Annotated in this window: 46 protein-coding genes and 1 tRNA gene; 34 read left to right on the top strand and 13 right to left on the bottom strand. The window is 33.8% G+C overall.

The features are described from left to right. A partial coding sequence (locus tag Q0W04_RS06240; protein WP_298501270.1) for a class I tRNA ligase family protein occupies positions 1 to 728 on the top strand: 728 nt, incomplete at its 5' end. Positions 729 to 965: 237 nt separating this feature from the next. Here Q0W04_RS06240 and Q0W04_RS06245 read toward each other — a convergent pair. From Q0W04_RS06245 to Q0W04_RS06255, 3 genes are all read right to left on the bottom strand, one after another. Continuing rightward, a complete protein-coding gene (locus Q0W04_RS06245) occupies positions 966 to 1,532 on the bottom strand; it encodes a sugar O-acetyltransferase (protein ID WP_298501271.1) in 567 nt (188 codons plus the stop codon). An 89-nt stretch (positions 1,533 to 1,621) separates the two neighbouring features. Further along, positions 1,622 to 3,034, bottom strand: coding sequence for a PP2C family protein-serine/threonine phosphatase (locus Q0W04_RS06250; RefSeq protein WP_298501272.1), 1,413 nt, complete (start codon positions 3,032 to 3,034; stop codon positions 1,622 to 1,624). A 449-nt stretch (positions 3,035 to 3,483) separates the two neighbouring features. Beyond that, complete coding sequence (locus tag Q0W04_RS06255) at positions 3,484 to 5,271, bottom strand: PP2C family protein-serine/threonine phosphatase (RefSeq protein WP_298501273.1); 1,788 nt, start codon at positions 5,269 to 5,271, stop codon at positions 3,484 to 3,486. Positions 5,272 to 5,663: 392 nt separating this feature from the next. On the opposite strand from Q0W04_RS06255, the gene Q0W04_RS06260 reads away from it, so the two are divergent. From Q0W04_RS06260 to Q0W04_RS06345, 18 genes are all read left to right on the top strand, one after another. After that, a complete protein-coding gene (locus Q0W04_RS06260; protein ID WP_298501274.1) occupies positions 5,664 to 7,412 on the top strand; it encodes an MATE family efflux transporter in 1,749 nt (582 codons plus the stop codon). Positions 7,413 to 7,424: 12 nt separating this feature from the next. Then, positions 7,425 to 7,721, top strand: coding sequence for an STAS domain-containing protein (locus Q0W04_RS06265; protein ID WP_298501275.1), 297 nt, complete (start codon positions 7,425 to 7,427; stop codon positions 7,719 to 7,721). Positions 7,722 to 7,736: 15 nt separating this feature from the next. Then, positions 7,737 to 9,872, top strand: a complete 2,136-nt coding sequence (locus Q0W04_RS06270) for a GH3 auxin-responsive promoter family protein (protein ID WP_298501276.1) — start codon at positions 7,737 to 7,739, stop codon at positions 9,870 to 9,872. 125 nt (positions 9,873 to 9,997) lie between these two features. After that, positions 9,998 to 11,314, top strand: coding sequence for a 3-phosphoshikimate 1-carboxyvinyltransferase (gene aroA, locus Q0W04_RS06275; protein WP_298501277.1), 1,317 nt, complete (start codon positions 9,998 to 10,000; stop codon positions 11,312 to 11,314). Beyond that, positions 11,314 to 11,943: an endonuclease III gene (gene nth / locus Q0W04_RS06280; protein WP_298501314.1), complete on the top strand. Its 630-nt coding sequence runs from the start codon at positions 11,314 to 11,316 to the stop codon at positions 11,941 to 11,943. Before aroA ends, nth begins: the two co-directional genes overlap by 1 nt. A gap of 148 nt (positions 11,944 to 12,091) precedes the next feature. Beyond that, entirely contained in the window at positions 12,092 to 13,039 is a 948-nt protein-coding gene (gene cysK, locus Q0W04_RS06285; RefSeq protein WP_298501278.1) for a cysteine synthase A, read from the top strand. Positions 13,040 to 13,099: 60 nt separating this feature from the next. Further along, positions 13,100 to 13,807 (top strand): serine O-acetyltransferase, encoded by a 708-nt coding sequence (gene cysE, locus Q0W04_RS06290; RefSeq protein WP_298501279.1) that lies wholly within the window; start codon positions 13,100 to 13,102, stop codon positions 13,805 to 13,807. Positions 13,808 to 13,818: 11 nt separating this feature from the next. Continuing rightward, positions 13,819 to 14,199 (top strand): transcriptional regulator, encoded by a 381-nt coding sequence (locus Q0W04_RS06295; protein ID WP_298501280.1) that lies wholly within the window; start codon positions 13,819 to 13,821, stop codon positions 14,197 to 14,199. 71 nt (positions 14,200 to 14,270) lie between these two features. Next, positions 14,271 to 14,342 (top strand) — tRNA-Cys (locus Q0W04_RS06300). A gap of 32 nt (positions 14,343 to 14,374) precedes the next feature. Next, positions 14,375 to 15,724, top strand: coding sequence for a cysteine--tRNA ligase (cysS, locus tag Q0W04_RS06305; protein WP_298501281.1), 1,350 nt, complete (start codon positions 14,375 to 14,377; stop codon positions 15,722 to 15,724). Positions 15,725 to 15,954: 230 nt separating this feature from the next. Further along, the gene (locus Q0W04_RS06310) at positions 15,955 to 17,250 is read left to right on the top strand and encodes an O-acetylhomoserine aminocarboxypropyltransferase/cysteine synthase family protein (protein WP_298501282.1); all 1,296 of its coding nucleotides are present in this window, start codon (positions 15,955 to 15,957) and stop codon (positions 17,248 to 17,250) included. Between the two features lie 73 nt (positions 17,251 to 17,323). Then, positions 17,324 to 18,529, top strand: coding sequence for a cysteine desulfurase NifS (gene nifS, locus Q0W04_RS06315; protein WP_298501283.1), 1,206 nt, complete (start codon positions 17,324 to 17,326; stop codon positions 18,527 to 18,529). A 1-nt stretch (position 18,530) separates the two neighbouring features. Then, complete coding sequence (gene nifU / locus Q0W04_RS06320) at positions 18,531 to 18,902, top strand: Fe-S cluster assembly scaffold protein NifU (RefSeq protein ID WP_298501284.1); 372 nt, start codon at positions 18,531 to 18,533, stop codon at positions 18,900 to 18,902. A gap of 55 nt (positions 18,903 to 18,957) precedes the next feature. After that, complete coding sequence (locus Q0W04_RS06325; RefSeq protein WP_298501285.1) at positions 18,958 to 19,323, top strand: desulfoferrodoxin family protein; 366 nt, start codon at positions 18,958 to 18,960, stop codon at positions 19,321 to 19,323. A 126-nt stretch (positions 19,324 to 19,449) separates the two neighbouring features. Then, positions 19,450 to 19,926: a hypothetical protein gene (locus Q0W04_RS06330; protein ID WP_298501286.1), complete on the top strand. Its 477-nt coding sequence runs from the start codon at positions 19,450 to 19,452 to the stop codon at positions 19,924 to 19,926. Positions 19,927 to 19,938: 12 nt separating this feature from the next. Next, positions 19,939 to 22,200: a DHH family phosphoesterase gene (locus tag Q0W04_RS06335; RefSeq protein WP_298501287.1), complete on the top strand. Its 2,262-nt coding sequence runs from the start codon at positions 19,939 to 19,941 to the stop codon at positions 22,198 to 22,200. 12 nt (positions 22,201 to 22,212) lie between these two features. Continuing rightward, positions 22,213 to 23,097, top strand: a complete 885-nt coding sequence (locus Q0W04_RS06340) for a zinc ribbon domain-containing protein (protein ID WP_298501288.1) — start codon at positions 22,213 to 22,215, stop codon at positions 23,095 to 23,097. An 8-nt stretch (positions 23,098 to 23,105) separates the two neighbouring features. Beyond that, the gene (locus Q0W04_RS06345; protein ID WP_298501289.1) at positions 23,106 to 24,083 is read left to right on the top strand and encodes a zinc ribbon domain-containing protein; all 978 of its coding nucleotides are present in this window, start codon (positions 23,106 to 23,108) and stop codon (positions 24,081 to 24,083) included. On the opposite strand, the gene Q0W04_RS06350 is transcribed toward Q0W04_RS06345, so the two are convergent. Further along, positions 24,084 to 24,368, bottom strand: a complete 285-nt coding sequence (locus Q0W04_RS06350) for a winged helix-turn-helix domain-containing protein (RefSeq protein WP_298501290.1) — start codon at positions 24,366 to 24,368, stop codon at positions 24,084 to 24,086. Between the two features lie 161 nt (positions 24,369 to 24,529). Between Q0W04_RS06350 and Q0W04_RS06355 the strand changes: the two genes are divergently transcribed. From Q0W04_RS06355 to rrp42, 8 genes are all read left to right on the top strand, one after another. Beyond that, positions 24,530 to 25,150, top strand: a complete 621-nt coding sequence (locus Q0W04_RS06355) for a zinc ribbon domain-containing protein (RefSeq protein ID WP_298501291.1) — start codon at positions 24,530 to 24,532, stop codon at positions 25,148 to 25,150. Between the two features lie 14 nt (positions 25,151 to 25,164). Continuing rightward, complete coding sequence (gene rnp3 / locus Q0W04_RS06360; RefSeq protein WP_298501292.1) at positions 25,165 to 25,875, top strand: ribonuclease P protein component 3; 711 nt, start codon at positions 25,165 to 25,167, stop codon at positions 25,873 to 25,875. Further along, complete coding sequence (locus Q0W04_RS06365) at positions 25,865 to 26,221, top strand: Rpp14/Pop5 family protein (RefSeq protein ID WP_298501315.1); 357 nt, start codon at positions 25,865 to 25,867, stop codon at positions 26,219 to 26,221. The genes rnp3 and Q0W04_RS06365 overlap by 11 nt, the downstream gene beginning before the upstream one ends. Before the next feature lie 238 nt (positions 26,222 to 26,459). Beyond that, positions 26,460 to 27,257 carry an archaeal proteasome endopeptidase complex subunit alpha gene (gene psmA, locus Q0W04_RS06370; RefSeq protein WP_298501293.1) on the top strand — a complete coding sequence of 266 codons (798 nt, stop codon included), beginning with the start codon at positions 26,460 to 26,462 and terminating at the stop codon, positions 27,255 to 27,257. Positions 27,258 to 27,290: 33 nt separating this feature from the next. After that, positions 27,291 to 27,992, top strand: a complete 702-nt coding sequence (locus tag Q0W04_RS06375; RefSeq protein WP_298501294.1) for a ribosome assembly factor SBDS — start codon at positions 27,291 to 27,293, stop codon at positions 27,990 to 27,992. 19 nt (positions 27,993 to 28,011) lie between these two features. After that, complete coding sequence (gene rrp4, locus Q0W04_RS06380; protein WP_298501295.1) at positions 28,012 to 28,923, top strand: exosome complex RNA-binding protein Rrp4; 912 nt, start codon at positions 28,012 to 28,014, stop codon at positions 28,921 to 28,923. Between the two features lie 36 nt (positions 28,924 to 28,959). After that, complete coding sequence (gene rrp41 / locus Q0W04_RS06385; RefSeq protein WP_298501296.1) at positions 28,960 to 29,655, top strand: exosome complex exonuclease Rrp41; 696 nt, start codon at positions 28,960 to 28,962, stop codon at positions 29,653 to 29,655. Between the two features lie 12 nt (positions 29,656 to 29,667). Then, the gene (gene rrp42, locus Q0W04_RS06390; protein ID WP_298501297.1) at positions 29,668 to 30,453 is read left to right on the top strand and encodes an exosome complex protein Rrp42; all 786 of its coding nucleotides are present in this window, start codon (positions 29,668 to 29,670) and stop codon (positions 30,451 to 30,453) included. Here the strand turns inward: rrp42 and Q0W04_RS06395 are convergent. The 8 genes from Q0W04_RS06395 to aroD all read right to left on the bottom strand — a co-directional run bounded on the left by Q0W04_RS06395 (position 30,450) and on the right by aroD (position 35,991). Beyond that, positions 30,450 to 31,079 (bottom strand): molybdenum cofactor guanylyltransferase, encoded by a 630-nt coding sequence (locus Q0W04_RS06395; RefSeq protein WP_298501298.1) that lies wholly within the window; start codon positions 31,077 to 31,079, stop codon positions 30,450 to 30,452. The genes rrp42 and Q0W04_RS06395 overlap by 4 nt on opposite strands. Before the next feature lie 18 nt (positions 31,080 to 31,097). Then, positions 31,098 to 31,859, bottom strand: coding sequence for a hypothetical protein (locus tag Q0W04_RS06400; protein WP_298501299.1), 762 nt, complete (start codon positions 31,857 to 31,859; stop codon positions 31,098 to 31,100). A 15-nt stretch (positions 31,860 to 31,874) separates the two neighbouring features. After that, positions 31,875 to 32,438, bottom strand: a complete 564-nt coding sequence (cbiT, locus tag Q0W04_RS06405) for a precorrin-6Y C5,15-methyltransferase (decarboxylating) subunit CbiT (RefSeq protein WP_298501300.1) — start codon at positions 32,436 to 32,438, stop codon at positions 31,875 to 31,877. Then, complete coding sequence (locus tag Q0W04_RS06410) at positions 32,439 to 32,987, bottom strand: UbiX family flavin prenyltransferase (protein WP_298501301.1); 549 nt, start codon at positions 32,985 to 32,987, stop codon at positions 32,439 to 32,441. 9 nt (positions 32,988 to 32,996) lie between these two features. Beyond that, entirely contained in the window at positions 32,997 to 34,223 is a 1,227-nt protein-coding gene (locus tag Q0W04_RS06415) for an HD domain-containing protein (protein WP_298501302.1), read from the bottom strand. 4 nt (positions 34,224 to 34,227) lie between these two features. Further along, positions 34,228 to 34,512 carry a hypothetical protein gene (locus tag Q0W04_RS06420; RefSeq protein WP_298501303.1) on the bottom strand — a complete coding sequence of 95 codons (285 nt, stop codon included), beginning with the start codon at positions 34,510 to 34,512 and terminating at the stop codon, positions 34,228 to 34,230. A gap of 194 nt (positions 34,513 to 34,706) precedes the next feature. Continuing rightward, a complete protein-coding gene (locus Q0W04_RS06425; protein ID WP_298501304.1) occupies positions 34,707 to 35,309 on the bottom strand; it encodes a S24 family peptidase in 603 nt (200 codons plus the stop codon). Between the two features lie 7 nt (positions 35,310 to 35,316). Then, the gene (gene aroD / locus Q0W04_RS06430; RefSeq protein WP_298501305.1) at positions 35,317 to 35,991 is read right to left on the bottom strand and encodes a type I 3-dehydroquinate dehydratase; all 675 of its coding nucleotides are present in this window, start codon (positions 35,989 to 35,991) and stop codon (positions 35,317 to 35,319) included. A gap of 139 nt (positions 35,992 to 36,130) precedes the next feature. Here aroD and Q0W04_RS06435 point away from each other — a divergent pair, with 139 nt between their 5' ends. From Q0W04_RS06435 to Q0W04_RS06465, 7 genes are all read left to right on the top strand, one after another. Then, a complete protein-coding gene (locus Q0W04_RS06435; protein ID WP_298501306.1) occupies positions 36,131 to 36,856 on the top strand; it encodes a hypothetical protein in 726 nt (241 codons plus the stop codon). A gap of 12 nt (positions 36,857 to 36,868) precedes the next feature. Next, the gene (sucD, locus tag Q0W04_RS06440; protein ID WP_298501307.1) at positions 36,869 to 37,732 is read left to right on the top strand and encodes a succinate--CoA ligase subunit alpha; all 864 of its coding nucleotides are present in this window, start codon (positions 36,869 to 36,871) and stop codon (positions 37,730 to 37,732) included. Continuing rightward, positions 37,732 to 38,934, top strand: a complete 1,203-nt coding sequence (hmgA, locus tag Q0W04_RS06445; RefSeq protein ID WP_298501308.1) for a hydroxymethylglutaryl-CoA reductase (NADPH) — start codon at positions 37,732 to 37,734, stop codon at positions 38,932 to 38,934. The genes sucD and hmgA overlap by 1 nt, the downstream gene beginning before the upstream one ends. Continuing rightward, a complete protein-coding gene (locus Q0W04_RS06450) occupies positions 38,921 to 39,142 on the top strand; it encodes a hypothetical protein (RefSeq protein WP_298501309.1) in 222 nt (73 codons plus the stop codon). The genes hmgA and Q0W04_RS06450 overlap by 14 nt, the downstream gene beginning before the upstream one ends. 74 nt (positions 39,143 to 39,216) lie before the next feature. Beyond that, positions 39,217 to 39,450 carry a hypothetical protein gene (locus tag Q0W04_RS06455; protein WP_298501310.1) on the top strand — a complete coding sequence of 78 codons (234 nt, stop codon included), beginning with the start codon at positions 39,217 to 39,219 and terminating at the stop codon, positions 39,448 to 39,450. Between the two features lie 228 nt (positions 39,451 to 39,678). Beyond that, entirely contained in the window at positions 39,679 to 41,175 is a 1,497-nt protein-coding gene (locus Q0W04_RS06460) for a transposase (RefSeq protein ID WP_298501311.1), read from the top strand. 337 nt (positions 41,176 to 41,512) lie between these two features. After that, positions 41,513 to 41,671, top strand: a complete 159-nt coding sequence (locus tag Q0W04_RS06465; protein ID WP_298501312.1) for a hypothetical protein — start codon at positions 41,513 to 41,515, stop codon at positions 41,669 to 41,671. Positions 41,672 to 41,868: 197 nt separating this feature from the next. Here Q0W04_RS06465 and Q0W04_RS06470 read toward each other — a convergent pair. Continuing rightward, positions 41,869 to 45,320: Ig-like domain repeat protein (locus Q0W04_RS06470; protein ID WP_298501313.1), on the bottom strand; the 3,452-nt coding region annotated here is incomplete at its 5' end.

Genomic DNA, 45,320 nt, shown 5'->3' on the forward strand with positions numbered 1-45,320 from the left:
GATTCTTCTGGCATGATTTCTGTGATGAATATATTGAAGCTGTAAAATACAGATTATACACTGAGGTTAGCGATGAATCAAGAAGAGCTGCAAAATACACTTTAAAAACAGTCGTTGAGACATCTTTAAAATTATTAGCTCCGATTGCACCATTCTTTACTGAAGAGGTTTACCAATATTTCTCAGACGAATCAATCCATACTACTTTATGGCCTGAGGTATATGAGGAATTAATCAGTGAGGAAATGGAAACTAAAGGTGAAACTACCGTTGAGTTAATTGATGAGGTAAGAAGGTTTAAATCAGCTTCTAAAATCCCATTAAATGCAGAACTTGCTGAAGTAAATGTATATACTTCAGATGATTCATTAGTTGAAATATTCAACGATTTTGAAGATGATATTAAAGGAACTTTAAAAATTAAGGATTTAGCTATTAGCTCTGGAAAACCTGAAGTTCATGAAAAAATCATCGAAGTCGAACCGGATATGTCTCAAATCGGACCTAAATTCAAAGGAGATGCTGGAAAAATCATTGGTTATTTAAAATCAACTGATATTGGGGAAATCGGTGCTGTTTTAGAAAATGATCATGAACTGACAATTGGTGAGATTGTAGTTCCTGAGGACATGTTGAACATCAAAAAGGAGATTGTTGGAGCTTCTGGTAAAAAAGTGGATATCCTACAATCCGAAAACTTGGACATGATTGTGGAAGTAATTAGATAATTACTTTCCATTAACTTTTTTTTTAAAATCAATATTGTTTTTGCTTTAAATTATTTTTAATAGAAGTAAATATTGTATTTGGCTTATTTAAAGTATTTATACTACTTTTCAGTGAAATAAAAACTGGAGATGAGAATTATTTTTGTATATTTTAATGGACTTGTGTGTGATGTCAAAAGCCTATATCTATTTTTATTTAAGTCCAAGAGGGTTCTATTAGTGTTTTGGTCTCATCTCCTACTCAATATCATTATCTAACTTTTTTACAACTCTTGCAGGCACTCCTATTGCAAGGGAATTGTCTGGAATGTCTTTTGTAACAACTGCTCCTGCACCAACAACTACGTTATTTCCAATAGTAACGCCAGGTAAAATTGTCACGTTGCCTCCTAACCACACGTCATTACCTATTCTGATTTCACTTCCCTGAGCCAAATGTTCTCTTCGACCTTTTGGAGTTAAAGGGTGGCCGACAGTAGTTATTAATGTATTTGGACCAATCATCACATTATCTCCAATATAAACTTCTTTAATGTCAAGAATGGTTAAATTAAAATTTGCAGTAAAATTGTTTCCTATGAAAATGTTTTTTCCATTATCGAAACAGAATCGTTTGGCAATCCAAACTTTTTCACCCACTGAACCTAAAATCTCTTTTAAAACTTCATGTTGTTTGTCTAAATCATCTTCAGCAAGTGAATTGAATATATTTGCATTTTCGATTGCATTCAATTTCATTAAGGATATTTCTTTATCGTCATAGCAGTATTCAAGACCTGCCTTCATCTTATCAATTTCATTCATGGGTAAATATTTATGGATTTTAATTAAAAAAATATTTGGATAAAATGAAAATTGAGATATATACTACTTTGAAGATATTAATTCATTAATTATTGTTTCATTTTGATAATAAGCATTGCTATATCGTCAGATAGTTCCTGATTGCTGTAAAATTTGTTGAGGTCATTTTCAATGGATTTTATAATGCTGCTTAATTCATTATTCTTATTTTGATTTAATGTTTTTTGCAGATTTTCGTATCCGTAATATTCATCATTACTATTGTTTGCATCAGTAACTCCGTCAGTATATAAGAATAATGAATCATTAGGCTTTAATTGAATAACCTGTTTTTCATAGTGCATATTTTCCATTCCAGCTAAAAGTAATCCTGGTTTACCACTCAAAAATTCAAAATCACCATCGTTTTGTTTAATTAATGGTTTTTTGTGTCCTGCATTAACATAAGTCAGTTCACCTGTTTTTGTATTAAGTTTTCCAAGCCAACAGCTAACAAACACTTCTTCAACATTATCTTTACAAAGTTCGTTATTGGCTTCGTAAAATACTTCTGATAAATCTGAATAATAGGTAGCATAATCTCTGAGTAATGTCATGGCCTTTACCATGATTAATGCAGTTGACACACCTTTTCCACTGACATCCCCTATTACAAATCCAATATTTTCATCATTGATTTTGAAATAATCATAAAAGTCTCCACCAACCTCATGTGCCGCTTTCATAAATCCCCAAAGACTAAGATTATTATTTTCATTGAACTCTTCAAAATCTGTCGGAACCATTGAGTATTGAATTTCATGAGCTAATTTGAGTTCTGTTTCATATCTCTCTTTTTCTTTGGTTACATCCAATAAGTTGTTAGAATAATCTACGAATTCCTTCTGCATGTTAAGCAGGGATTCAGACAGTGATTTTATTTCATTGCTTACGGTAATTGATTTCAAATTATTAACTAAATCCTCTAAATCATTATCATCACTTATTTCTTCAGACAGATATGTGGATAACTGATTGACTGGTTGCATAACCTGTTTTTCCAAAAACAGCATATAAATTGTTAATGGTATTAGAATGGCCAGGAAAAATCCAGATAACATAATAAGATAATTTAAAAATTCAGATGCAATACCAAATTCATAAACTCCGGTTATTGTTAATGAAATCAAAAGGATAGTTGGGATTATAATTAATATGACGAATATTGTAATAAATGCATTATAGAATAATGTAGGTTTTTGAGTATTTTCTATTTTAAAGACATCCTCATCCAGTGGTTTAATTAAAAATATTCCTGAAAATATTAAAATTAACAGTAAATAAATAGTATTTGGACTATTTATTGTGATTAGTGAAAGAACTATTGAAGCTATGAAGAAAATCTCATATAATTTAATAGGCATGATTTTTTTAATTTGTTTTGGAGTATATACTGCAATATTTAATTTTCCAAATATTCCCATACCTAACAAAAGCAAAATCAGTCCTAATACGAATATCATATAATAACTTTCAAGATTTAATTTGATGACTTTATCAAAGATGTGATTGGTAAATAGATATGTTTGCAGAATAATGAAAAATATGATACATATTATTTTAATGAAACTATTAAAACTGTTTAAATTAGGTATTTCATGATTTCTTTTAGTTTTTATTGAGTACCATAATTTCCAAGGCATTATTCCCAAAATAAATAGGGATGAACCAGTTAATAAGATTGTTAGAGGATTGGTCATTCCTAAAAATAAAATCCAATATAATACTTCAACTATGGTAAATCCTAATATTGCATATGGACCTAACAATAAACTTAATAAAAGTAACGAGGACAACTCTAAGTGAATAGAATTGCTATCAAACCAGATGGATCCAATTAAAATTAGCATTATATTTATCATCATGGAGATAAATATAATAAATTTCTGTGATTTGAAAAGTTCTTTACTAATCATTTTCCACCTGCTCCATTATATTTTATTATAAGCATTGTTGTATCGTCAAATTGCTTATTATTGCAAAACATATTAATGTCTTTATTAATTTCAGTTATTATGTCGCTTAATTTTTCATTTTTATTTTTATTGATTATTTCTTTTAAGCGGTCTTCTCCATAAAATTCATTATAATTGTCATTAGCTTCAGTAACTCCATCGGTATATAGGAATATCATGTCTCCGGCATTCAAATTAATTTCATGTTCGCTATATTTTATGTCTTTCATTCCTCCGATGACTAAATTTGGATGTGTATTCAAGTACTCAAAATCAGAGGAGTCATGTTTAATTAACGGTTGGTTGTGTCCTGCATTAACATAGGACAGCTTTCCGCTATTTAAGTTTAATTTTCCAATCCATGTTGTTACAAATAATTCCTCATCATTTCTTTCATAAGCCAAATTGTTTACTTTTTCAATAACCTGTGATAAATCATCATTAAATTTAGAATGATTTTTAATTAAATACATTGTTTTAACCATGAATAATGTTGAAGGAATTCCTTTACCGCTAACATCTCCTATAACGAAATATACATTATCATCAATTTTGAAATAATCATAGAAGTCCCCTCCAACTTCTCTTGCAGGTTTCATTGTAGCGCTGACTTCAAATTCATTTTCTGAAAATTCTTCGAAATTTTTTGGCACCATATTTGATTGTATGTCACTTGCCACATCAAATTCAGTTTTGAATTTTTCTTTTTCAGAAGTTGTAATTTGAATTTGATGTAAATTATTCCTAATCTTATAAAATGACCTTACAAATGAATTGGCCAATATTCCAATACTGTCATTTCCAATGTATTTTTTTACATTAATAATTGATTCAATCCTATTTTCTGTTTTAAAGTAATTATCTGCAGTATCAATTAGTGCGTAAAGTGGATTGGTTATATTTTTTTCTATGTATCTTATATGAATTAATGAAACCAATAATATCAGCACACTTGTGAATGCAATGATAAGTAAAAGTTGGTATGATGGATCAAGATTGGGTGTAAAAGATAAAATAAGTGTGTTGAAATAGTTAAAGTTCAAAAATATGGTTATGGATATGATTATTAAAAAGATTAGTATAATTTCTTCAATAATTGAATAGTTGTCGTTCGTTGGTTTAATAGTCCTGTCAAAAGTATTGAAACATATCAGCAGAGAAGTCACTATTAATATAAAGTAGAAAATATGCTTTATGAACCTAATGCCTTCAACGAATTCCTTAAACATGATATATGCTACACATATTAAAAGTACTGTTAAAAGATAATACGGGTTTATGTTTATTTTTGTTATCTTTCTTTTAGGAGTTCGTAAAGGTATCTTAAGTATATTAAAAGAACTAATCAGCAGCAATCCAAATATTAATGAAAATGTGATAATATTTAAAATGTAAGGGAAGTTAAAATCCACGTCTGTAATGGAATATGAGAAATTTAAACCCGGATACAGTGAAAAAGAAATAACTAGGAGTGCAAAATATACAATGGAAACAATCACTGTAATGCAAAAGAACTTAACAATATTGTATGTTGAGTTAAATCTAGGTGTGTCTATTTTCTTTTTTGTTAAAATATTATACCATAATTTATATGCCAATAGTGAAATAAAAAATGTGGTTGCAAAATCAATAATCGGTGTAGGAAAGCCTATTCCTTCAATTAGTTCCCCAGTTAATGTTGCAGTTGCAAAACCCAAAGCTCCTACCGGACCAAACATCAAACCGAATGTTGGGGCGAAAGCCATATCTATAAATATGTAATTGCCTCCAATACGTTGATATTCGAAAAGGTAGTTTAATATCAATTCCACACAAAATGTGAAAATGAATATGAATATTGGATTACTGAATAACTTTTTTATTTTTGAAGGAACCATTGAATATTATGTATAAATACTAGCATATATAAATCTTTTTTAAATGATTTTTCAAAAAATGTTAGTAATTAATAGAACAAATTGGGTTTTCTTATGAATAATTATATAATTTCTGACTATTCTAAAAAGTATTCAATATATTATTTCATTACATTAAATTGTATGATGTGTTAGAAATACGAATATTCTAATTAAAAATTATATGTATATATATTTAAAAATTTAAAAATAGTAATGTGTATTTTACAGTTGGTTGAATTATGAATTTATTAAGCAGTGATAATAAATTATTAAATTCCTTTTTTAAAAACTATTTATTCGGGACAGTAATTTCTGTAGTACTCACTATTTTAACTGTTATTTTAAATGGAATAATCATTGGCAATTTCTTTGGCAATATTGGTCTTGCAGCATTCGGCTTGGCAATGCCAATTATTTATGCCAATTTGGCAATAGGGTATATTTTCTCGTATGGTGGTTCTATTGTCGCATCCAATAACATGGCTGATGAAAAAAGAGTAAACAATAATTTCTCAGTGACTTGTATTGTTGCAGCAATTGTGGGGATTGTTTTAACTGCATCATTGTTATTTTTTTCAACAAATGTTGCCCAAATATTAGGTGCATCAGGTGAATCATTAGATGCAACTGTATCACTAATGAGAGGTTTGTTTTTAACGATATTGCCTTTGATGTTTTTATATATTTTTGTAAATTATTCAAGAATCGATGGGTATCCTCTATTGGGTCTTTATGCCGGTTTGATATTGTTTATATTAAATTTAATTTTAGATTTGGTATTTGTACTGATATTGAAAATGGATATTTTTGGTATTGGGCTTGCAACTGCATTAAGCAACCTGATTACAGTTCTATTTCTATTAAGCCATTTTCTTTCAAAAAAAAGTTCATATAAATTCCAAAAGAATTTAGAATTTAAAATGGAATTGTCCCAGATAATCAAATCCGGCCTTCCAAGTGCTTTAAATCAGGTTTATAATATGGCCCGTACAATAATCACAAATAATTTAGGAGTATGGGTTGGCGGAGTTATATTTTTAGGTGCCCTTTCTGTCCAATCGAATGTTTATACATTGTTATGTAGTGTAGGTATTGGAATCGGATCAACCACTTTAGCGCTGGGTGGTGTTTTTTATGGTGAAAATGATAAAACTCACTTGGAACAATTATTAGGAATATCAATTAAATATGCATTGGTTATCATTTTTATTATTTCTATAATTCTCTTTATTTTCGCCCCTTATTTCGTTTACATGTTCGGTAATAATCCTGAAGTGTATGACACTGCAATAAGAGGTCTTAGAATATTTGCATGGTCTTTGCCGTTTTCCGGATTATGTTTTATTTTATTGAACTTTTATAATGCAACACAGCAGCTAAAAATTGCCAATTATATTAGTTTCGCCCATAGTTTCTTATTCTTGTCAGCATTTGCAACCATATTTTCATTTTTAATTGGTGGCGACGGTATTTGGATAAGTTTTGTATTGTGTGAAATCGTTACATTGCTTAGTTTACCATTCTTAATTAAATTAAAAACTAAAAAATTCCCTAAATCGTTAAGTGATTTTGTAATTATGGATGAAAATGAATTCCCATCTGAAGATACTTATGTGGCATATCTTGAGTCCGAAGAGGAGTTATTGGACCTCGTTGAGAATATTGATGAAAAATTGAATGATAGTGATTTGGATGATAAAACCAAATTGAGAATACAATTGATACTTGAGGAAATGGGAACAACTATTTTTACCCATGCCTATAAATTTAAGAAAAACAAATATTTAAATATCAGAATTCTTTATAAGAACACTGAAGAAGTTATTATTTATTTCCAGGACAATGGTGTTCCTTTTGATATTGAAGGGGATATCGGCAATAAAACTGAATTTTATGGAATTAAAATAGTCAAAAACTTTTCAAAAGACATAGATTACAATAACAACCTTAAATTAAATAACAATAAGATTATTATTCCTAAAAACTAAATTGGTGACTTTATGGATATAGAAAAACAAAAAGACGGAAAAAAGTTAGATATTAAATTGGTGGGTAGATTGGATACAAAAACTGCTCCTGAACTATCAGAAGTACTAAAAGATAGCTTAACGGATGTTGAGGAGTTAACTTTTGATTTATCTGACTTGATTTATATTTCAAGTGCAGGACTTAGAATAATTTTGTCTACTCAAAAAACAATGAACGTACAAGGCTCTATGAAGGTAACTAATGTTCAGGATATTGTTATGGAGGTATTTGAATCAACTGGATTTGTAGATATCTTGACAATTGAGTAGTTTTGAGGCTGAATTATGGATTTAAGCAATATCGATATTTCTAAATTATCCTTTTCTGAACGGTTTTATTTAAAGTGTATTTCAGATGGAAATAAGGTTCGTGAATCATTAGATATCATGACCAAGGATCCTATGAAATATAATGCTGATTTGTTGTTTAAAATTCTTGAGGATAATAAAGATACAGAGTATGGTCAAAAATATGATTTTGCAAATATTAAAAGCATTGAGGAATATCAAAACAAGGTTCCTATAACTGATTATGATAGCTATGCAGATTACATTTACAGAATGACTGAAAACGGAGAGAAAAATCTATTAACCTCCTATGAAATAATTCATTATGCAAAATCATCCGGTACAATGGGAAATCCTAAAAGGATACCTACCAGCTCTCTTAATCAAGAAATCAACATGAAATATAATTATGCTTATCTATTCAACATGTTTTCTGAAAAAGTTGGTTTTGACTGGATTAAATATCCTTTTTTAAATTTAACAGAACTTTCCATATCTACATTGCCTTCCGGTGACACTTATGGTTCTATTTCAGGTAAGATAATGGGTGGTTTTGGCGATAAAATTTCTGAGTTTATCACATCTCCGATTGAGGCTTTAGTTCCAGAGGTTGGTACTGATATTCGTTATATTCATGCACGCTTTGCATTAATAAATCCTGACATCTCATTTACAATAACCAGTTTTGTAAGTTTGTTTTTAGAAATTTTACGTTACATTAAAGGTAATTGGGAGCTGTTAGTTAAAGATATTGAAAATGGGACTATTAATGAGTCTGTAAAAATGTCTGATGAAGTTCGTGAAAGTTTACTTGGAAAAATCAAACCGATGCCTGAAAGGGCAGATGAACTTAGAAAAATATTTAAAGAAGGCTTTGATGAACCTATTGTTCCTAAAATTTGGCCAAGAATGTTGCTCCTTATAGGATGCGGATCTGGAGGTTTTTCAAATTATGTTGAAAAAATAAAAAAGTTTACAGGTCCGGAATTTAATTTTGCATTAATCGGATTAACTGCATCCGAAGGCATATTCTCACTTTTCACAGAATTAAACAGTCATGATGAAATTCTCATACCTGACAGCATGTTTTATGAATTTTTACCGTTGGATGCTGATGGGGACTTTAGCAAAATCGTGACTCTGGATAAATTAGAAGAAGGAAAAGACTATGAAGTTATTACTACTAATCTATCCGGATTTTATCGTTACAGGATGAAAGATGCTGTTCGATGTATTGGAAAATATAACAACACACCAATGATTGAATTTTTATATAGGCTGGACCAATGTTTAAGTTTGGCCGGTGAGAAGGTTAACGAAGAAAATTTAAGAGCGGCGGCATATAAAACAGAAAAGGATTTGGGATTCGATTTAATAGATTTCTCAGTTTATGCTGATTCCGATTCATCTCCAATGAAATATGTTTATTTAATGGAAGTGGATGATCTACCGGATGATGTAACAAAAGGAATCATTCAGGAAAAAATAAATGAGAATTTCTGTGCTACTGATCCAGTTTTATGTAATAAACTCGATAAATGTTTACTTGGAAAAACAGAACTTCATTTGCTGCAACCTGAAACTTATTTGTTATATAAAGAATTAAAAGTTGCCAGAGGTTCTTCTCCAGCCCAAGTTAAACCTCCTAGAGTATTAAGAGATGAACTAGATAGGTCTTTCTTCAATATTTTAATAGATGAAGAATTGGACCAGGATTATGGATGGAATATGGAAGAAATTATTTTAAAATCTAATACAGATAATTTAGATTCACTTTTATTAACAATTGAAGAATTGCTCGAAGATAAAGGAGTCCCAATGAAATCTAAATTGCAGTTGGAGTTAATAATTGAAGAATTGTTTGTAAATATTTGTAATTATGCTTATGAAAAAGAGGATGAAATAAAAATTCAATATGTGATTTTAAATGATCCTTTGAGGATAATTATGAACTTTATAGATAGTGGAATAGAGTTTAATCCTTTAAATATGGATGGTCCTGATTTAACTCTTGAAGCAGAAAAAAGAGAAATTGGTGGATTAGGTTTAACAATAGTTCGAAAAAATGTCGATGGGATAGATTACAAATATGAAAATAATCAAAACATTCTAACTATTGAAAAAATATTTTAATTCATCTAATTATCCAATTTTGGGATTTAATTTAATATTATCTAAAATTTAATCAACAGATAAATGTTTTAGTATAGGATAGTTGTGGACAGAAAACATAATTTAATTATCTTTGGCATGATAAAATGATTCTTAAGGTTAAAAAGATTTCAGAAATTGGGGGTGTTGTCAAAGCACCGCCTTCAAAAAGCTATTCGCACAGAGCAGTAATTTTAGCATCACTTGCAAAAGGCACTTCGAAATTATATGACATGTTGTATTCCGAAGATACTTTGGCATCAATTAGAGTTTGTAAAGCGCTGGGTGCTGAAATTAATCAATCTGAAGATTATTTGGAAGTTATTGGAACTGGAGGGAAACTTCACAATTCTTCAGCCAAACCAATTGACTTGGCAAATTCCGGAACTACTTTAAGGTTAATGACTTCTGTAGCTGCTTTAAGTGATAATGAAGTAGTTTTAACCGGTGATGAATCCCTGCAAACACGCCCTATGGGTTTATTAATGAGTGCCTTACAACCGTTAGGTGTCAATGCAGAATCAATTAATGATAATGAAAAAGCACCAATATTGATTAAACCGGGTTATGTGGGTGGCGATACTAATATTTATGGAAATGTTAGTTCACAGTTCATATCATCAATTTTAATATCCTCTCCATTGTCAGAACATGGTGTAACTTTATATGTTCTACCAGAATTTAAGTCAAAGCCATATGTTAATATGACTTTGGATATTATGAGGAAATTCGGCGTTAAAACATTAAAAGGATATTATCTCAAGCACGATAATTGTGATAAACAACATCAAAGCTGTAGGATTGATGAGTTTAAGATTACAAAACAGGATTATTTTGCTTGCGATTATACTGTTGAAGGTGATTATTCATCAGCATCTTACTTACTCGCATTAATAGCTATTAATGGTGGCAATGCTAAAATTAAAAATCTGTTTAGGAATTCTAAACAAGGAGATAAAGTAATTTTAGATATATTGCAAAAAATGGGTGCCACAATTATCCGTGGTGATGATTATGTAGAAATTGCATCAGATGGACATTTAAAATCTATAGATGTTGATTTGTCTAATGCTCCTGATTTGCTCATTACCGTTGCGGTTCTAGCGGCAATGGCTGAAGGTACTACTAATATCACTGGTGTGGCCCATGCCAGAGTTAAAGAAACTGACAGGATTGACACTACCTGCAGAGAATTAGAAAAATTGGGCTGTAAGCTAACTGAACGGGAAGATGGAATGAGCATAACTGGTGGTGTTAACTCTGGAGTTGTTGATTCACACGGTGACCACAGATTGGCCATGGCGTTTTCACTAATAGGTTTAAAACATGATATAGAAATAAAGAATGGTGAAGTATTTGACGTGTCATTTCCAGATTTTATTGAATCTATGGCAGAGTTAGGATTTGAATTGGAGTTGGTATGATGAATAAGGAAGAAAGAGTAATCGAACTTGTAAATCAGCTGGACAATACTTTTGAAATAAGAACTTTTTTAGACCATGATCCTTATAAGGTATTAGTCAGGACAATTTTATCCCAAAGAACCAGAGATGAAAATACCGATCAGGCTACTGAAAATTTATTCAGTAAATATAAAGACATATATGAAGTGGTTGACGCTCCAATTGATGATGTAAAAGAATTGATTAAACCTGCAGGATTTTATAACGTTAAAGCAGCAAGAATTCAGGAAGTTTCACAGATTCTTATAGATGAATATGGTGGTGAGGTTCCGGATACTTTAGAAGAGCTTGTAAAGCTTCCGGGTGTTGGAAGAAAAACTGCCAATTGTGTATTGGTGTTTGCATTTGACTTGCCGGCAATTCCTGTTGACACTCATGTTCACAGAATTTCTAACCGTTTGGGTTTGGTTGATACAAAAGAGCCTGAAGAAACTGAAGTGGAACTTTCAAAAATAGCTCCTAAGGATTTATGGATTAAATTAAACGATTTGATGGTTCAGTTCGGCCAAAATATCTGCAAACCTATTGGACCTCAGTGTGAGATTTGTCCCTGCACAGAAATCTGCGATTATTTTGCAGAAAACATCTAATTTTTTGCATTTTTAAAATTTTCCAAAACATTTATAAACTAAAACAATGTTATATAACAATAGTTATTATAACATTCGTTATATTTAACTTAAAGATAACCCTTTTAATATACCATTAAAAACAATTAATATAATAGGAGAAAAAATTATGGCAAATATACCAGAATTAAAAAGAGGAGTGCTCGACAGTATTACTGATGCTATTGGAAACACTCCAATCGTAAGATTAAACAATTTAACAGAAGGATTAGAAGCAGAAGTGGATGTAAAAATAGAATCATTCAACCCAACCGGAAGTGTAAAAGACCGTGTTGCAGTTGCTATGATTGAGGATGCAGAAGAAAAAGGCTTGCTCAAACCTGGTGCTACAATCATCGAACCGACAAGTGGAAACACTGGTATTGGTCTTGCATTTGCAGCGGCTGCTAAAGGTTACAAATTAATTATAACCATGCCTGAAACCATGTCTATTGAAAGAAGAAAATTTGTTGGCGTTTTAGGTGCGGAAATTGTCTTAACTCCTGGTGCTGATGGAATGGGTGGAGCTATTGCAAAAGCGAAAGAACTTAATGAAAATACACCAGATTCCATTATCTTAGGTCAATTCGATAACCCTGCTAATGTTAAAATCCATGCTGAAACTACTGCTCAGGAAATCTTAAGGGACACTGAAGGAAATGTTGATATCGTTGTTGGCGGTGTTGGTACAGGCGGAACAATTACTGGAATCGGTAAAGTATTAAAAGAAGAAGTTCCTGGTGTAAAAATTGTTGCGGTTGAACCAAAAGATTCCCAAACCTTAGGAAAAGGTGAAAAAGGACCTCACAAAATTCAAGGTATTGGCGCAGGTTTTGTACCTTCAATTTATGATTCTGATGTAATTGATGAAATCATTCCTGTTGCAAATGAAGATGCTGGAAACACATTGCTTGCTCTTGCTAAAAAAGAAGGCATATTTTCAGGAATATCTTCTGGAGCTGCAACTTGGGCTGCATTGGATTTAGCTAAAAAAGATGAAAACAAAGGTAAAAGGATAATAGCAATTTTACCTGATAATGGTGAAAGATATCTCTCTGTAGAATGGTTATTTGAATAAGAATAATTATTTATACTATATGTTATAAATTTATTTTATAACAATCTTTGAGGTTTACCAATGTTTGATAATTTAAGGGATGAAATCAAAGCAATCAAGCAAAAAGATCCTGCGGCAAGGTCTACACTAGAGATTTTCCTTTGCTACCCTGGATTTTATGCTTTGTTATTTCATAGAGTCAGTCATTGGCTTTGGAATCATTCTTTAAAACTTTTAGCCCGTATTAATTCCAATATTGCACGATTTCTCACTGGAATAGAAATTCACCCTGGTGCTACATTTGGTAAACGTGTTTTCATAGACCATGGGATGGGTGTTGTTGTTGGTGAGACTGCAATCGTTGGTGATGACGTGCTGTTATATCAAGGTGTAATCCTTGGAGGGACCAGTACAGAAAAAACCAAAAGACATCCTACTTTGGAACGGGGGGTCATTGTTGGTGCAGGTGCAAAGGTAATGGGTAACATTACCATCGGAGAGTACTCTAAAATAGGTACAGGTGCAGTTGTACTAAAGGATGTTCCTCCTGAATCAACATGTGTGGGCGTTCCAGGTCGTATTGTTAAATGTAAGGGTGTTTCCTACAAGGAAGTTGACCTTGACCACGGTAAGCTTCCAGACCCTGTTGCGGATGCAATCAGAACCTTGGAAAAACACCTCAAAGAAAATGATCAACAAATTAAGATATTATTTGATAAAAACGAAATTTGTTTAACAGAAGATATCCGAGATGAACAAGAAGAACTAGAGGATTTGTTTAAAAAATAGAAGGGATTTTTATGAAACCGCCTTGTGAAATCGTAGTATGGTATGTAATACCGGCCATTAGGTCTGAATTAGCTAAAGAACTTTTAAATTTGGGCATGAGGCAAAAAGATGTTTCAGAGCTCATGGACATTACTCAACCTGCAGTGTCACAGTACATTACAGACAAACGTGGAAGTGGAATAAAACTTGATGATAATGTCCGGAAAATGGTTAAGGACTTTGCTAAGGAACTGGCTGACGGAAGAGCTACAAAAGCACAACTGATTGGAAGAACATGCGCTATCTGTAAGCATGTTGAAACTGCAGATGTTTTGAACCAACTTAACATTGACAAATCTGAGCTTGGTGAGGATTGTCAATCTTGTTTAGGTTCCGAAGCTAGTAATTGCTAAAAATATTGGGAATAATAGTAAACTATTTAAACTATCAATAACCAATATTTTATTATACTTTTAATTTTAGTGGCAAGTTTACCGAGTGGCTTAGGTGTGTGGCTGCAGACCATAATACGGGGGTTCAAATCCCTCACTTGCCTTTTATAATTACTATTTTTCGAGGTTATTTTTTATGGACGTTTATTCAACTTTAACTCGCAGTAAAGAGAATTTTGTGACTATTAATAAAAATAGAGTTAACTTATTTGTTTGCGGTCCGACTGTTTATGATGATGCTCATATTGGTCATGGAAGAACTTACATTTCTTTTGATACAATTAAAAGATATTTGGAGTACAGTGGATATGCAGTATTTTATATCCAGAACATCACTGATATTGATGATAAAATCATCAACAGGTCAAAAGAAAGCGGAATTCCGGCAAGTCAGTTAGCTAGAAAATTTGAAAAAAGATACATTGAAGACATGAATAAATTAAATGTCAATGGTGTTAATTTATTTGCAAGAGCAACCGATCATGTTGATGAAATATTGGATCAGATTCAAAGATTAATCGATAAGGGTTTTGCTTATGAAACCGAAGATGGAGTTTATTTTGAAATTGATAAGTTTCCTGAATTCGGTAAATTATCCAACAGAAATGTCGAGGAGCTGGAATCTCACAGAGACCTTGCTGAGACCACTAAGAAAAATCCTCAGGACTTTGCGCTTTGGAAAAAACGTGAGGGTACAGATGAACCAACATGGCCATCCCCATGGGGTGATGGAAGGCCTGGCTGGCACATTGAGGATACTGCAATAACCGAATACTACTTCGGACCTCAATATGATGCCCATGGTGGAGGTTTGGATTTGATTTTCCCACACCACGAAGCGGAAATTACACAAATGGAAGCGGTTTCAGGGAAAGCTCCTATGGTTAAATTCTGGTTACACACTGGATTTTTAAATGTAAACGGAGAAAAAATGTCAAAATCTTTAAACAACTTCATTACCATTCGTGAATTGCTTGAAGATTGGGATGCCGAAACATTCAGATTCTTTGTACTTTCAACTCACTACAGAAGCCCTATCGACTTTTCTAAAGATTCACTTCATCAATCTGAAAAAAGTTTGGATAGGATTAGAAAATACTATGAACTTTTAGATGTTGAAGTGACTGAAGAATTTAGTTCTGATTATGAAATATTGGATAAATGGTCCGGCGAATTCTTCAATAGTATGGATGATGACTTTAACACTCCAAAAGCTATTGCAGCTGTGTTCGGATTAATAAATGATTCCAAAAATGATTTGGAAAATTTATCTGATGATGATAAAATAGCTATTAAGGCATTCTTGGATGATGTGGCTCATATTTTTGGTGTCAGCTTTGAAGTAGCAGAAGTAAATGCTGGAAGCGATGATTTGCTTGAAGTAATTTCTGAAGTAAGAACTGAACTTAGAGCTAACAAACAATATGATTTGTCTGATAAGATTAGAGATAACCTGCAGTCATTGGGTTATGAGATAAATGATTAGGGAGATTTGAATCTCCGTTTTTCTATTTTTTAATTTTTTTCTATAAGAAATAACAACCTTTATATACTATAATAACATATGTTATATTATATAACATAAGTTATATTTTATTTTTTTCAATGTTTTAATTTAGGCATACAAAACATTTAAATATAAAAAATAACTATTGTTATATAGTAATATAACACGTGATATATTATTAAGAAATTCAATTATTAAGGTGATTATTAATGACAAATAAAAATTATGGATTAGCAACATTAGGTGTACGTGCAGGACAAACTCCAGACCCCGCAACTGGGGCACAGGCAGTTCCAATTTATCAGACTACTTCATATGTATTTAAAGACTCAGATGAGGCTGCAAGAAGATTCGCCCTTCAAGAATTTGGACAAATTTACTCCAGATTAACAAACCCTACCAGTGATGTATTTGAAGCAAGAATTGCTGCTATTGAAGGCGGTAACTCTGGTATTTCAACATCAAGTGGTCTTGCAGCAATTTCATATGCAATTTTAAATGTAACTGAACCTGGAGATAATATAGTCTCAGCAGACAACCTTTACGGTGGAACTTACCAATTATTTAACTACACTTTCAAGGATCTTGCAAGAGAAGTCAGATTCGTAAACTCACAGGATCTGGAAGCTTTTGAAAATGCAATCGATGAAAAAACAAAGGCGATTTATGTGGAGTCTATCGGTAATCCTAAATTGGATGTACCTGATTTTGAAGCGTTGGCTGAAATTGCACATTCCCATGATATCCCATTGATTGTTGACAATACTGTTGGTGTAGGTTTGGTCAGACCTTTAGAACATGGTGCTGATGTCATTGCAGCATCTGCAACCAAATATGTTGGAGGTCATGGTACTGCAGTTGGAGGATACATTGTAGATTCTGGTAAATTCAACTGGGGAAACGGCAAGTTTGCAAACTTCACAAAACCTGATCCAAGTTATCATGGATTGGTATTCTGGGATGCGTTCGGTGATGTTCCTGAATTGGGTAACATTGCATTTACTGTAAGAGCAAGAGCAAGGCTTTTAAGAGATTTGGGTGCAACACAAGCTCCTGTGCACAGTTTTATTTTCCTGCAAGGACTTGAAAGTTTAGATGTACGTGTAAAAAGACACTCAGAAAATGCTCTAAAAGTAGCTAAATTTTTAGAAGCTCATCCAAAAGTTAAATGGGTAAACTATCCTGGACTTGAATCCCATCCAACTTATGAAATCAATAAAAAATACTTAAAAGATAACTTTGCAGGCATATTAGGATTTGGTGTTGAAGGAGGAGAGGAAGCTGGAAGAAAAGTAATTGAAAAATTAGAATTGTTCTCTATTCTTGCAAACATCGGTGATGCAAAAAGTCTAGCAATCCATCCAGCAAGTACAACCCACCAACAATTAACTCCTGAAGAACAGGAAGCTACTGGTGTAACACCTGATTTCATTAGGCTTTCCATTGGTCTTGAGGATGCAGATGATTTAATTGAAGATTTAAGTCAAGCATTAGATAGTATTTAAGTTACTGTCTAATCACTTAAAATATTTATATCATAAGTTAAAATTTTAAAATAAACAATTGGGAGATAAAGAAATGTATTTAGACAACTCAGCTACCACTCAAGTTAGTGAAGAAGTTTTCAATGAAATGGAACCCTATTTTACACAAGAGTTCGGAAACCCTTCCACTCTTTATAAAATTGGTCGTGAATCAAAAAAAGCACTTGATTTGGCTCGCCAAAGAGTAGCCGATGCAATCAATGCAAAACCTGAAGAAATATTTTTCACAAGCGGGGGATCAGAATCAGATAATCTTGCCATTAAAGGTATCGCTTTTAAACTGGCCAAAAAAGGTAAACATATTATCACTACCAATATTGAACACCCTGCAGTTAAAAATACTTTAGGATTTTTGGAATCCCTTGACTTTAAGGTAACCTATTTGCCGGTTTATGAAGACGGTCTAATTAAGATTGAAGACTTGAAAGAGGCTATTACTGATGAAACAATTTTAATAACAGTCATGCACGCTAACAATGAAATAGGTACTGTTCAACCTATTGAGGAAATCGGTAAAATAGCCCGTGAGAAGAAAATCAAATTCCATACCGATGCTGTTCAAAGTTTCGGTAAAATTGAGGTGGATGTTGAAAAATTGAATGTCGATTTGCTGTCTTTATCTTCACATAAAATTAATGGACCAAAAGGTGTTGGAGCATTATACATTAAAAAAGGAACTCGTGTAGTGCCGCTCATTCATGGTGGTGGTCAGGAAAAAGGAATCCGGTCCGGAACAGAAAATGTACCTGGAATTGTAGGGTTTGGGAAAGCTTGCGAATTAGCTTCCCAGCAACTTGAACAACATTATGAAAAATTATCCTCAATTAGGGATGAGCTTATTGAAAAAGTATTGGCCACCATTCCTGAAGCATATTTGAATGGGGACAGAGAAAACAGATTGCCGAACCTTGTCAACTTCAGATTTAAGGCTATTGAAGGAGAATCTTTGATTCTTTTATTGGATGCTAAAGGTTATCAGGCATCTACCGGGTCTGCATGTTCTTCAAATACACTGGAAGCGTCACCGGTATTGACAGCCTTAGGTCTTGATCCTGTTGATGTTCATGGATCTTTGAGAATTTCACTCGCTCCTGAAAGCGATGAATTTGATGTGGATGAATTTGTTAATGTCATCGAAGAATCTGTTTCAAGACTTAGAGAAATGTCACCTCTCTGGAATCAGGAACTCGATTATGATGGCGTAATGTGTAAAAAACACGATGATTGTAGGTTGTGTTAAAATGGATTATTCAGAAAAAGTAATGGATCACTTTGCAAACCCAAGAAACTGCAGAAAAATGGAAGATGCAAATGGTGTTGGAACTGTTGGAAACCCGACATGCGGAGACCTGATGACAATTTATATCAAAGTTGAAGATGATGTAATTCAGGATATTTCATTTCAAACTTTCGGTTGCGGAGCAGCTATTGCAACCAGCAGTATGATAACAGAAATAGCCGTTGGAAAAACATTGGAAGAAGCTTTAAAAATATCTAGAAATGATGTTGCAGAGGAATTGGATGGTCTTCCACCTATAAAAATGCATTGTTCAAACCTTGCTGCAGACGGGCTTCAGGCAGCCATTGAAAATTACTATGAAAATAATCAATAGTAATAAATACTTTGAAAAATAAAATATTTCTAACTATAAAAGGAGATGTTTTATTATGGCAAAGATATTAAAATGTGAAGAATGTGGAAGTATTATCCAAGTTTTAGCTATTGGTGATGAAAACGCATGCAATGACCACATGCTTGCAATCCCTGTACAGACTGAAGGTGAAAAATCACCTAAACACAAACCTGTTGTTGAAATCGATGGTGATAAAATAACCGTTAAAGTCGGTGAAGCTGCTCACCCAATGGATGATGACCACTACATTCAATTCTTAATTGTAGAAGCTGGTAAAGAACAATATGCAAAATGTTTCGAACCTGGAGATGTTGCTGAAGCAACCTTCACTGTTAATGCAGCTGAAGATGTTAAAGCATTTGCATTCTGTAATTTACACGGACTATGGTCCAGTGAATAGGTTTAAAATTTATTTTTAAACTTCTTTTTTTCTTTTATTTTCATATTATAAAAAATTTTAATTACTTGTTTTAATATACAATATATCGTGTCTAGTTATATTAAATTAATAATTTTTATTGTAATATTGGCTTTAGTTTCAACCGCTGTCCTTTTTATTGATAGTTCTACTGATAACATCAATAAATCAATGCAGGATATTAGTGATGGCATTGTAACGGGGGATAGGGAGTATAATGAAGCCGTTGATTTGGTTAACAATAAATATTTTTATGATGGAATGGATAAGGCAGTTTCTGCGGAAAATAATTATAACAGAAGTTTATCAAAATTGCTGGATATTCAGAGTAATTTCACATCAGATGTAAATAGTGTTCATCAGAATTACATCAATACGGTTATAAATGAATTGCAGTTGAAATTAGAAGCAATTGATTTATTTAAACAAGCTATTGAATGTTTTGAGGTTAATGCTAATTCTACTGGTACAAGTTATGCTTCTGAAGCTAATGATTTAATCTATCAGGCTAAACAGTACCAGGATCAAAGAGATTTGATAGTTATTGAAAATCCGGATTTATTTAAAGAAGAATTTGGTATTTAATTGAGGTTTTAAATGAAAACAAAATGTCCGAAATGTAAAGGAATAGGTTCAGTAGTTGTGGACTATAAAGAATGCGATGCCTGTGGTGGAACAGGTTATGAAGAGGATTTATTTGATGTAGGCAGTCACTTTAAAGGTGTTAACAGTAAGGCCCGTGATAAATTTGATTTGGGCGGGGATGAGGATATTCCCTGTGAAGTTTGTAATGGAAAAGGACAGGTGGAAGTGTATGAAGACTGTCCTCACTGCATGGGAACCGGTGAAATCAATGTATGTAGGGATTGCGGAGCATTAATTGATGAAGGACAGGATGTCTGCTCAGATTGTATGGAAAAAAGAAAGGTTGAGAAAATGAAACATGATGAATATGTTGCCCGTCAAAATCAGGCAAGAGACGTGTATGTATTGGATTCCTTATGTAAAATGAGCGATATTGATAAGGATAAGTTATACAAAGGAAAAATTACCAGAGTGGAAAGATATGGTGCTTTTGTAACATTAAACAATAATGTTTGGGGACTTATGAGGGGAGATGTTTCCGAATATAATGTGGGTGATGATGTCATTGTATTTATTACTGCAATCAAATCAAGGGAAAACAAAATCGATTTGGCACCGGCTTACGTTGACAAATACAGACTTATAAAATTAACAAAATCAATTCCTAGAACTCTTATTAAGCAACTGGAAGATAAAAAAGGTAAAATTGTAAGAATTGATGGTGAGGTTCAACAAATCCAGCAGACTTCCGGTCCAACAATTTTCATGGTAAGCGATGAAAGTGGAATAACTGAAATAGCTGCTTTTGATAAAGCCGGTGAGAGGTCTTATCCTGAAATCGAAGTTGGCGATGCTGTGCAGGTTTTAGGTGAAGTTAATGAACATAGCGGAAAGACACAGATTGAGTCATCTTCAATGACAAAACTTTCCGAAGAAAATACTCGTAAGTTACGAGCTTTAATTGATGCTGCATTAAACAAGAGGGCGGAGCCTGAAGATGTTGATTTCTTGGTCAAAAGTGATGTTTTAAATAGACTTAAACCGAAGATGCGTGAGGCAGCTCAAAAGATTAGAAGGGCAATACTTGATGGGAGGACAATTTTGCTTAGACACCACAATGATGCTGACGGTATCTGTGCTGGTGTGGCAATGGAAAAAGCTTTGATTCCATTAATTGAAAAAGCAAATCCAAGTAACGATGCTCAATATTATTATTTCAAACGTTCTCCAAGTAAAGCTCCATTTTACGAACTGGAAGATGTTGTTAAAGATTTGTCATTTGCCCTTGAAGACCAGGAAAGGCACGGTCAGAAATTGCCTCTGATTGTTCTTTTGGATAACGGTTCTACAGAAGAGGACATTGTAGCGCTGATGCAGGCCAAAATCTATGATATTGAAGTTGTTGTAATAGACCATCACTCTCCGGGTGATTTAATAACAAAAGATGTACGTGACGGCGAAATCTATGGTGCAACCGTTGCTGTGGATGAATATGTGGATACTCATGTAAATCCGTATCTTGTTGGTGGGGATTCCCAATTGACAGCCGGAGCATTGGCAACTGAAGTGGCACACATTATCAATCCTGATGTTGAGGAGTTAATTAAGCATTTGCCTGCAGTTGCAGCATTGGGGGACCGTGCTGAATGCGGTGAGGTCTATCAATATCTGCAATTGGCTAATGAAAAAGGATTTTCCAAAGAACATTTGGCAAAAATAGCCGAATGCGTTGATTTTGAAGCATATTTCCTAAGGTTCATGAATGGTAGGGGAATCATGGACACTATTCTGGCAGTGGACAACATTGACAAGCACGAAAAGATGATTGATGCACTGTATAAGGAATATCAAAAGAGAATCGATACCCAGCTTAAGGCAGCATTGCCAAACATTAAAAGGACACAGCTTGAAAATGGAATTTACTTCAACCTTATTGATGTTGAAAAGTATGCCCATAAATTCACTTTCCCTGCTCCTGGAAAAACATGCGGTTTCGTTCATGACCATGTTATAAAGGAATTGGGTGAGGATAAGCCTATTGTGACTTTAGGTCACGGACCTGATTTCGGAGTATTTAGGGCAACTGATGCTGTAAATGAAGAATTTGGATTTAATGTTAATGATATTGTAGCTACAATGATTGAAAGAGTTCCTTCCGCAGGCATTGACGGCGGAGGTCATGAATGCGCCGGTTCAATAAAATATATTGAAGGACTTGGTGAAGAAGTGTTATACAAGGTTGTTGAAGAAATTCAATCCCTATCCAAAAAATAGAATCTTAGAAAAATGGCTTTAGAAAATTATTGTAAAACTTGCGGTCATAGAATATTTCCCAATGAATCACACTGTTCCAAATGTGGTTATAAGACAGGTAATATAGCCAGCAGTGAAAATAATGTTTTAGTTTTGCCTATTCATGATATTGGATTTTTTAATTTGGATATAGATTTTTCACCATATATTGAAAGCAATAGGGATGATTTTAAATATGAAATATGTTCTTGCGGTTATTTGAATAGTGTAGATAATGAATTTTGCTATATGTGTGGAGCTAAACGGTCCAAAAGTAAACTTGCCAGAATCTTTAAAAACAGATCCAAACCATCATTATTCATGGATAATATTTTATGTGAGTGTGGTGCTGTTAATTCAAGGGAAAATGACTATTGTGAGATGTGCGGTAAAAAGTTGCAGGAGGTTACTGTCTCCAACGCCAACTATAGTAATTTTAACCTGGAGTTTGATGATTCTGTCTTCTGTTTTTGCGGGGAAGAAAATGAAAAGGATTCCCAATTCTGCAGGAACTGCGGTTTGCCTTTAAAAAATTATGGCAGCTCCCGAGATGTATTTATATTATGCACATGTTCTACAATTAATGAGGCCACATCTGATTTCTGCATTGAGTGCGGTACAAGTTTGAATAGGGAAAATTCCATCATAGTTTGCATATGTGGTGAAAAAAATCCTGAAGGTTCCAAGTTCTGTCAAAACTGTGACAAGCCGTTGAACCCTCAAAAAACATTGAAAACTAGAATCATTTGTTCATGTGGCGAAATATTAAATTGGAATGAAGATTATTGTCATAATTGTGGAAAAAATATTAAGATAACTTTAATTCGTAAAAATTCGATTAATAATACGGTAAAATCTCTTAAGGATATTTTTAGGTAGTGGTTTTATTGAAAATTTGTGATGTTTGCGGTACATATAACCTTAAGGAAAACAATTATTGCACCCATTGCGGAAATAGGTTCATAAGTGAAAACATATGCCCATACTGTGGAAAAGCAAATTTGGATTATGCTACTCATTGCGAGAAATGTCAAAAACAGATCAATCCGATAGCTATTGATGATTTTGATATACTGTTCAGCGATTATAATCATGATTTATTGTTAAATGCCCAAATTAATGATGAGGAATATAATAATCTGCTGCGTAATCTGTTTATAAGAGCAGATTATATTGAATTCGATGGAAATGATATTAAAGAGAAAATACTGAATTTTGCTAGCGTATTCACTGAATGCAGGCCTAAAGCCAGAGGTTATGAGAGAGGCTATATTTTCCTTGGAAATTGCATTTATTATGATGACCGTTTGGATGATTCGGTTCAAATAGCGACTATTATTCATGAATTGGGTCATTATTTTTTATTTGGAATAATTGAAAGTTTATTGTGCCATATTTTTAAGGTACGAACTTCATCAACACTCCAAAGTTTAGTTTGGTATTTTTTAACATTGCCTGAATTTAAAATCATGAATGAATATTGCGCCCATACAGTTGAAGGACGTTTCATTCCTTATGGATTTCAGAATTACGGTTCATTCAATGTATTGCTGGAAAATACAGAATTGGATAAGGAGTCATTGCAGACAATGGTAGTTTTTGGAAATACTTTTGCCAATGAAATAATCACTTATCTGGAAAAATATATTGATGAGGATTTGAGGGATGAAATAAAAATTCAATATAGAAAGGATTTGAATCCACCAACCTATGAATCAATATTCACTGAAACAAATGACTGTTTGCCTTTAGATTTAAAAAATAGTACTTTAATCAGTATTTTATATGATGTTTTTAAAGAAGCTTCACAAAAGAATGTTAGAGAAAAATTAAATGATATAAAAAAAGGGATTGATTCAACTTAATCATTTTTCCTCTTTTTCTTTAATTGCATCCAATACGTCTTTACCTGTGTCGGTCAATCTGTATAATCTGCCTTTGCGAGCTTCTTCATTAATGCATTCAACAATTTCTTTACTTTTTAATTCACTTAGAACTTTTGAAATATGGTTAGTTCTAATTCCACTGTCTTTTGCGATGTTAGTTGGTATTTTAACTTCATCTCCAATGGATTTCAATGTCTTTTCCCTATATTTGGAAATTTGGACATATGAAGTTAATTTCAAAAGCTCATCGTTTTCATTTGACATAATAGAATATTATATTGCTTATACTATAAAATGTTTATAACATTTTATTATTTTATTATAAGTAGTTTAAACACCAATTTAAGGGATTTCTCAAATATTTGTTAATTTATTTATATTATGAAAATTAAATTATTATTAATAATAGTTAGTAGTTTGATACTATGAAATGTAAAAAATGTGGTTTTGAGAATAAGGATACGGCAAAGTTCTGCACTAAATGCGGGGAATTGTTGGAAAGTGGTGGAGGAGGTGATTCTCCTGAAAAAAGTTCAAACAGCACTAAATATGTTATAATTGCTTTGGTTATTGTTATTATACTTCTTGTTGCTGTTATGGGTTATTTCATTGGATCAATGAATTCCAACTCTCAAGTTCAGGCTAATGATTCTCAACAGGACGCATCATCTTCCGTATCAAATGATGACAATGCTCAAACACAATCTGTTTCTTCTTCTCAAAGTTCAAGCTCACAAACCACTGAGTCAAAATCCTGGGAATTGATAGGCACGTATTCGGGATCCGGTTCAGGTTCTCAGACTATCAGCGTTCCGTCAGGTAAGATTATGGTCAAACTTTCAGCATATCCTATCAAAAACTATGCTACAAACCACTTATATGTCACAGGCTCCAACGGACAGTCCGGTGGAGTGGACTGGGGTTCACATAGTGATGTTGAAACAAGATCCGATTCATTTACATATACTTCATCTTCATCTCAGACATTTGACATAGATTATTATGAGACTGTAAGTTGGCAAGTAGAGTTCTACAGATATCAATAATTAGAGAATTTAACATGTTTGTTGATTTAAATATTAAAGGAAGCAGTTTGGAAAATAATTTGGTTATGGCCAATGAGTGTTTGGGATATGGATGGAACCATATAAATTTTTCATACAATCAAAATGATTTTAAGCAAGCTTTGGGGTTTAAAGACGATTTATTAAATAGTCTGGATGATAAAATCAGTTTTGATTATACCTTGGAGATTAAATCAGATAATGTCAATGAGATTAGAAAAATTGCCCGTAAATTCAGAAATAAATCATCATGCATTTCTGTTGTTGGCGGCGATTTAAAGGTTAATCGGGCGGTTTTGGAGAATGTTCAAATTGATGTTTTATCAAGGCCTTATCTCAAACGCTTTGAAGGTGGCATGAATCATGTTTTGGCCAAACAGGCTGTAAATAATAATGTTGCTGTTGAATTGTGTTTTAGGGATGTTTTAAGAAGTTATTTATCCTACCGATCCAAGGTAATTTCTAATTTTAAAGATATTTATACATTATATAGAAAATTTGATTTTCCCTTAATTCTATCTTCGGGAGCAGAATCAGTTTTTGATTTGAGAACTACGCTTGATTTTATTTCCGTTTTTAAACACACAGGTTTAACTGATGTTGAAATAGAAAAATCTTTTAAAACTTCTGCAGAAATCCTTGAATTTAATAAAAATAGGGATAAAATGATTTTAAAGGGTGTAAGGAGGGTTGATGATGAAACTTAAGGTTTTGCCTCCCACTCTTAGAAAGAATAATCGATATTTGACCGTAGACATTAAGATTGATTGCCCTATTTCTAAGGATGATTTGGTTACTATAGTATGGGATGCCTGCGTTCGCTTTCAGGGGGAAACAAATACTGCTAATTTTAATTTATGGGTTATGAAGTTTTATGAAATGGAAAAACCGGACGATTATTATTGTTATAAAGCAATAATTAGATGTCAAAGGGATTTTGTAAGTGACGTCAGGTCTTCACTTGCCCTTGCCAATAAATTTAACAATTCCAGAATTGCCATTACGACCATCGGATTGTCAGGTACAATCAAAGCTTCCCAGAAATATATTTAAATTACTTTTTGTTATTAAAAAATAGAAAACTTTATAAATAATATATATTATAAATATCAATTGGATTTATGGAAAAAAGAATAAAAAAATATTTTAATAAACTACAATGTAGTGATTAAAATTAAAATTTGCCTTTTCATGGAGATTTGGTTTTGATTTTTAAAATTATATTTTTAAGTAGTTGAATTAAAATTTTTTAATATTTATAAAAATATTGTTAGATATGTGAGGTAATATTATGCAACCTTTACAAAATGCTGGATATGATAGAGCAATTACTGTATTTAGCCCAGATGGAAGACTTTTCCAAGTCGAATATGCAAGAGAAGCTGTAAAAAGAGGAACTACATCTATAGGTGTTAAAAGTTCTGAAGGAATTATTTTAGCTGTTGACAAAAGAACTACTTCTAGTTTGGTTGAAGCATCATCTATTGAAAAGATATTCAAAATAGATGAACATATTGGGGCAGCTACTTCAGGTCTTGTTGCGGATGCAAGAGCTTTAGTTGAAAGAGCCAGAGTTGAAGCACAAATCAATAAGATTACCTATAGCGAACCTATAAGAGTAGATAGTCTATCTAAAAAATTATGTGACATGTTGCAGTTATATACTCAGAACGGTGGAGTAAGGCCATTCGGGTCTGCTTTAATCATTGGTGGAGTATATGACGGTAAAGCCAAATTGTTCGAAACCGACCCTAGTGGTGCATTGATTGAATATAAGGCAACCGCTATCGGTTCAGGCAGAGCCGCAGCCATGGAAATTTTTGAAGAAAATTACACTGACGATTTAACTTTGGAAGGGGCTATTGGTCTGGCTTTAACCGCTATCAATGATGCCACTGACCATGAAACTACTTCTAAAAACGTTGAAATTGCAGTAATCAAAAATGATGATGGAAAATATGTGAAACTTTCTCCTGAAGAAGTACAAAATTATATTGATGAAGTGCTAGTTGAAGAAGAGGAGGAAGAAATTGAAGATGAATCTGAGGAAGAAGTATCTGAAGATGAATCTGAAGAAGATGAAGAATAATTATTATAATTAGATTTGTTAGGGGATGTTTCAATGGTAAATGTTGATGAAGCTATTATCGCTAAATATGAATATTGTGGTGAACATTTTGAAATATTGGTTGACCCTGATTTAGCAGCAGATTTTCGTAATCCTGATGGTCCAGATGTTGCCATTGAAGATCTTTTAGCTGTTGAAGAAATATTCAAAGACTCCAAAAAAGGAGACAAGGCTTCTGATGAAGCTATGAATAAAATATTTGAAACTACTGATCCTATTGAAGTTTCCAAAATCATACTTGAAAAAGGTACTGTCCAACTGACTGCAGATCAAAAAAGAAAAATGCAAGAGGATAAAAGAAAATTGGTAATAAATAAAATTGCAAAAGAAGCAATCAATCCTCAAAACGGTTTGCCGCATCCTGTACAGAGAATTGAAAACGCATGTGATGAGGCAAAAGTGAAATTCGATCCGTTTACTTCAGTTGACCAACAGGTACAATCAGCCCTAAAAGCCATCAAACCACTTATTCCTATCAGATTTGAAAAAGTCAAAGTTGCTGTTAGACTTCCGGGCTCTGCTGCAGGAAGTGCTTATTCTGTTATTCATGGATTTGGTGAAATTATTAATGAGGAATGGCAACAGGATGGGTCATGGATTGGTATTGTTGAAATGCCGGGTGGTCTTCAAAACTCTTTTGCTGCTAAAATGGCTGAAATTTCAGGCGGTGAAGCGGAAACCAGAACTATTAACTAATTAAGCTTATGGGATTATTATGATATATGTGGAAAATAAAGATTTAGTTATTCCTGGTCAGATATTAGCTGACGATGAATACTATTCAGGAAGAGGTACCTTTAAAGACAATGGTAAAGTTTGTTCTTCTTTAATGGGCCTTGTTTCTTTAAGGAATAAGAAAATTAGAGTTATTCCTTTAAAAAGCAAGTATGTGCCTAAAAAAGGAGATGTTGTTATAGGTAAAATTAATGACGTTAGATTCTCAATGTGGGATGTAAACATTAATTCACCTTACTCTGGAATTTTACCTGCTTTTGAAGTGTTTGGTCGTGAGAAAAAAGAGCTCAACAAAGTTTTTGATGTTGGGGACGTTCTATTTTTAAGAGTTGTCGATGTTGATGAAATCAAAAAGGCAAAGCTCGGTTTAAAAGGAAGAGGAATGGGTAAGTTTAAAGGAGGAATAATTGTTGATATTGCTCCAACTAAAGTTCCTAGATTAATCGGTAAAAAAGGTTCCATGATTAACATGATTAAAGACAAAACTAATTGTAAAATCGTCGTTGGTCAAAATGGTCTCGTTTGGGTAAAAGGAGACGAAGACATGGAACAGCTTACCAAAAATATTATTCATTTAATTGAGGCTGAAGCTCATACTTCCGGTTTAACTAATAAAATCAAAAACAAATTGTATTTGGCTATTGACGGTGAATTGCCACCTGAAGAAAATCAGGAAGCTGAAGAGGAATTTGTTTTGGAAAAACCTAAGCTTCAAAATTTTAAAGAAGAATTAGAACAGGAAGAAAAAGAAGCTGAAGAAAGTAAAGAGGAAAAAGAAGATAAACCAAATATTGCTGAAGTCATTGAAGAATTAAAGAGAAAAAACAAAAAAGATAATCCTTTATCTTATGGTGAAAGCTCAAAAAATTCTTTTATTTTGAATAATAAATAATGATTATTTAATCTTCGTATTACAAATGAGGTTGATATGATGTCAGAAATGATAAGAGAAGATGGTAGGAAGTTTGATGAATTGCGCCCTATCAAAATTGAAGCAGGAGTTTTAGAACGTGCAGACGGTTCTGCTTATTTGGAAGTTGGCGGAAATAAAATTTTAGTAGCTGTTTATGGTCCTAGGGAATCATATATCAGAAGATTATTAGAACCTAATACTGGTGTTATAAGATGCAGATACAATATGGCACCATTTTCAGTGGATGACAGGAAAAGACCGGGACCTGATAGAAGATCATCTGAGATTTCCAAAATCACTGCTGATGCTTTAAGACCAGCATTAATGTTAGAAAATTATCCTCGTTCAATGATTGATATTTATATAGAAGTAATTGAAGCTGAAGGAGGAACCCGTTGTGCAGGAATTACTGCGGCTTCCGTTGCTTTAGTTGATGCAGGTGTGCCTATGAAAGATATTGTTGTAGGCTGTGCTGCTGGTAAAGTTAATGATGAGATTGTACTTGACTTGTCTGAAGTTGAAGATAAAGAAGGTCAGGCTGATGTTCCAATAGCTATGATGCCAAGAACTGGTGAAATCACATTACTGCAAAGTGATGGTGATTTAACTGAAGAAGAATTTGCAAAAGCAATAGATTTAGCTATGGAAGGATGTCGTCAAGTAAGCGAACTTCAAAAAGAAGCTTTAATGAAAAAATATTCTACAGAATAGTGGGTGGATAATATGGATATAGTACCAGAAATTACAAGACAAAGTATAACTAACCTTGTCAAAAACGATAAAAGAGAAGATGGCAGGGAATTAACTGAATATAGGGATATTTCTATTGAAACTAATGTTATTTCTAAAGCTGAAGGTTCTGCTCGTGTAAAACTTGGTGGAACTCAAGTTATTGTAGGTATTAAACCACAACTTGGAAGCCCATTTCCAGACACTCCTGATTTAGGAGTTTTAATGACCAACTGTGAAATGTTGCCAATGGCTGACCCTACCTTTGAACCAGGTCCACCTAGTGACGATTCAATCGAACTTGCACGTGTAGTCGATAGGGGTATTCGTGAAAGTGAATTGGTTGAATTGGACAAGTTATGTGTTGAAGAAGGTAAACATGTTTGGATGTTATTCATCGATTTACATATTATCGATAACTGCGGTAACCTTTTCGATGCATGTGAATTGGCTGTAATGGCTGCACTCAAATCAACTAAATTGCCTGTTGCAACTATTGTTGATGAAGAAGTTGTCCTTAGTGAAGATGAAACATTTGATTTACCAATTAACAATGAATTGGCTTTATGTACCTTTGTTAAAATTGGTGACAAAATGATTATTGACCCAACATTAAGTGAAGAAAGAGTGGCTAACGCTCGTTTGAATGTTGGTGTTACCAAAGATGGTCACATCTGTTCCATGCAAAAAGGTGGAAAAGAACCATTAACTAAAGATGATGTTCTTTACTGTGTAAATACAGCTATAGAAAAAGTAAAAGATTTAATAGAATATCTTTAAATGTCTGAAGGACGATTAAGATTTCTAAATTCTTTTTCTTCTATTTTTTTATTATCTATTAAAACAAATTTTGTATCTATTTTTTCAATCAATCCTTTGATGTGCAATACATCATTTTTTACCAGATCTTCAATGATTGGGATTATTTCTTTATTGTAGATTGAATGAAGCGGCTCTGAAGTTTTTAATTTGTTTTCACTGTCATGATAGGGCACTACTGACTGATAATTTTCATCAATCTCACAGAAAATAGCGTCAATATATTTTTTTGAAACATAAGGGCTGTCACAGGGCAAAACCAATGAGTAATCTCCCGTGATGTGTGAAAGTCCGGTCATGATTCCCGGCATCGGACCCTTATTTTTGATTTTGTCTTCAGCAAATGTGATGGTATAGGAGTAGTCTGAAGGATTGATGAATTCGCTGTATTTATCAATCCTTGATTGGTCGTTTAAAACGATTATGGCTTCATTTATTTTGTGGTTTAAAGTAGAAAGGACATGTTTAATCATAGGTTTATCTTGAATAATCATAGAACCTTTATCACGACCCATTCTTCTACTTTGCCCTCCACATAAAATGATGCAAGATTTAATATTTTCATTATTTTTCATTTCATTACTCATATTAAATCCTCTAAATTCTTATTCTTTCACATATACTTCAGCGGTTTCGTCAAATGGATTGGTTCTGATTATCAGTGCAATCATGTATGGGTAGTGTTTGTATAGATATTTTAAGTAGTAAACCCATTCATAAACCAATTTGTCATACACCCTTTGCATGTCTCCATTCAGATGGCCGAAATCGGCATCGTTAACTAAAGCGAAATCTGCTCTGTGCTCAAGTTCTTCATCCAGGTGAAGTATTGCATTTACCAAACCGGTAAATTCTTCTTTTTCAAGGATATTCGGGTTGTTTATTAAATTAATAATAAATTCCCTTTTGCTTGCAAGCAAAGTCCTTAAATTTTCCAAAAACTCTTCACGTTCTTCAGGTGTGATGTCTGCGGAAAAATCTGTGCTGGAATCTTTAAGTTCAGCCAGTTTATTGTCAAAGTCATTTTCATCCCAGTTTTTGATGGATTTCAGATTTTCAGTATTTGCTTTGTATTTGTTGACAGTACTTAATTGAGAAATCAGTTCATTTCCAACTTCGGAAAAGAATGTGCTCATTAGCATGTCTAATTTTTCAAGCATTGCTTCTTTTTCTTTTCTTTCAATTATTTCATCAAGTAAAAATGCAACAACAAGAATATCCACAGGAATAAAACCTAAATGTGTCCAGATGTAGGATATGATATGTTCTGCATCACCCAAGACGAGATAATTGGAACCGTAAATAATAATTATTAAAACTACCATTACTATGGAAAACTTCATTTTCCAACTTAATCGTTCACTCATTTTTAATCTCCAATTTTATCTTTTTTTAGCAGAAATGATAGCTATCGGGTTTTCACTAATCATTAATATTCCACGATCCAAAACTCGACCATTGGAAATATTCACTTCCATGATTTTCGGATTATAACCCAAATCCTTAAGTTTGTTTATCGCTTCTACTTTAGTGTCAACAAGTATGGCTGTAATTAATATTCTGCCTTTTGAATTTAATTTGTCATGAACTATGTCCAAGATATTTTCAAGTTCTCTGCCACTGCCCCCTACAATGGCAATATCAATATCATCAATATCTTTCAGGGCATTAGATCCATTATCGTTAATTAATGTGACATTGTCTCCAAGTCCGAATTTATCAAGATTTTTATTTGTTATTTCAATTGCTTCTGGATTGGTGTCAATGGAAATCACTTCATGTGCCCTTTGGGCAAATTCACATGTAATTCCACCGGTTCCGCATCCGCAATCCACAACTTTATCATCGCTTGTTACTTCAGATTTATATAATAATATTGCTCTTATTGCTTCTTTAGTTGGTCCTGGAACGTCACAGGATTTAAAGAAATCCTTATCTTCTAACATTTACTCCCACCTTTTAAATAAGTTATTTTCAATTTTCAGAGAGTCCAAAATCTTTCCTACAATAAAATTGATTTGGTCATCAACGCTGTCATGTGTCGAATAAAATCCCGGCATTGCAGGCAGTATTATGGCTCCTTCTTGTGATAATGTTAGCATATTTTGAAGATGAACGCTTCTGAGTGGAGTTTCACGAGGAACAATAACTGTTGGTCTTCTCTCTTTAAGACTGACGTCCGCCACTCTTGTAATTGTATTTGCACCATATCCGTTGGCTATTGATGATAATGTTTTCATGGAGCATGGTACAATGACCAGTCCGTCTGCTTTAAATGATCCGCTGTTTATTGAAGCGGTCAAGTCGTTGAAATCATAGAATGTGTCTGCTAATTGTATGACGTCTTCAACGGCATAATCGGTTTCAGATTCAATGACAATTTTTGCAGCATCACTTATGACTAAGCTGTTTTCGATATTTAACTCTTTTAAAACTTCGAGCAATCTTATTCCATATATTACTCCGCTTGCTCCTGTAATTCCAACTACTATCATGTCAATCTCCTAAAATAGTTTTATCTGGTCATAATGAATTCCATGGAATTTTTCCCTATCGATTTCAGGTAAATCCAGGAAATTTTCAAGTTTGAATTTAGTGAATTTGTTGATTTCTTCTTGTGGAACATATACGCTGATGTCCGGAATATTGAATCTTGCTTTACTGAGAGCGGAGATAATGTTTGAAATTTCATTTAATGGATATAGCTTTCCATCCACGTTGACCTGGGTTTTCATTTCATCAAAACGAGGATACTCTGCAATATTAATGAAAACATAATCTTTATCAATATCATAAACCTGCGCAATTTCCTCTTCCGCTTTCCTTAACTCTTTTTGTTCAATCTTATACATTTTTTCCGGAACTTTGAAGTTGTCAAGTCTGATGGCTTTAACTCTTTTTAAAAGTTGTCTGTTGTCCAATCTGGACATTATGTCATTTGAGTATTTATTTTCACAATGTCTGAATATTCCGATTATATCGGCATCATCATATTTGTAAATGTCATTTTCCTTGATTATATCATCGTCAATTACTTTTTTAAGTGCTCTTCTGAACATGGAATTTACGACTCTGGTTGTGTGGTGTTGGTACACGCTGGGATACATGAAATATCTTGATACTAAAGCCCCTTCAGCGGCCTGAACTCCTTTCATATCCAGGATTAATCCGTCTTCAAGTTGTAGGTTGGAGATAATCCTTTCATAATCAATAACTCCGTAGGCCACTCCTGTATTGTGTGAATCCCTTAAAAGGTAATCCATTCTGTCAACGTCAAGTTCTCCTGAAACTATTGGTCCGAGATATCCTTTACCGTTAACGATGTCTACAATTTCATTAACATCAAATTTTTCTTCAAGCAAATCTCTCATTGATGTTTTTGTAACCACATATTTGGTTAGCTCTTCATGTGGGAATGATAAAACGCCTTCAGACACGTGGGAAAAAGGACCATGTCCAATATCGTGGAGCAATGCTGATGCTCGGATCAGTTCAATTTCATCATCTTCCAGTTCCAGTTCTGTTGCAAGTTTTGAACCAAGATTCATTGTTCCGATTGAGTGCTCGAATCTGGTGTGTGTCGCTCCCGGATAAATTAAACTGATTAATCCAAGTTGTTTGATTCTTCTTAAACGTTGGAATTGTGGCATGTCCATAATTCTTTCTTCAAATTTGTTTAGACTGATGTCGCCATAAACACTATCTCTGATAAACCTTTTTTTCTCAGCCATATTATCAATACCCCCAATTGTTATTGACAGTTTCATTCCATGTGTAATTCCAGTCGTAAGTGGTATTTGTAGTTGTTGTGTTATTGGTCAGATTTGTTTCAACTTTTGGAATAATTGTTGGAACTTCATCTATGTAGTTTGGTTCAAATGAATCATTCTGAATTGAAATTAACTTATATGAATCATTGTCTTCAGTTATTGTTAAACTGGCAAAAGCACTACTAACAGTAAATGCAATTGTTGCTATTATTAAAAATACTATTAGATTTGCTTTTATTGAGTCTTTCATAATAACACTTATTTTTATTTTATTTAAAAATTTAAACTACACTATTATTATTTATTTTAATAGCTAATATTTAATGTTTGTTAAAAAATAATCATTTTAAAGTGATTTTTGTTGTATTTTCATCATTTTAACATTATTGTGCATGAATTCTCGGGCTTCTTTATCCTGCGAGGTTCAGCTTCCTATTCTCTCATTTAATAACTGATTACCACACCATTTATGTCTGAGATGTCCACCCAGGTCGATATGCCTTTGATTTCGTATAAATCACCATTTATGTATTCATATGAGACTTCCTTATTGTCGCTAACCAAATGAACTGAATTGCCGTTTACAGAATCAACCCTTTTTATGATTCCACCATATTCATCAGATTCCGCTACAACTATATCTCCCGGATTAACGTCATGGCTTTTTTTCAACAGGACACTCTGACCGTCCTGCAGTGTCGGAAGCATTGAAGTTCCATCAACATAGACAATAACCGGGATTTGATTTTCACCGATGCTTGAATCGATATTGATTTCAACATCTTCAAGACCATACCTCCTGCAGATGTCATCAATTCCATTTCTCAATGTTGTGATATCTGAAGTGGGATCATTCATTACATCTAAAGCATAATCACAAATCTCCATGTTCATATTTTTGGTATCGATGCCTGATAGGGTATTTGTTTTAACACTGACATTTTCACCGTCAATATAAAGGTCGACGGAATCGTTTACAACAAAGTTCAATGCTAAAAATGCAATTAAAATAAGTACAAGTAAAGCTAAAATAATTTTTTTAGCCATTTTATCACTAATCCATAATATTTAAATCCATATTTAAAAGAGCTTTCATGGTTTCAATATCAATCTGGCCGGGTGCGGTCACATCGGTTCCGGCTGCAAATGTGATTGGTGAGTCAAATTTGGATGCCATAACTCTTGTGTAGCTTCCCAAATCTCCCATTGAAATGGCAATTGTATCCTTGCAGTGTGAAAGAACGGCCAATATTGTTAAAGTGTCCTCTAAATCCTGAGGCATGAATGCAACTTTTGCAATGTCTCCAAGTTCCTGTTCCTTTTCAACGATATAAGTTATTTCATTCAAATCAGGAGTCTTCTCAAAGTCATGGTATGAAACAATGGTTGTCACTCCGGTTTCATGGATTTTATTAATGTATTCGTCATCGCTTTGAAGCTCTATATCCACATAATCGGCCACATCACAGCACTCATATAGAATATTGAATCTTTCCTCTTCGCTGCCTTTAAAAGAACCTCCTTCAGTGTTAATTCTATTGGTGGCTATTGTGGGGAAGTTAATTTCTTCGATTGTATTTTTAATCTCATTGATATCCGGATTTTCCAGACCGTCAATTCTAAATTCTAAAACATCAGCTCCTTTGTCAATACAATCTTTAGCTACTTCAATAACATCTTTGCAGTTCTTTTGAAAAATCGGAATTGCAATCTTTGTCTGTGAATACATTAATTAATTATTTTTATTTTGTCATTAATTAAACTTTCTTTAGATACTATTAATGTTTATATAAATTAAAAAACAAATAATATATCAATAAAATATTTATATTTTATTTATTTGTTAATCAATTATACAAGGTGTTAATTTGAAAATTACTGCTATGGGTGCCGATATATCAAAAAATGATGTATCATGCAGTGCTGAGCTAGTAGAAACTATTGAAAATAACCTTTATAGAGTTAAAGAACTAGGTGCAAGGGATGTCGCTTTAACAAATGTCACTGGTGATGACGTTGTTGTAAGTGCATTTGTTGAAGATGATTTGCTTGAATCTGTTAATGAAGGCATTATTGATGTTTTAAAAATGAGTGCAGAAAATCTGGGCGATCTTTCTGGAATTTCCGAAAATCCTGATGATGCCGGTGAAGGGGTGTCATATGCTCAGGCCAGCATTAGGCCAGACAGATTTCCTGATGCAATCGTTTTAGGTTTTGATACATATGGGGGAGAACCATTTGTAGCGGATGTTGCAAACTCAGCTATTGAAGCTGCAAAAGGAATGAAAAATGTAACTGATGTATCTGACTATATAGAACCAAAAATAAGAAAAATACCTGGGGTGGGCTATGTCTCACCTGAAACTGATGATCCGGTTGTGGTTGCCACCATTGAAAATATTGAATCTGTGGGAGTTGTGGCCGGGGCAATGATTGGTGCCGCACTTGGAAACAAGAATGTTTATTTGGTTAAACGGGGAACAACCTGCAATGTATTGCCGGGTAGCGTGATTTTTTCAGCTACAGCATTTATGAACGGTAATGTAATTGATTTGGCTGTTCCATTTGAAAATAAAACTAGAATATTAAGATAGGAGTATAAAATTATGATTTTGTTAAATGAAGATACAAAATGTTTAGTTCAAGGAATCACTGGAAAACAAGGTTCTTTTCATACAGAACAAATGTTAAAATACAATACTAATATTGTTGCAGGTCTTACTCCGGGTAAAGGAGGTCAAAAATTCTTAGATCAAGTTCCAATTTTCAATTCAATTGAAGAAGCAACCGAAGAAGTAGATATTAACTCTTCAATTATTTTTGTACCTGCAAAATTCGCAAAAGATGCTGCATTTGAAGCAATCAGACATTTGGATTTGGTTGTTATTATTTCAGAACACATTCCAGTTCACGACAGTATGAAAATAATGGCATATGCAAAAGAAATGGGAACCACAATCATCGGTCCAAACACTCCTGGAATCATCTCTCCTGGTGTCGGTAAATTGGGCATCATGCCTACACATATCTTTTCAGAAGGTAACGTCGGTGTAATTTCAAGAAGCGGTACATTAACTTATGAGATTGCAAGCGAACTTACAAATGCAGGAATCGGTCAAAGTACCTGTGTAGGTATTGGAGGAGACCCTGTTACTGGTGATAACTATGTAGATATCCTAAAAAGATTCGATAAGGATGATGATACTGATGCAGTTGTTTTAATCGGTGAAATCGGTGGAACTGCAGAAGAAAGGGCAGGTAAATATATTGCTGAAGAAATGGAAAAACCAGTTGTATCATACATTGCAGGAAGAACTGCACCTCCGGGCAAAAGAATGGGACACGCCGGAGCTATTATTCAAGGATCTTCCGGTACAGTTGAAAGTAAAACCAAAGCTTTGAATGAAGCTGGCGTTGAAGTGGCAATCAAACCATCTGAAATTGTAGATTTACTTAAAAAGGTTATGTAATGTCAAATCAGGAAATTATTGATAAGTTATTAAACGGTGAAATGAAGCTTTATCAGGTTGATAAAGAAGTGAATGCTAAAGAGGCTACCGATATCAGAAGGGAATTTCTAGAGCAAAAATACTCAATAGATTTATCCAACATCTCAAATTACACTTTGGATATGGAAAGGGCTTCAGCAAGAAACATTGAAAATTCAATAGGAGTCTTGCAGCTTCCAATGGGAATTGCAGGTCCTCTAAAAATCAATGGCGAGCACTGTCAAAGGGAAGTGTTTGTTCCTCTTGCAACATCCGAAGGTGCATTGGTTGCATCAATTAACAGGGGGGCATCCACAATCACAGCTTCCGGCGGAGCCAATGCAAGAGTAATATCTGATATCATGACTCGTGCACCTGCAATCAAATGCAGTGGTGTTGGTGAAGCTTTAAAAATCAAACAGTGGTTTATTGATAATTTCGATGAATTAAAAGAGATTGCAGAAAGCACAACCTCACACGGTAAACTAATTAAAATTGATCCTATCTTAATTGTTGGAAGCTATGTCTATCCAAGATTTGTTTTCTCAACCGGAGACAGTATGGGAATGAACATGGTAACCATAGCTTCTGAAAAAATACTGGAAAAATTAGCACAGGACACTACTGCCAATCATCTTGCTTTAAGCGGTAATGTTTGTGTTGATAAAAAACCTGCGGCCATCAATATTGTTGAAGGCCGTGGAAAAACTGTTATAGCAGATATATTAATACCAAAAGACATAGTTGAGAAAAAACTTAAAACTACAACTGATGCAATTGTTGAAGTAAACATGGCCAAAAACTTAATCGGTTCAGCAGCCAGCGGAAGCATGGCATTCAATGCCCATTATGCAAATATGGTTGCAGCTATATTTTTAGCAACCGGTCAGGATGCTGCTCACGTTGTTGAAGGTTCTCTTGGAATCACTACTGCTGAAAACAGAAACGGGGATTTGTATTTTTCAGTAAATCTGCCTGACTTGCCGGTAGCTACTGTCGGTGGTGGAACCAGCCTTGAAGTGGCTCATGAAGGCTTGGAAATTTTAGGCGTTGCAGGTTCAGGTCATGCAAAAGAATTTGCAGAAATAGTTGCATGTACAGTTTTAGCAGGGGAATTGTCTCTTGTTGGTGCAATTGCCGCAGGACATCTTGCAAGAGCTCATCAGCAACATGGAAGAGGATAATATGGATGAGTTTCTTGATGAATTGTATCCTGAATTGACTCTTGAAACTGATGATATAATAATGACTCTGGCTGTAAAAAAGGACTACTCCAAAATCGAGGATTTCGATAAAAGAAAAGAAGAATTCATCAATGATTTGAATGAATTCATTAAAGAGTTCAGTGAGACTCAGGAGTCTGACGATTTCATGAGATATTATGAGGATTAGTATTTGGAGTCATACAAAAACTTGCATGATTACCACAATGTTTAAATTAAATAAAAGTCATATAAATAAACTATATGTCAAAAGAAAAGTTCTCCGAAACTGATATTAAATTAAAAAATTTTATCAAGAATAAACAGCTGTCCACTTCAAGAATAAGGGCGTACAATAGTACTTTCAGAGAGATACATGAACAATTTGGTTTTACCCCATCTACATTATTGGAAACTGCAAGAAACGACCAGAGACCATATATTGACAAAGATACTGGTTCACTAGTTTTTTTAGACAGGGGTGTTCGCCAAAATTGATTTTTTGAATTTTCGTCAAAAAATTTTTGACTTATTTTTTCTTATTTTTATCTGATTCCATTTGTATTTTTTCTAATTTTATTTTATCAATTTTTTATTTAATTTTTAATTTATTAATTCTTTGATTGAATGTTATTTTTAATTTAAAGTGTTTTTACAATAGTTAAGTTTATATACTTGATTATACATAGTTAATATTAAGTATTAGTTATTTTGGTGTTGTTGTTTATGGTTAAAAGAAATTTGGCTAAGGAACAGAGTAAATTGGGCATTAAGACTTTGGATTGTAACATTCCAGGGAAGCATATTTCCCGTTTTGTTGTGGATTTTATTGAAGAAGTTTATCCGATTTTGAATATTAAAGAACCAAAGAAAAAGAAAGGAAGAGACTCTTTACCTATTGTTTCCATGTTAAAATTGCTTGTTTATGCAAAAATCGAGCACGTAGAAAGTGCCAGGATTATTGCAGAGATGGCAAGGTATCATGAGATATATAAATTCGTTTCTGATGAAGTAATGCCATCAGAACGCTCAGTACAAAGGTACAGGAGAGAATACGGATGTTATTTCGAAGTATTGCTCAAAATGACATTAAAAAAGGCATCAGATTTAAAATTAACAAAGTTTAATCATGTTGCAGTTGATGGAACCATCAAAAAAGCATACAATTCCAACAACAATGTCATCAGCAAAAAAGAAACACAAATATTGCTCGATTACTTCAGCGGACTATCAGTTGATCCTGAAAAGCTAGAAAAACTCCACAAACCCGCCAAAAACATACTCGAAAATAAAGACACGGATATTGAAGATAAAATAGAACTATTATATGACATTAAAACACAATTCACATTCACAGGACAAGATACAATACCAGTAAATGATATTGAAGCAAGATTCATGAAAGGTATGAAAGGAAACTCCCTCATTGCCTATAATATCCAATCTGCAGTCGATTACGATACCAAACTAATCTGCGCAATAAACGTCACGCAAAACCCAACAGACCATTATGAACTACCAGCAATCGCAGAAAGAGTAATACAAAACATACAAACCACTCCAAAATACATAAGCGCCGACACAATATATTTAAACCAAATAAGCTTATCCTACCTCGCAGATAAAAAAATAGAAGGATTAATACCAAATAGAAAACAATCCAAAGAAAAAATAGGAAAATTAAACCCAAATCCCTACCACAAAGACAATTTCGAATACGATTACAAACTAGACACATTCAAATGCCCAGAAAACAACTATCTGCACTTTTTCGGAAAATACATAGAACCACACAAAGACCCAGAAAAACCAGACAAAATAAAAAGAATATACAACAATTATGATGCATGTAAGAACTGCAAAGCACGAAACAAATGCTGTTCAAGCTCACAAACACACAGAACCATCACAGAATACGGCTCTGAAATGCAAAAAGCAATGAATCAGAAAATGGAAAAACAAGAATATAAAGACGAATATGCCAAAAGATCAAGTGTTGAAGGACCATTTGGAATATTAAAAGAACAATTCGACATAGAAAAAGAAGTGGTCATCGGAATGGTCAGAACAGAAGAAAGACTCAACCTAGATGCTCTGGCATATAACTTAATCAGATTATACAACATGACACAGGAAATAAAAAATTCAAAAGAAGATTTAGAAAATTTCTGCGAACGAGAATCAGTAATACATCAATTAAAACTCGATGTGACCATATTCTAGAGCAGATCTACTCATCCGTCAAAAATCAATTTTGGCGGACACCCTAGGATGTTTGCTGAAATTGATTTTTTTTTTTGATTTTGTGCTGAAAATTTTTGACTTATTTCTTCTTGTTTTGCATTGATTAAATTTAATTTCGCTACAATTAAATGCATTATCACCAACATTTGTAGCATTTAATTAAAGCAATATTTGATTTGCTGAATTCAATTACATCCATCATTTAACATTTAAGTTCATATATATGCTGTAAACAATGAAATGTGATTTCTCCGTAGTAATGTTTCATGGCAAATAATGATTAATCATATGTATCAGCATTCATTGATGAAGTATTTTGAGCGACAGGCCATATTTTCATCAACATTGTCCATTTGCCGAATTGCTTCCTCGTTTATTTGAAAAGAAGATTGATGGTGTTTTCAAGACTAATTCCATGCTTTTCTATTTCTTTTACTTTTTCATTTGGCTGTCTGTTAAATCAAATTCCATTTAAGTCATTGTTTCAAATCATTAAATAACATTATTTAGCGATGATTTTTATAAATTGGACATGATATGCTATTTAAATTGGATATTTTTTAGCTATTTTATACATTAAAATTAGATGTGAGTCCAATGTAATGGTTAAGGCCAATATGGGCTATATAATGTCATATTAAAAAAATAAAAAAAGAGCAAGTGCATTTGCACTTACTTAATTGTTATTTTTACAGATTTGCTTGCTGATTCGTAAGTGTTGTCACCAGCGTATTTAATGGAAGCTGAGAATTTGCCTTTTTTGATTATTTTAAGGCTGAATGTTGCTTGACCTTTAGCATTTGTTTTTGCTGTGTAGGTTTTTCCATTGATTTTCATGGTGACTTTTTTGCCTGCAGCGAAGTATGTTTTACCGTCAGCGGATGCTCCTTTGATTGTTTTGAGTGTTACTGTGTACTTTTTGGTTTTAGCGGATGCTTTGTATGTTTTTGCAGCGGCACTTATTGTAACAGGTTTTTTGGTTATGGTAATCAGATATACTGAGAGGGTTGCGTTGTAGTCTTCATCACCTAAGAAAGCAACAGCAAATGTTAATCTGTTTGCATCTTGTAAGTTGATTTGTACTCTAGCGAAACCGTTTTCATCAGTTGTTCTCTCTAATGATTTACCATTGTAACCAATATAAACTGTTTTGTTTGCAAGTGGAACGCCGTTTGCGTCAACCAATTGTACAGTGAAGTTTTGTCCTCTTTCACCAGCCCTATACTCAATAGCGCTTTGAGTGTAGTTATTACCTACAATAACAGTTGAAGCTCTCACAGGCGCTAAATCTTTAATAGTAATTGTAGTATTTACCGGTGAAATTAAATCACTTCCAGCATACTTCAATTCAACAACACTATTTGAAGAAGCATTGATTGAAACGATACCCTTATCATCTGTTTTTGCAGTGAATGCTTTGCCGTTGATTGTGTAGGTCAAATCAGCGTTTGCGATTGGAGCGCCTGTACCGTCAACCAATTTGACTGTTATTACAGCATCACCTGATATGACAATTTCTGTAAACTCACTTGCCTTAGGACCAACGCTGATTGCTTTGGTGAGTTTGCTAGGAGCGTGAGTTTCATCGCCGTTGTATACAACTTCGACAGTGTGTTCACCGACATCAAGTCCAGGAATAGTGTAGTTGGCTTTGCCGTCCACAATAGGAACTTCAGTTGCAACTCCATCAACAATTACAGTTACGTTTCCGGTTGCTCCAGGGGCATCAACAGTAATTGGGGTGTCTTCACCCGCTTTGATGTCGCTTGGAACATCAACTGTGATGTTTGCTTCAGGTTTTGGAGCTTTGACTGTGAAGTCTTGGGAAGTTACGTTGGTGTTGTATCTGGAATCGCCTAAGTAGGTTGCAACTACAGTGTAGTCTCCAGGAACCAATATGTCATAGAGATATCCGACACCGTTTACGACATCAACATAGAGGACGTAGTATTCAGGACCTGTTACTTCAAGTTTGACAAGGCCTGTGGCATTTGGATTAACGTTGACTGTAAATGTGACGTTATTCTCATCAATGCCTAAATCCATGCTGATTGTTGTGTTTTCTTTTGCAACATCAACAACAGTGAATGTCACAATAGTGCTGTTTTGATTGAAGTTGTCATCACCGAGATAGGTTAAATCTGCAGTGTAGCTACCTGCTGCGAAGGTGTTGATGAATGAACCTTCACCATTGACAAGTTCTACATTGAAAATGCTATCTCCAATCTTAACTTTGACAAATCCTGTAGCGTTAGCGTCAACATTAACGTCAATGGTTACGCGATAACCGTTAACGTAGGCATCCGCCTTGATAGGAGTGTCGACTTTTACGTGTCCTTTGACTGTGAATTGCTCAGAAGTAATGTTGGTGTTAAACTTGTCATCACCCATGTAGGTTGCAACTACAGTGTAATCTCCAGGAACTAGAATGTCATAGAGATATGCAACTCCGTCAATAACATCCACATACAATACGTAATGTTCAGGACCGGTTACTTCGTATTTTACGATACCGGTAGCCCTATTATCGACATTGGCATAGAATGTTACGTTGTTTTCATCAACACCGATGTCAATGCTGATTGGAGTGGACTCTTTTACAGGATCAACGACTGTGAATGTCACAATAGTGCTGTTTTGGTTGAAGTTGTCATCACCGAGATATGTTAAGTCTGCGTAGTAACTTCCAGCAACCAGATTGGTGGTTACTGAACCTGCACCGTCAATCAATTCTACATTGAAGATGGTGTCTCCCAATTTGACTTTAACGAAACCTGTTGCAGTAGCGTCAACATTAACATCAATGGTTACGCGGTATCCGTTAACATCAGCGCCGGCTGAAATTGGAGTGTCCTTCTTGATGTGTCCTGCGACTGTGAATTTCTCGGAAGTTATGTTTGAGTTGAATCTGCCATCACCCATGTAGGTTGCATATACTGTATAGTCTCCAGGAACGAGGATATCATAGAGGTATCCTACACCGTCTTCAACATCTACGTATAGGAGATAGTGTTCAGGACCTATTACTTCATATTTTACAAGACCTGTAGCTCTATTATCGACATTTGCAGTGAATGTGACGTTGGTTTCGAATCCTCCGATATCAATGCTGATTGGAGTGGACTCTTTAACAGGGTCAACAACTGTGAATGTCACTTTGGTAGCGTTTTGGTTGAAGTTGTCATCACCCAGATATGTTAAATCTACATAGTAACTTCCGGCAGCCAAAGTGGTAATCAATGAACCTGCGCCGTTGGTTAATTCGATATTTGCAATTGTGTCTGCCAGTTTTACTCTAACAAATCCGGTTGCATTTGGATTTACATTAACGGTTATGGTTGTGCGGTAACCATTGATATTAGCATCAGCATCAATTGCAGTGTTCTGTTTTTCATGACCTTTCACTGTGAATGATTGTGTTGTGATGTTGGTGTTGAATCTTGCATCGCCCATGTATGTCGCAATTACAGTATAATCGCCAGCAACCAGAATGTCTTCAAGTATTGCTTTACCATTTATGACATCTGCATATACTGTGTATTCTTCGGTTCCGGTTACTTCGAATTTGGCAATGCCAGTAGCGTCAGAATCAACATCCACAATATAAACAACATCATTTTCATCAATCACAACATTTAAATCAATGTCCGTATTTTCTTTTACAGGGTCTATAATGACAAATTCCAAACTGGTACTGTTTTCGTTGTAGTTGTCGTCTCCAATGTATCTGATTGCAAAGTTGTAGCTTCCGGCATGTAAAGTGTTATTTACTGAAGTAGCGCCGTTCTCTAGTGCCAAATAAATGGTGGAATCCTTGGTTGTCAGTTCAATGAATCCTGTTGCGTTTGGATTTACATTAACATTGATTTCTGCAGTATATCCGTTTATTTTAACATTTGCATCAATTGTAGTGTTTTGCTTTGTGTGTCCTTTAATTGTGAAGCTTTCAGAGGTTACATTGGTGTTGTATTTATCATCGCCCATGTATGTCGCAATTACAGTGTAATCACCAGTATCTAGAATATCTACAAGTATTGCTTTACCATCAATGACATCAGCATATACAAGGTATTCTTCAGTTCCGGTTACTTTGAATTTGACAAGACCAGTAGCATCAGAATTAA

The organism is uncultured Methanobrevibacter sp., from assembly GCF_947170395.1.
In the GTDB taxonomy this organism is placed as follows: domain Archaea; phylum Methanobacteriota; class Methanobacteria; order Methanobacteriales; family Methanobacteriaceae; genus Methanocatella.

Bases quoted from the DNA above. Each gene is read 5' to 3' on its own strand.
- rrp4 (WP_298501295.1), top strand. From the start codon at position 28,012: ATGATATATGTGGAAAATAAAGATTTAGTTATTCCTGGTCAGATATTA.
- Q0W04_RS06325 (WP_298501285.1), top strand. From the start codon at position 18,958: ATGGCAAAGATATTAAAATGTGAAGAATGTGGAAGTATTATCCAAGTT.
- Q0W04_RS06450 (WP_298501309.1), top strand. From the start codon at position 38,921: ATGGAAGAGGATAATATGGATGAGTTTCTTGATGAATTGTATCCTGAA.
- nifU (WP_298501284.1), top strand. From the start codon at position 18,531: ATGGATTATTCAGAAAAAGTAATGGATCACTTTGCAAACCCAAGAAAC.
- Q0W04_RS06340 (WP_298501288.1), top strand. From the start codon at position 22,213: ATGGCTTTAGAAAATTATTGTAAAACTTGCGGTCATAGAATATTTCCC.
- rnp3 (WP_298501292.1), top strand. From the start codon at position 25,165: ATGTTTGTTGATTTAAATATTAAAGGAAGCAGTTTGGAAAATAATTTG.
- Q0W04_RS06260 (WP_298501274.1), top strand. From the start codon at position 5,664: ATGAATTTATTAAGCAGTGATAATAAATTATTAAATTCCTTTTTTAAA.
- cysK (WP_298501278.1), top strand. From the start codon at position 12,092: ATGGCAAATATACCAGAATTAAAAAGAGGAGTGCTCGACAGTATTACT.
- nifS (WP_298501283.1), top strand. From the start codon at position 17,324: ATGTATTTAGACAACTCAGCTACCACTCAAGTTAGTGAAGAAGTTTTC.
- Q0W04_RS06455 (WP_298501310.1), top strand. From the start codon at position 39,217: ATGTCAAAAGAAAAGTTCTCCGAAACTGATATTAAATTAAAAAATTTT.
- cysE (WP_298501279.1), top strand. From the start codon at position 13,100: ATGTTTGATAATTTAAGGGATGAAATCAAAGCAATCAAGCAAAAAGAT.
- Q0W04_RS06255 (WP_298501273.1), bottom strand. From the start codon at position 5,271: ATGGCTTTCGCCCCAACATTCGGTTTGATGTTTGGTCCGGTAGGAGCT.
- Q0W04_RS06295 (WP_298501280.1), top strand. From the start codon at position 13,819: ATGAAACCGCCTTGTGAAATCGTAGTATGGTATGTAATACCGGCCATT.
- Q0W04_RS06250 (WP_298501272.1), bottom strand. From the start codon at position 3,034: ATGATATTCGTATTAGGACTGATTTTGCTTTTGTTAGGTATGGGAATA.
- aroD (WP_298501305.1), bottom strand. From the start codon at position 35,991: ATGTATTCACAGACAAAGATTGCAATTCCGATTTTTCAAAAGAACTGC.
- Q0W04_RS06425 (WP_298501304.1), bottom strand. From the start codon at position 35,309: ATGGCTAAAAAAATTATTTTAGCTTTACTTGTACTTATTTTAATTGCA.
- Q0W04_RS06415 (WP_298501302.1), bottom strand. From the start codon at position 34,223: ATGGCTGAGAAAAAAAGGTTTATCAGAGATAGTGTTTATGGCGACATC.
- Q0W04_RS06400 (WP_298501299.1), bottom strand. From the start codon at position 31,859: ATGAGTGAACGATTAAGTTGGAAAATGAAGTTTTCCATAGTAATGGTA.
- Q0W04_RS06460 (WP_298501311.1), top strand. From the start codon at position 39,679: ATGGTTAAAAGAAATTTGGCTAAGGAACAGAGTAAATTGGGCATTAAG.
- rrp41 (WP_298501296.1), top strand. From the start codon at position 28,960: ATGATGTCAGAAATGATAAGAGAAGATGGTAGGAAGTTTGATGAATTG.
- rrp42 (WP_298501297.1), top strand. From the start codon at position 29,668: ATGGATATAGTACCAGAAATTACAAGACAAAGTATAACTAACCTTGTC.
- hmgA (WP_298501308.1), top strand. From the start codon at position 37,732: ATGTCAAATCAGGAAATTATTGATAAGTTATTAAACGGTGAAATGAAG.
- psmA (WP_298501293.1), top strand. From the start codon at position 26,460: ATGCAACCTTTACAAAATGCTGGATATGATAGAGCAATTACTGTATTT.
- Q0W04_RS06350 (WP_298501290.1), bottom strand. From the start codon at position 24,368: ATGTCAAATGAAAACGATGAGCTTTTGAAATTAACTTCATATGTCCAA.
- Q0W04_RS06310 (WP_298501282.1), top strand. From the start codon at position 15,955: ATGACAAATAAAAATTATGGATTAGCAACATTAGGTGTACGTGCAGGA.
- Q0W04_RS06355 (WP_298501291.1), top strand. From the start codon at position 24,530: ATGAAATGTAAAAAATGTGGTTTTGAGAATAAGGATACGGCAAAGTTC.
- cbiT (WP_298501300.1), bottom strand. From the start codon at position 32,438: ATGTTAGAAGATAAGGATTTCTTTAAATCCTGTGACGTTCCAGGACCA.
- Q0W04_RS06245 (WP_298501271.1), bottom strand. From the start codon at position 1,532: ATGAATGAAATTGATAAGATGAAGGCAGGTCTTGAATACTGCTATGAC.
- Q0W04_RS06270 (WP_298501276.1), top strand. From the start codon at position 7,737: ATGGATTTAAGCAATATCGATATTTCTAAATTATCCTTTTCTGAACGG.
- Q0W04_RS06395 (WP_298501298.1), bottom strand. From the start codon at position 31,079: ATGAGTAATGAAATGAAAAATAATGAAAATATTAAATCTTGCATCATT.
- Q0W04_RS06420 (WP_298501303.1), bottom strand. From the start codon at position 34,512: ATGAAAGACTCAATAAAAGCAAATCTAATAGTATTTTTAATAATAGCA.
- sucD (WP_298501307.1), top strand. From the start codon at position 36,869: ATGATTTTGTTAAATGAAGATACAAAATGTTTAGTTCAAGGAATCACT.
- Q0W04_RS06375 (WP_298501294.1), top strand. From the start codon at position 27,291: ATGGTAAATGTTGATGAAGCTATTATCGCTAAATATGAATATTGTGGT.
- nth (WP_298501314.1), top strand. From the start codon at position 11,314: ATGAATAAGGAAGAAAGAGTAATCGAACTTGTAAATCAGCTGGACAAT.
- Q0W04_RS06265 (WP_298501275.1), top strand. From the start codon at position 7,425: ATGGATATAGAAAAACAAAAAGACGGAAAAAAGTTAGATATTAAATTG.
- Q0W04_RS06410 (WP_298501301.1), bottom strand. From the start codon at position 32,987: ATGATAGTAGTTGGAATTACAGGAGCAAGCGGAGTAATATATGGAATA.
- Q0W04_RS06365 (WP_298501315.1), top strand. From the start codon at position 25,865: ATGAAACTTAAGGTTTTGCCTCCCACTCTTAGAAAGAATAATCGATAT.
- Q0W04_RS06335 (WP_298501287.1), top strand. From the start codon at position 19,939: ATGAAAACAAAATGTCCGAAATGTAAAGGAATAGGTTCAGTAGTTGTG.
- cysS (WP_298501281.1), top strand. From the start codon at position 14,375: ATGGACGTTTATTCAACTTTAACTCGCAGTAAAGAGAATTTTGTGACT.
- aroA (WP_298501277.1), top strand. From the start codon at position 9,998: ATGATTCTTAAGGTTAAAAAGATTTCAGAAATTGGGGGTGTTGTCAAA.